We start from the raw sequence: 45591 nt of genomic DNA, 5'->3' as shown, positions 1-45591 counted from the left end.
GGCGCGGCGCACGCTGCTCTGCTGGCTCTCCCTGTGCGCCGCGTTCGCGATGTCCGCCTGCGCGCTCGTGCCCGCGACGCCCGACCCCGCTGTCGCGACGCAGCAGATGAAGGCGCGCCCCGAACGGATGATCGTGCTGGCCGTCGCCAATCCGCCCGAAACGCTGATGCTGCGCGCCGGCTCGACCGCGGCCGGATACGGCGCGGCCGGCGGCTATTCGCCGGGCGGCAGCGCGCGGGCGCAGGTCGCGGCGCTCGCGCGGCAATACGGCTTGCGTGAGGTGTCGGCCTGGCCGATCCCGTCGCTGAAGGTGCATTGCGCGATGCTGGAGATCATCGGCGATACGCCGCGCGAGGAAGTCGTCGCGCGGCTCGCCACCGATTCCCGCGTCAGCCTCGCGCAGCCGTTGCAGACCTTCGACTTGCTCGCCGACGCGCCAGCCGGCAATAACGACTACACCGACTTGCAGCAGGGCTTCCGCGAGATCGGCGCGGGCGCGGCGCAAAAGGTCACACGCGGCGATTCGGTGCGGGTCGCGGTGATCGACACCGGCGTCGACACCACCCATCCCGATCTGCACGACCGCATTGTCTCGACGCGCAATTTCGTCGACGAGGACTGGACGCAATTCAATCGCGACCTGCATGGCACCGCGGTCGCGGGCGTCATCGCGGCGGATCGCGCGGGCGGCGCGGACGGCAAGGCCGGCATCGAAGGCGTCGCGCCGCACGCGAAACTGATCGCGGTCAAGGCCTGCTGGCAAGCGGACAATCGCAGCGGACCTTCGCGCTGCAATTCGTTCACGCTCGCGGAGGCGATCCAGTCGGCGCTCGAAGCGCATGCACAGATCATCAATCTGAGCCTGGGCGGGCCGAAGGATCCGCTGCTCACTCAACTGATCGAACTGTCGGTGAGAAAAGGCGTGATCGTGGTGGGCGCGGTGCTGCCGGACGGCAACCTCAAGGCGTTTCCGGTCGGCGTGCCGGGCGTGATCGCGGTCGACTCGGCACGCGCGTCGGCACGCGCGACGAATGGCCCCGGCTCCGATTCCACCGCGCGCGTGCTCTACGCGCCCGGCCACGACATCCTGACGCTCACGCCCGGCGGACATTACGACTTTGTCTCGGGCTCGTCGTTCGCGACAGCGAACGTGACGGGCACCATCGCGTTGCTGCTCGGCTTGCAGCCCAACCTCGACGCGCGCTCGATCGAAACGTTGCTCGACCAGACGAGCGGTCCGAGCCGGCAGCATGTCCGGGTCATCAATGCCTGCCGGGCGGTCGAGGCGCTTCATCACACGTGCGTCGAGGCGGCTCGTTGAACGGAGATGCGGCAATACTGCGTCGGTTAACTCTCACGAAGGTGTTCTTCCGGCAGGCGTTCTGCATGCCCAGTTCGTGCGCATCAAAGCACGACGCGGCCTAAAGAAAACCATCCTCGCCGTTGCCGCTTCCATGCTCACCGCCGTGTGGCACATGCTCTCCGACGGGGCGGCGCTCATCGGCGTGCAAATGGCGACGCGCATCGACGAAGCGGCCACGGCGGCCACGGATGCCGCGCGTGCGAGCCCGACTTATGCCGGGCTCGCCATCGTCCGCGAATTCCTGCAAATGCCGGACGACAAGCGCACCTCGTGCGCCACCCTCGCCCAGATACGCGACGAGCTTGTGTCCGCATCGACGCGAGCAGGACGCGAAACGCACGACGGCATGCGCGGGGCCGCAGCGCAAGTACGACGGCGAAACCAGCGACGGCATCTTTCCGGCCGGCCCGCCCTCGACACCTGAGCAGCGGTGAAGCGACCCCACCTTGCCGGCAGGGGCAGGTCAGTCAACTCTCGTTGTGACGGGAGCGGGCCAGGGCGAAAGCGACCGCCGACCCTCGCGTCGTTTACGGCATCCTCAATGATGCTACTCGGGACTCCGTGGGCTCGGCGCTCGGATATGCCACCGGATCCCACTGATGTGCCGCCAGCGCGACAGCAGGATTACTGAGGTCGGGCTCGTAGGGAGACTCTCGTCGAGGGGTGGTCGGGATCTTGCTGGGATCGCCGGTGACCGTAAATGCCGGCCTGTGACCAAGGGCTGTGCTCAATCTGCTGCTCGCTGTGTCCAGCACCCGGGAAGCCAAGGATCCAGGCTTGAATCGCCGGCCGGACGACGAGCTACTCTGCAGGGACGGCGATGGCGACTCCGATCCAGACGTCTCTGTCCGCCGCCGATTCTCTTGCATCGCTTTCCATTCGGCATACGTGCCACCGCTCGCCTGCGATGAACCCCGGCCGGTACGACCCAATTCGTCGCGATGAGAGCCCAGCCCAAGGCTCGCCGCCGGCGCATGCAGCGCGGTGCTGCTCCGAGTCGAATGGTTCGACGCATTCGAGCGGCCGGTCGCCGCGCTCGCGTCGCTTAACACCGACACGGTGTCCGCTGCTCCTCGGCTGATCGCGGTCCGGCCCGACGGGGCCTGTGAGCGGGCTTGGCTGCTCTGGCTGGCGCCGCCCAGCACCGACGCATTCGAGCGGCCCGTCGCCACGCTCCTGTCGCTCAGCACCGACGCGGTGTCCATCGGCTCGCGGCTGATTACAGTCCGCTCCGACGGAGCATTCGAGCGGGGTTGTTGGCTCTGGCGTGAGCCCGGCTTCCGCGACCGCAATGACAGTTGTGCAAGAGCGCTCGACATTGCGCTACGGGTACTCTGCCTGGATTCCTGTACGCTCTGCGCGACTGATGGCGTGACAGATGGACCGCTCAACGACATGTCGCTACGTTCACTACTGCTGCGATTAATCCTGCTCACTGCATTCACTCCTATTAGCTGGCTTCTACTAGGGAAACACTGTTCCAGACGCTTGCCGCCGGCATTGCCGCCGAGTCAGCTGCATTTTTAGAACATGAAGGAATTCGACCGTAATCGAGCGGACTTCCACTCGCATGCGGATCGCGCTCCTCGCGCTTTTCATCTCTCGACCCGGCTACGGTGACGCGTTTTCATTGCGCCGGATCGCCGTTCACCATCCTCATGAAACGTTCGAGCGTGGTGAGGATATCCGGCTGCTCGGGCTCCGTTTGCAACACCAGTTGCGCGGTAATCGTCGCTTTCGGGGGACTCGTCCATGCGTAGCCGTCAAACTCATGTGTCCAACTACTGTATGCGCCGTTCATTTCCGGCTCGTCGGCTTCTTGCTGCGCGGCCGGCGCGGCCCATCGCGGCCGAGCCCACCGATCGGCATCATTTTGCGGCACGCCCGATCGGTTCGTGCGAGCGCTTGCCCATGGTGGCGCGGCATCATCCGACCAAGGCTGTTTCAAGCTGCCCCACGCATCGGATGTACCGCCGGGCGGCGGTCGAACGCCGGACGACTCGGACTGTGCGGCGACCGGTGGCGCGAATTGCTGAGCGGGCCACGTGCCGAGCGGCGGCACAAAATGCTGACCGGGCTGCGCGCCAAACGGTGGAACCGTCTGCGTCGGGAACCGCGGTGCCGCAGGCAAGGGCCACGGCATGGCCGCGCCGCCTTGCCATCCGGTTTGCATACGCGCAAGTTCAGCCTCGAGGACTGCCGGCGGTACGGCTGCCAGCTGGGTCAGCACTGCGGCCCGCTGGGATTCCGGCAGGCTCCGCAGTTCCGCAGCCAACATGTTCATGAAACCCGCGCCGGCCTTCCCCGCCCGAGGCGCTCCAAGGGCCGCAAACAGGTCCGCGACTTCGCCCGGTCCACACATGCCCCCCGGCTTCGTCCATTCCGGCTGTTCGCCGAGTTCGCCGCGTTCCGGTTCCGCCGCCGCTTCAGGCGACCTCTCGAAGGGGGCAGCCTGCCCCGGTTCGCCATGCCGCCGGACGTAGTCGCCGAACGAACCGAGCGACGCGTCGTCTTCCGCGATCGGTGCCTTCCCCCTTGCCGACATGCGGCTTTGGCGCGCGAACATCTGCGCTTCGTGAGCGGACACGCCGCGCCCTGAAGCAAGACGCCCCGCCGCCACGAGGCCCTCGCGGATACGCGTATTCGCCGTGCGCACGACGATCGTGCGCGCGACATTGACTAGCGTGTGATTATCGAATTGAGCGTGATAACGGAACGAGCCGTAGCCTATCGGCAGCGTCGCGATCCCGTTGTTCGATAGATCCACATCCAGCGTCTTGCCCCGAACGTCGTCCCGCGCGCCGGCAGCGTCGTTGCCGGGCAGTTCCGGCAGCTGCTTCAACTGGTTGTCGGAAAGGTCGAGCCTGCGCAGCCGGGTGAGGAGCTCGGCCCATCCGGGCGGTAGCGTCCATATCTGATTCGACTTCAGATCGACGGAACTCAGGCGCTCCAGCTTGTGCATCGACTCCGGCAACTGCGACAAGCGGTTTCCCGCCGCCGAGAAGCGCTTGAGCTGACTGAGGTTCTGTATTTCGTCCGGAAGGCTTTCCAGCTCGTTGGAATCCACGAACAGACGGGTCAGCTTCTCCAGCTCTCCTATCGACGCAGGAAGCCTGGTCAGTTTGTTGTTGCTCAAGTCGAGCAACTGCAGCTTCTTCAGCGCGCCGATCTGCGAAGGTAGCCGCGTCAATCCAAGCTGCGAGAGAGCCAACACTTCTTTCCCGTCTGCGTGCGCGTTCTCCATGAGTTCGGTCGCTTTCGCACGCTGTTGCTCGGGCCCCGTGGCGCGCCCCTTCCAATCGTCGAGCCCTTCCTTGAAGCCGGGCGGGCGGCGCGGACCCAATGCACTGAGCGGACCGCCCTCGCGCAGTTGCGACAGGGATGGGCGGCGCCCACCAGGCACGCCCGGCCGAGGCGCACGGGCGTCGCGCGCCTGCGGCGCGTGCGGCATGCAATCGATCATGTTTGCGCCGCACAGCAGACCTGACAGCTTCGCGTTTTTCATATGGCGTTTCCTTTAGCGTGCGCAGATCAGAAGTGGTTCTCTGACATCCACGCCATTTCCGCTTCGAGCTGTTGCTCGCGCAGAAACGTCTGCCAGAATTCCTGCTTTCCCGCGAACGCGGCCAGATCGCGGCCGCCCTCGCGCTGTTCCGCCTCTTTCACTTCCTTCATGATGTGGTGCCGGAAAAAGTCGTGTTGCTCAGGGGCTGCCATGTGCCCGAACATCGTTTGTAAAGCCGGGGTTCCGTCCAGCCTCCTGCGCAGATCGTCGAAGCCGAGAATCTCAAGTTCGTTGGGGCGACTGACGAGCACCTGGTACATCAGTGCGATCGGCAACGGCTCTATCTGGAGGTGGGTCTTGCTGGGATCCTCGGCCAGCTTTTTCGCGTTCTCTTTCGCAACCTTTTCGGCCAGATCGCAGATGACGTGCTGACGGAACATCATGACGACGAGATTCCACAGATCGCGCGGCGCACTATGGCCCGCCTTCGCTTGCATCACGCAGTGTTCGAGCCATCGGCCCTGAGGATAGATCCGTTCGGTATACCGGGTGGCGAGGCCCGCGAGCTTCGCGTGTTGCATCTGCCGGACGCCCACCATGTCGGTTGCGAATCGATCGGTTCGGGCGGGCGCCGCGGTCGAATAGTCGAACAACGACTTACGAAGCTGCGGCGTGTGCAACGGTGCCGCCAGCGGCTGCGGCGGCTGCGGCCCGCTCGACGAAACCGCCAAAGCACGGAACAGCTCGGCGAGCGCCGGGTTCTGAGCGGCCTGGACGGGCGCCGGCTGTGCGTACATTGACGGTGCGTACGGCGGCTGCATATATGCGGCCTGGGCGTAGGGCGGCTGCAACGGGTACGGTTGCGAGAGGTACGGCTGCCCCAGATGGTGCGCCATGTAGGCTTCGGCGTACGGCATTTGCGTCTGAGCCTGCTGCGCCGGCGGGTTTGTGGCCGCATGCCCTGCGTCGTTGCGCGGCGCCCTCGTCGGATGGCCGCCCGGCGCGCGAGACGATCCGCGGGACGATGCACGTGACGAGGTGCTCGACGAGGTCCGGGACAACGGCCGCGTATTGTCCGGCCCCGAAGATGGGCCTGCGGCAGCACCGCTCGACGGGCGGTCGATCCCCCGCGCGGCGAACGTCACGTTCTGCCCGCCTTGCCCAACGCGTTGCAGGGGCTCGCCCGCATATCCGCCCCTGTCCGTTTGCGGGCGAACAGGCGGCATTCCCGCATGACCGCTGGCCGCCGCCTGGCCGCTCGCGGCGAGCGAACGCAGCAATTCGTTGAGTACCGATTGGCCGCCACCGGCCAGTGCCGTTTGCGCGGCGAGGACTTCGGGCATCGCTCGAGCCGTTCTGGAGATCGGATGTTCCTCGAATGCGTCAAGCGGCGGTTCGAGGTCGTCCTCGTCCACTACGCTTCGCTCACGCACATGGGGCGGTTGATAGAGCTCCTTATATTGGACAGGGGGAACCGTGGCGAGGCGCGGCAGGCGGCCATCCTTTGAAAGTTCGACGGGTAACGGCGTATTCCTGATGTGGATTTCCAGGTCCGAAAAAACCGACGGCCGGTCGGTGAATTTCCTGACCGTCATCCTGCCTGTCGATGCGTATGCCAACGGTCCAAAGTCGCTCGGCAGGAACGTCAGCGGGTTACCCGATACGTCGAGTTCCCTGAGGTTCTTCAGACGGCCGACAGACTCCGGGATCGCCCTGTCTATCGCCAGGCCCGGCTCCGTTTCCCCCTCCGCTTCCACGTCGTCAACCTCAAAGACCTTGTCGGTCAGATCGTTGTCGCCAATGCGGAGCTTGCGCAGTTGCATGAGCGAGCCGACCGCTTCCGGCAGCTTCTCGAAGTGGTTTCGCGAAATATCGAGCTCCTCGAGACTGGAGCACCGGTTGATTTGCAACGGCAGATTCGTCAGCAGGTTTTCGCCGAGCGACAGTTTCCGGAGATTGGTAAGGTTGCCGATCGATGCCGGCAGGTATTCGAGCGCATTGTTCCCCGCCCGAAGGGACTTGAGCTTCGTGAGCTGGCCGACGGCTGCCGGAAGCTCGGCAAGCCGGTTATGCGACACGTCCAGCTTGCGCACGCTCGTCAGCTGTCCAATTTCTGAAGGCAGCGCATCGAGCTTGTTGCGCGAGAGATCCAGGCTCTGGAGCTTCGCGAACGTCAACATCCTGCGCGGCACTTCGTTCAGACTGTTGCCCTTCAGCCTGATCTTGCGCGAGTCGGCAACGCGAGCCAGCAGATGATCCGGCAGATCCGTCAGCCCCATCTGCTCGAGGTCGACTTCGCCGCCCGGCCCGGCTGCAGTGAGCCTATCCGCCGCATTGCTGCGAAGCTCGTTGCTCTCCCGATACTTGTCGTTGATCCACTTCAGTGTTTCGAAGTCGTGCTCGCTTCGGCGACCAGATTTCGACCTGGCCGGCGCATTGTTCGACGAGGAGCCGGGCAGGCTAACCGATGTCGAGATACTTGACGCGATTTTCTTCAGCATGTTTCTTCCCGAGTGCGTTTGTTTGTCGCAGCCTTCAGCGTGTATAGCGCGTGAGGTCGTCCAGCGTTGCGGAGCTTCTGTCGATGGCGCGGCCGTCCGACGGCGTGACGGCATTCCACGTTTCCCCTCGCAGGCGTGCAACGACCTGCGAATCGCTTTCACGAGACGAGCCCGACGACACGGACGCCATGGAGTTCTCGCGCTCGTCGCGGGCCGATCGGATTTCCGTCCGTCGCTGCTGGTACGACGCTTCCTGACGCAGACGTGACGTCGCCTCGCTCGCGCCCGAAAGGACTCGCTGTCGGAGGTCACGGCTGAGGCGGCTCAGTCCACTCTGCAGGTGTGACCACTCATCGCCTTCTATATCATCCTGGATGGTGGTCAGGTTCGGCGCCTGTGAACGGGGCGGAATCCAGCGCACATGCCGCTGTGCTCTCGCCAGGATGCTTGCGGTATTCGCGGTACTGCGCTGCGTGCGGTCAGAATGGCCGGACGCAGCCGAGGGGACCCTGGTCGAGTTCGCCGTCCGAGCCGTCGTCTGCGATTGCCGCGAGTTACGCGATCGCGCCTGTTCGGTCGAGTTGGACGGGGTACTGATCAACGACGCGACGTCGGCGGAAAGCTGTGATCGGGCAAACCGTCGCAATCGCCGATTGGAGGTCGCATCCGATTCGTCGCTGCCGGTGGATCTCCGCTCCGATCCGGCGGCAAGAGCGCGAGCCGTCTCCATCAGGCTCGGCGTCGCCCGCTGCCTGTCCGAATGCACGGGTCTCGACGACCCACCGCTCGCATCGGACAGGTGTGTCCGCGCAGTATGGTAGGTCCGCTGGGACGCATCCGACAGGACCGAAGCCGTGTCGCTTCTCGTCGACTCGTCTTCCATCGACGGCATGCCCTCCTCGCGTTGAACGGCCTCGTACTCGGCCCTGTCCATCCCCCAGATGGCGTCTGCATCGCCTGTGCGGTAACTCGGGGAAGCGGCCGCGTATGTCGGGCCGTGATTCGAGTACAAAGAGGCATGGGACTGATGGTCGTCGTCATCCGCGAAGAGGTAGGACACGAAACTTTTGAGTGAAGCGTTTTCCTCGTTCGCCTTTCCGGAAGACTCGCGGTCGGGGCGAGCGTCGGCAGCCACGGAATGATCCGAAAACGCATTCGACACGTAGCTCTGGAGGGAAGCGAGATCGTAGTCCTGGCCCGTGTCTCGTTCGGCGCGCGCCTGTTGCGCCGAACGAAACGAGGCGAGCGAATCGGTGTGCCCGCCTAAGGACCGGGACCGCCGGCTGCTTCCGCCAGGCTCTCCCGAGCCCGAGTTCCGGCTTGCCCGATCCGACATGTCATCTTCGAGTCCTGCATACTTGCCGCTGCCACTGATTCTGCTTTTCATTGCATTTCATCCAGTCGATTAATTAGTGAGACTACCGATACGGCGGCGAACATCAGACGATGCCGCCACCCCTTTTCGAATCAAACCGGTCCGAAAGGCTGCTGCACTTCAAACCACGGTGCCGCCGCGTCATTCAAGCGCGCCGTTGCTGCCGCCGCACCGGGCATCGGCATTGTTCCTGCCATGTCACCCTGCATGCGCCCCCCCGGACCGTTGCGCAGTTGCGCAAGCGCGAAGGCCAGCCTGTGTTGCGGGACACTGCTGAGGTAGGCGGCGACGGCACTCGCCTGGGGCTGCGGCAATCGCTCCAGTTCGGCATGGAGTGCCGCGAGGAGGTCGGACCGCCGTTGCGGCGCGGGCGGCGGCGAAGGCAATACGGATGGACCGCCGCCGGCCCCCTCGATATCAAACATATCAACGCGTGCCGCTGTCCACAGGTCCGGTTCCGGTTCCTGCTGTGGCGCAAGCGCCGGGGTGCTCGTCTGCGCCGGGAAATGACGGGAGGCATACTGCTCGGCCAGCCCCTCCGCCCACGCCTGAAGGCGGCGCTCGCCCCAGGTCTCGTCCGCCTCCGCCCCCTGCCCCACGTGCTGCAGGCCTTCGATTTCCCCGGATTCCTCGTGGTCCCGCATGAAGCTCAGCTCCGAACTCGTCGAGTTCCAGTCGCTGCCTTCCAGCGGAACGAGGCGCGGCCGGTGCCGCCCCGGGACGGCACGACCTTTCTCGATGCCCCGCCCCGCGGCGAGGCGAGCTTCGTTCACTAGACCCTGCCGAATGTTCGTCCCTCTGGTATTCACCTTCACCCTGCCGCCGGCGTTCTTCAACTGGTGGTCGTCCGCGGCGGTCAGCCTCAGCTTCGCTGCATAGCCGAACCCGCCAAAGACGGTCGGCAAGCTCGCCATCGAAGCGTTCTCCGAGACATTCAGGTTCAGCTTCCGCACAGGTATCTCGCACGTCGACGGAAGCTGCTGAAGCTGGTTGTGCGACAGATCGAGGCGCCCCAGCAATCCGAACAACGGGCCCCAGGTGCCCGGAATGTCACCAAGCTGGTTTTGTGCGAGATCGAGCTCTCTCAGATTCTTCAGCGCACCCATTCGTGGCGGAACGAGTCTCAACCGATTGGAACGGGCGGAAAGCGCTTCGAGTTGTGCGAGATCCGCGAGCTCGTGCGGAAGCGATTCGAGTCGGTTCGAATCGACATTGAGATGCTTCAACGATAGCAGCCGGCCGATGTTGGACGGCAGTTCGGTCATTCGATTGTCTCGCGCGTCGAGCGTTTGCAGCTGCTTCAGGCGGGTCACCGCGGAGGGCAGATGGTCCAGCTGATTTCCGCCGATCCGGAGCGCCCGGAGTTGCGCGAACTGCCCGACCTTCGCCGGAATCCGCCCCAGCGAGAGGCCGTCGAGCGTCAGGGTGTGCTCCTGCTCAAGCTCGGCATACTCGATGCGCGCCGCGGCATCTGACCGTTGAGCAGTGGGGGCACCGCCCGTCAGCCAGCGCTCGAAATCCTGTTGGACCCGCTCCTCAAAAGGGGCCTCCGGCTGCTTCGTCTTCGCGCCTGGCCGGGAAGTCCCCCCTTCTGCGGGGTTCTTTTGAGCGGGGCGTGGCGGCCGGGGCTTTGCCGCGTCGCCGAGGCGCAGATTCTGTAGGGCCTGGAGTTCGCCGGCCACCGCCCGCCGGCGCGGCTGCGCCGTCTGATCGCCGGCCTGCGGTGACATGCCGTTCGCCTGCTCACCCGCGTTTGCCGGATGAGAGAGGCTGTTGTAGGCCTCAACGAACTGTGCGTGATTGAATACGTCGCCGTATTTGAAGTAGTCCATGCGATAGCCCTGCGTTGCCAGATTTCGCCCACTTACATTGCCCAAGTTCGTCGCAGCATGCGTGATGCATGCCATGGACGTCAGGCTGCGGCGAAAAGCGCAGGACATCGGTCATGACCGTCCGTTGTCGCCGGCCGCGTGAGCGGATAGCGAACGGAGTTTCGGTTGCGGCGAAAATGAGAAATAGCGCTTCGGTTTCGGGGCGCGAGGCGCTATCTTCCACCGCACCGGCGCCGACCCATGTGGCGCAAGAGAAAAAACGGCGAACCAAACGAAACTCAGGAAACGTTTGCATCGGGCGAATGTGACGCAATGCCGTCGAGGCCGGCATGCATCTCTCACGCCATCGAAGTGTGCGGCGCCGGGCCTGCCTTAGGCCGTTTTGCGGCTGAGTTTCGAGTTTGGAAGCGGTATTTCGCCTCCCCTGCACACACCGACAATGGCCGGCCGCGTAGATTTCGACGTACCGTGCCGGAAGCCTGCTCGGGCAATCAGTTCGCGACAAGTCAGAACCCACAGGTCTGCGCTATGATCCAAGGGCCTTCAGCAAGACTCCCTCTCATTTCCGTCCATGAATCAATGAAAACGACAAGGGTCGCCCCCACTCCTGCAGGCGATGCGCTCGTAACGGGACCGGCGCAGACTCCGATGCGAGATCAGGAACCTCTGTCGGGCAGCCGCCGCAGACAGCCTGGCGGCGAACTCGACGGCCTAGCGGGCGTGCGAGCCATCAAGCCGCGCCCCACGGGGAATCTGGGAAACGCACCGCGGCGTCTCATCACACTGGCTGGCCATTTTCCCGCTGGCGACACCGCTGCAGGGCACCGCTCTCCGGACGCTGACCATGCCGGACACACGCGGGGTAACGGCCTGGACGCGCGGCGAACGGCAAACGTGGAGCAAGACTCGGCACAGCGGCCGCGACTCGGCCTCAGGCCGCTTGCCGACGTAAGCAGCCATTCGGGGGAAACGCGCGCGGCCATTCAGGTCGCTCCTCAAGCCGTTCCCGGAGCAGACGGCACCGGCACCGTACCTGGGTTACCGCGGCGCAGGACATCCAACATCCGGCCGGCTGGGCCCAACGAGGCCGACAATCGCTCGAATGATTCGATAATCGCGCAGTACAAGGCCGGCAGGCGCGCGCCGGACGAAGTGCTGAAGGTGACAGCCTCGCTTTTGAAAATGAGCGGCAACTTCTCGACGACGATGAAGCTGTTCCGCGCCGTGCAGCAAGCGGGCATTCAGCCGAGCGTCATCACCTACAACGCGGCGATTTCCGCGTGCGACAAAGCCGGGCGATCCGACGAAGCACTCGGGCTGTTCACCGAACTGAGCGATCTCGCCAGACGCGATCCGTCGATAAAGCCGGACGTCGTCACCTACAACGCCACGATTTCAATGCTCGGAAAAGCCGGTCGCCCCGACGACGCGCTGCGACTGCTCAACGAACTGAAGCATCTCGCCGTCGACGACCCGTCCATGCGCCCAACTCTCATCAGCTATACCGCGGCAATCTCGGCGTGCGGGAGGAGCGGCCGTGCCACCGAAGCGCTGTCGCTCCTGGCGGAGCTCAAGCAGCAGGCCACGGGAGATCGGTCGATGCGCCCGAACAACATTACCTATAACGCGGCGATTGCGGCATGCGCGAAAGCCGGCCGGGCGGATTCAGCCTTGGACCTGCTGGAGGAAATGAAAGCGCTCGCTTTCCGCGACCGCTCGATGCGTCCGAACGCGATCAGCTACAACTCGACGATCTCCGCTTGCGGAAACGCGGGCCGGCCGCGCGAAGCCCTGAGGCTGCTAGGCGAACTGAAGCGGCTGTCGGCCACGGATGCCTCGATGCGCCCGGATACGATCACTTACAACGCGACATTGACCGCGTGCGGCAAAGGGGGGCTCCCGCGCGAAGCCTTGGCTTTGCTTGATGAGCTCAAGCATCTTGGCGGCCAGGACGCGTCGATGCGTCCGAACGTGGTCACTTACAATGCGGCCATCTCGACCTGTGAAAGCGCCGGCTGGATCGACCGCGCTCTCGAGTTGCTGCAGGAAATCAAACGGTTGCCGATGGGACCGGACGTCGTCACATATACCGCGGCGATCTCCGCGTGTGGCAAAGGCGGTCGACCGGATGAGGCGATCCGGCTCTTCGCCGAGCTGAAGGATCTGGCTCGGCACGACTCGTCGATGCGTCCCACTGTCATCGCCTACGGCGCGGCCATTTCCGCCCATGGCGAGGCGGGCCGCGCACGCGAAAGCCTCGCGCTGTTAGACGAAATCGAAACGTTGGCGCGTCACGATCCGGCGATGCGCCCTACCGTCGCAACCTATGGCGCTGTGATCTCCGCACTGGAGACGAATGCCTGCGCTGACGAAGCGCTCGATGTTTTCAACAGGCTCAAAGGAGTGGGCCGGAAAGACCCCGCGATGCGTCCAACCGTGGCGATTTACAGCGCGACGATCTCGGCGTGCGGTAGGGCTGGCCGCGTAGACGATGCACTGCGCTTGCTGAATGAAATGAAAGATGCGGCGAGGCAGGATGCTTCGGTAGCGCCGGACCTCGGCGCCTATAACGCGGCCATCATCGCATGCAGCAGGGCAGGCCACCTCGACGACGCCCAGGCACTCTTCGAAGAGGTGGGACATCTCGGGCGTAGCGACGCCTCGCGGCGAGCCGATCTCGTCACGTACAGCGCGGTGATCTCAGCGTACGGCGACGCGAATCGTGCGGCGCCGGCCCGAGCCTTGATCGAACAAGCCATCGAGGAACGGATCTTTCAACCCTATGCTGGGTACAACCCGTCGACCAACACGATGGACTTCCACGCGAACCGCATCTGCGTCAACCCGCCCTCGTCAGACCGACCCAAAGGCGTCGCGGCCGGGCTGGCCGTGTCCTTGCTCAGATATCACCGCGATGCCGGCAATCTGAACAACCGCACGAAATACGTCGTGGGCCATCAAGGAAACAACGCGGTGAAGATCGCGGTGCTGGAGGAACTCAATCGCGCGCAGCCGGGGGCCTATTGCATCGCGCCGAATAACCCCGGCCTCGTGGTGGCGGCATAGCCCGCTTCATACGCCGCTACCAGATCTGTTCACGGCAAGCCACGCTTCTTTGCCTATCGCGTTCACCATTTCAGGATCGAGTCCGGCCCAGACATCATGTATGGACGTGCCGCGGTTCTGTCGCGATAAGGCCATACTGACAATCATGAACTAGATTAGAAGGACCCTGCTTACATCATCAAGGAGTAAAACTGCTCGGCGGTAGATTGATGAGTTCCATGCTCCTTTTCAACTGTCCTTTCCGGATCATATGCATCGTTTCGATGCCCAGACAGGATGAGGCGGGCACAACGAAAATCCTTGAAGCCCTTCATCGGTTTGACCGTCTCCGGCGCGCCATTCTGGTCAATGGCTTTCTCGAAGTAGCGACGCGCCGCAGCCTTGTCTCGATGCGCTCGCAACAGAAAATCAACCGTCCGGCCGGCCTTGTCCACTGCACGATAGAGGTATTTCCAGTCGCCACTGATCTTCATATACGTCTCGGCCATCCGCCAGCGCTTACCGACCGGACGCTTGTGCTTGCGGAATGCTTTCTCGAACAGCGGCACAAGCTTGATCACCCAGCGATGCACGGTTGAATGATCAACCTCGAAGCCGCGCTTAGCCATCATCTCTTCGAGATTGCGCAGGCTCAGCGAGTACGCCACATACCAGCGCACGCACAATAGAATCACCTCCGGCGGATAGTGCAGTCGTATCAGAACCTTCATCAATTCCGCCGGCATGGACTTTCGCAGCATCTTCTTCATCCCAGGCTTCAGAAATTTTGTCCATCGAACTTTATCGCAACGCCTTAGCGCGACAGAACCGTTCTGTATCACGACCAGAAAAGGTTCGTTTATGTCCAAAGCAATTCGCGTACTGACCGATTCCGTGCCGGCTCTCAGATAGAGTTGCGTACAGCAACAATTTTATTGGCACTGGGCCTGTTGATCAGCGATGGAGCGACTAAATATTCAGTTGGCAACGAGCGGAGCACGCTGTCCGTCCGATCTGCAACTGATCGAGTCGATGCTGACGGCTCATCACGAAGGGAGAGGAGACGACGTCGAACGAGCGAACAAGCGACGGCGGCAAAAAACTCGCCGACCTGCTCGGCAACACTACCTCCGAGTGAGGATGACCAAAACGTACGAAGCGTGACCAACAAACTGAGCGACGTGCCTGCCGATGTGCCGCAAGCCGTGGCGCAGCCTCCCCAGTCCGGGCGGCATTCGCGAACTGGCGGACGCACTTGATACGGCGGCCAACGCCGCGGCGTCGCGCTCGACCGTTACCGGCAGCACTGAAGCTCCGGGCCGGCGTGGAGGGACTTCGCGCCGTGGCGCAATTACGCGGCACCTTGATGTAGCAGTGCGCATGTAGCGCGGCGCGCCCTTTTACGAGTGGTGCGCTGCACGCGAGCAGTCGTGTTCAACCCGACGGGCACGCACTTTTTCCCCGACGTTCCGCATGGGGCGGAACGTTTAAATGTTGTACCAATTGTCTTTTTCAAGGATATTAACCATGAGTGCACCTGTTTCCAGCGCAGCAGCCACTAACAGTTCAACCGCCGAAATCTACCAGGCGATGGCTGAAGAGAACGAAATCAATAAGGCCAACACGCTCGCGAAGATTGCGACGATGGGCCTGAAGGCCGCGAAGGACATCGTCGGCTAAGTGCATCGGCGCGCCATCCGGCCGCGCATGGTGCGCCGGTCGGGAATCGTCCGCGATTCCTGACCGAATCCTTAACATGGCTTGATCTCGGACACCTCTCGATCCGGCTCATCGTTGCGAGAAGTTCGCGTTGAAAAAGGACCGGGAGAGCCTGCTGGCCTTCTACGACTTCCGGCCGAGCACTGGCAGCATTTGCGGACGACGAATGCGATTGAGTCGACGTTCGCGACCGTGCGCCACCGCACTACGCGCACGCACAACTGCGTGTCGCGACCAACCTTCCTGGGTCTGGCATTCAAACTGATCGAGGAAACCGAGAAAACCTGGGCCTGCATCAACGGCCCCCGAACAGATCAAGGTGTTACTGGAGGGCATTGCCTTCAGGGGACGGCGAACCGCTGCAAGGCGATCAACCGGTTCAGCAGAAACTCGCCGCCTGATGTCACCGGCCATCAACCGCCCTACACCGGCCTTGACGTTATCTCTCGTCGGACGCGGCCACGCCGGCAACGTGATAACCGGTGAGCGCCGCTATATGGGCGACAACGCGGGCACTCGGCTCGACTTCCTCTGCACGTTGCGCGGCCACCATGAGACGCAGCCCGCGTCGCCGGCACGCACGGCCGAGTTGGCAAAGATCGACGCCGAGATCACCCAGACGTTCGGCGACGACAGCATTTGGCGGCGATCGACGCTGTATGTACTGGAGGCGCTCGCCGCCCAGCGCACGGCCGCCCTGTCGTTCATGCTCAACGCACAGAATACGCAGTCGGTGTCGGGAGTGCGAGAGCTGTCAGTACTAGTTCCGACGTCATCCTGATCGTCGCGATCAGTGCGGCGATATCCACGGGTGCCGGTGCGTGATACGAGCGCGGTGCCCCGGCACTCAGCCGCTCGCGTGCTGGCCCTTCAACGAGGCGACGATTCAACGCTGCCATACTCACGACCCCGACCCCGGTCGTTGCAGGTGCCTTCCGGCCATGCTCTTCAATCGGGCCCACAACGACTCGTTAAGCTTTCCACGATGGACACTGGCGTCCAGATTGCCGAGTTTCCGCTGAATTTCCTCCCAGCGCGGGCCCATCGTCCTTTGCCGGTCGGTCTTCACGTGGATCGCGCCATATGCTTCAAAGGGCAGCGACAGGCTCGCTCTCTCGCTCACGGGCTGCCTGGTATGAACATGGACAAACAAGGGTTCGGCCATGCTACCGTCCGAGAGCGGTCGCGGCTCGACACGCAACTCGAACAGCCTGCCCTGCGTGCCGTCATCGCCTTCGGACGGCAGCATGACCGGCGCCCTCACGGCAGCGATCTCGTGCATGTCGATCAGACGATCGATGTGCTTCGCTTTCGGATAGGCGTTGCGCTTGAGCGAATCCGATTCGTCCGCGTTCATGCGGGCCTCTATCGGTTGGAGCACGACTATCCGTTCGTTCAGGCGAGCGAGGCGCTCGCCCGTTTCTCCATCCTGCGGCAAGGATTCGATTTTGCGGCACATACTATGCAATGCATCGACGCTGCCGAACCACGACTGCGCCGAATTGCGAATGATGTGCGCGATGCTTCCCGGATCCTCACCGTTCCCGGTCATCGCATCAATGACGCTCGTGTCTTTTCCAAATTTGCGCGCGAGCGCGAGCGGGTCGGCATGCACCTCGTCCACCGCATCCAGAGTCAACCGTTTTTCCTTGTTGAATTGCGCATCCGCGAGCTTGAGCACCTCGGCCCGCACCGCAGCCTCGAAAGAGGTGGTGACGTCAGGCGTCGCTGAGAGGCCTTTCGCGCGCGCACGGCGCTGCGATCGCTTCGAGCTTTTTTCCATGCCTGACGATGCCGCTTTGGCGCGCGTCGGCTCAGACTTGTCCGGAACCGCGGGCTCGGCGGAGGACGACGATGCCACCGTGCCAGCCTCGTCGCGTATCGCCGCAAGGAACGGCGACGCGAAAGCGGCGAGCGCGTCCATGTAGTTGAGTGCGCCCTGCCATCGCTGTGGCCCTTCGCCGTCCGGCGACCAATGCTCGGCGGCCTGCTGCGCGAATTGATCCGCGGCGCGCTCGAGTCTGCCGAGCCCAAACCGCATATCCTGTAACAGCTTCGTTCTGGCCTCGGCTGTGCTGGGATCCTTGCTCATGCTCGTTACCGCAGCCGACAGCAAATGGATGTTGCTGAAGATCGGATCCATTGCATCAAGCGATTGCACGACTTCATCCGGCCACTCGTAGGTTCGCAGCCGCGCGCCGTGGGCCGCGGCGGCAAACGCGGCAAAGGCGCCGCGCATGTACCGCAAGGCGATCTCGATGCGCCCACAATTGTCTCGCGTCACCTCGTCGTGTTCCGGGTTGTGGGCGAGCCCGCAGTCAAGGTCATGCAGCGTGGCTTTGGCAAACTGCTCGTGATCGGCGAACTCCGCGATCGAGTCGGCATACTGCTTGAGTTGCAAGTCCATGCGATGCCGAAGGGCTAGCCGTGCCGCCTGGTCGCCGGCGGTGCCGCCGGTTCGGGGCAAGATCGGTCCCCCTTCGAACGATGTCCCCTGCATAAGCCTGGCCACCACCGCGTGAAGCCCTGAAGCGGCGCGTACGCCGATTCCTTCCAGCGTCGTTCTTTGGCTGCCCAGCATGGGGTCGGTGCAAAGCGCCTGCGCTTTTTTGGCATCGTTGAATGCGACCCTGTAGAGGCGGCATTTCTGTTCATCGTCCACGCTTGCTTCGGCGAGATCAAAGGAAATTGCGAGCCGCTTCGATAGTGCCTGCAGTTGCTCGAGCTGTTGCCGGGTCATGGAGGGTGAAGCCGTGGCACCGATTTGCGATGCGCGGGGCAGCACGCCTGCGCGGGGCTGCGGACGGGCGGCGGCACTCGCCGGTCCGACTGACTGCGCGCTGCGGCATGCCGGAAATTCCCGGCGATCTGCGTGTGCCGCTACGTGCGGCGCCGGCGGACGGCTCCCGCGAGTCGCTCGATGAGGGGGTTGCGGGTGTGGGCGGAACATTTCCGCCGGACGAGATTCTTCCGACTCCCTTGTTCGACATCTACTTTCTCCAAAACGCCGGACGGTGGATTTCCGGCGAGTATTGCGTTGCCGATCAGCTTAGGGGCCAACGCACCGGCCGCGCTGCGCAGGAAAGCGAATCGACGGCGATTGCGACGAAACTTCGACGGGCAGGCGAGGACGGCGATGCCACACGTTAAAAATCTCCAGCACTGTCGCGAGCTTCCGCGACAAAAAACCTGGTCAATGCAGCGTCCTGATCCGGATTTCTTCCAACGTTTCATCTAGAAGCTGTCGTGCCTCCTCGGCTGACTCTATGCCAAGCATCACGGCTCCAAACGTGCCGTCGTTGTGCATCATCAGCACGTGCGCCTTGGCGGTCTCGCCCTCCTTGAATCGGTGCACCAGTTTCCGATAACCTTTCAATGCCGCACTGGAGGAAAACAGCGCTTCGTCCGGCTTCCAGTTGTCGACATGCCCGCCCCACCAGCGGGTATCTGCCCGGTCGATTAGCGCGACCAGTGCGCGCCGATTCAGTTTTGTTTGTTGTGCACTGGAAAGTGCGTCTTCAAAGGAAAATGTCATGGGCGTTTCTTTGGTCTTTGATCGGACGATGTCGATGGACTCGGGCACGTTAGCATGCCAATGACAGACGGTTCGGGGCCGGAAACGAATTTTCGTATCGCAAACGCGAACGATTGCGTGGGTCGCAGCGTAAGATCGCGTACTCGATGTATACGGCGCGCCGCTTGTACAGTATGTCGGTGAACTGCGCACCCAGCCAAGGCGAGCGAATGCGAATGTGGTGCGCCTCGACTCAGGCGGTTTCCTGTCGAATGCAACGCTGCAGCAGCGGCTCGCTGCCGTGGATTCCAATGGAGGCGCGATCAAGGGGTTACAACGTGGCAGTTACTCCGCCATCTACGTAAAGAATGTGGCCGTTCACAAAGTTCGAAGCGTCGCTCGCCAGAAACACAGCAGCGCCGACGAGATCTTCCACATCGCCCCAGCGTCGCGATGGCGTGCGTCCAATCAGCCAGTTGCTGAACGTTTCATCCTTGACGAGCGCTTCCGTTAGCTCCGTCTTGAAGTAGCCTGGCCCAAGGCCATTGACCTGGATGCCATGTTGCCCCCAGTCGATGGCCATGCCTTTCGTCAGCATCTTCACCGCGCCTTTACTCGCGGTGTAGGCCGCGATGTTGGGACGGCCCAGTTCGCTTTGTACCGAACAGATGTTGACGATCTTCCCGCGCTTGCGAGCAATCATGTGCCGCGCGACCGCCTGGCCAACCAGGAACACGCTGTCGACATTGGTCTTCATCAGCTCTTCCCATTGGGCATGGGAAAACTGTTCGAGCGGCGCACGGCGTTGCATGCCGGCGTTGTTGAAGAGAATGTCGATCGCACCGATTTCGCGCTCGATATCGGCGATCGCCGCGTCGACGTCAGTGGCCGACGTCACATCGAAACTCGCGGCGTGAACGGTCGCCCCCTCATCGCGCAACCGGCTGACAGCCTCAGCCAGCCTGGCCGCATTGCGACCATTCAGAATCACTTCGGCGCCGGCACCTGCCAATCCTTTGGCCAGCGCATAACCGATACCCGTACTCGACCCGGTAACCAGAGCACGACGCCCCGACAGATCGAACATCTTCAGATTGTTGTTCAACTCGACTCCTCTTCGACTCTATGATTCGTCCGACTTCCATCCAGTACCGTTTGGCGCGTCCAGCCATTGCATGACCTCTGCCCGACTGCGCGCGCTGTGCAGCGAAGCGGAAAGGTGGAGCACACCATCTTCACCAACCGGTGACTCCAGCGTTGCGAATTGATCCGCCGCATGCGCTCCCGATAGCAACGTCTCAACGCGGAACAGGACAGCGCGGCCGTCCCATGCATATCATCCACCCGATCGGCGAGGCGGTTCAGCCACGGCTCGCGGTCACTATCGCACAACGCGACCCCGCGACACATCTTGTCGCGGCTTTGCGCACCGCTGCATCACACACTTTCTGCCTCAGGATACCGGCGTGAACTTGAGCTGATCGATCGGCGTGACCTTGTCGGTCCGGGTCAGGCCATAAGGCGTCTTCGGTCCTAGCCACTTGTCGAAAATACCGCTCATCTCGCCGCTCTGCTCCATCAAAGCCAGGGCCTTGTTGACCGCGCTCAGCATGGCCGGCTCGTTCTGGCGCAAGCCCACCGCGATCGGCTCGATCAGCATCGGCTCCGACGCAATCGCCACCGCGCCGTCCGTGCCGTCCACCTGCTTCGCGATCTTCGTGGCCGTCATCTGATTGGTCACGAAGCCTTTGACCTTGTTCTGCTCGAGTGCGAGAAACGCCGAGCTAGTATCGTGAAACGTCACCGCCTGGCCATCCTTGATCGAAATTGGAATCGACTGAGCGGATGTCGAGCCGTCGGCAGCGCTGATTTTCTGGCCCGCGAAATCGATCAGTTTCTTGGCGGCATCGGCCTTCTTCACAACAAGGACTTCCTTGGTGGAGTAGTACGAGTCGCTAAAGGCGATCTGCGTAGCGCGGGTTTTGGTGTAGGCCAGGTTGGCGACTACAATGTCGACACGCCCCAGCTTCAGTTGCGGAATCCGCGCCTCGACAGCCAACGGTTCGAGCTTCGCCTTCACGCCCAACTGTTTCGCCACCGCGTTGCACAGGTCCACGTCCATGCCTTCGAGCTGACGCGTCTGCGCGTTCGGATACGAGAACGGCTCAACGTTCGAATACACACCGCAGCGCAACTCGCCGCGGCCCTTGATATCGGCCAATTGATCAGCATGTGCCGGGGCAATCGACGCAACCGCACCGCCAACGACCAGCATCCCCGCGAAAATCTTCTTTACCTGCATCGTGACGCTCCTGAAGTTTATGTGTAAAGCAATCGACTGCTGATCAACGGTGGTCAAACCGAATCTGAATCTGTATCTGCGCCGAGAAAGCCATACCGCCCTGCTTGCCTCAATGTGAGCGAAGATCGGACAGGAATCGCTGTGCCCGCTCGTGTTTCGGGCGCAAGAAGAATTCTGCCGGCTCCGCCGTTTCGAGAATCTTCCCTGCATCCATAAACCAGACGCGATCGGCAACCTCGCGTGCAAACCCCATCTCATGCGTGACGCACATCATCGTCATGCCTTCCTGCGCGAGGCGCTTCATCACGTTCAACACTTCGCCGACCATCTCCGGGTCGAGCGCACTGGTGGGCTCGTCGAACAACATTGCCGGCGGATCCATCGCCAGTGCTCTCGCAATAGCGACGCGCTGCTGCTGACCACCGGACAATTGCGGCGGAAACGCACTGGCCTTGTTCGACAGACCGACGCGCGCGAGTAAATCCGCCGCTTTACGTTCCGCATCCGCGCGCTTGAGGCCGTGCACTCGCATTGGCGAAAGCGTGATGTTGTCCAGCACCGACAAGTGCGGAAACAGGTTGAATTGCTGAAACACGAAGCCGACACGGCTGCGGTAAGCATTCAGACCCAGCTTCTTGTCGTAAATATTTTGACTGTCGAAGAAGATCTGCCCACGGTTGATCTCCTCGAGCCGGTTGACGGTGCGAATCAGTGTCGACTTACCCGATCCGGACGGTCCGCAGACCACCACGACTTCGCCTTTGCGAACTTCGGCGTTCACGTCCACGAGAGCGTGATATTCGCCGTACCATTTGTTGACGCCGGAAAACTTGATCATGCGAAATACCTCGAAGTGATTGAGCGCCTAGTTCTCGGTGGGTAGCGGATCGGTCAGCGCAACGTTGGCCGCCTTCCGGGTCCTCGATGCGACACCGGCCCGCTTGCGCGTTACGCGCCGCTCCAGATACTGCGCAAGCTGTGTGAGCGCATAGCACAGCGCGAAGTAACTCAAGGCGAGAATCAGGTACACGGAAAAGGGCTTCGTCAGCAGCCGGTTGTTGATCTGGTCCGCTGCGAAGGAGATTTCCTGGACGTTGATGATGTAGCCCAGCGAGGTTTCCTTGATCGTCGATACGAACTGCGTGACCATGCTCGGCACGACGTTGTAAAGCGCCTGCGGCAGGATGACTGCGCGCATGGTCTTCATGTAACTCATGCCGAGCGCTCTCGAAGCTTCCGTCTGTCCTTTCGGCAGCCCCTCGATGCCCGCACGGATGATTTCCCCGAGATAGGCCGAGTCATAGATGACGAGTGCGCACAGCATCGTGACAAACCCTGTAACCGGATAGCCGGTCAGCACAGGCACGAGAAAGTACACCCAGAAAATCACCATCAGGAGTGGGATGCCCCGCACCATGTAGACGAGACCTGTGGCCGGCGCCCGCAGAACCCGGAAAGGACTGATGCGTGCCAAGGCGACCAGGATACCCAGGGGAAATGCGATGACGAGTGCTGAAAGCGACAGCAGGATCGTCAGTACGATGCCGCCGAGCGGGCCATGCGGATACTGCCCGATGAGCAGCAGTGTCCAGTTGTCGCGCAGGATATCGAGCATGTCACTTCACTCCCGGAATGCGGTAGTGCATCGCGATCCTGGCGCCGCACAGCATGATGACGAGCGAGAGCCCGAGATACACCGCCGTGGCGATGAAATACGACTCGAACGAGAGGAAGGTTTCGTTCTCGATCTGCCGGGTGACATAGGTCAGCTCCGCCGCACCGACCGCCATCGCGAGACTGGTGTTCTTGAACAGCAGGACTGCGTGATTGACCATCGGCGGAATTGCATTGCGCAGCGCTTGCGGAAGCACGACGAAACGCATGCCGTTCAGGAAGTTCAGACCCAGTGCACGCGAGGCTTCGTACTGACCATAAGGAATTGCGCGCAATCCGCTGCGGATATCTTCGGAGAGATAGGCCGCGCTGCACAAGCCAATCGCCACGACCGCAAAAATGAACTGGCCGTTGTAGTGGTTCAGCACAGTCTGCAACGATTCCGGCAGAATGTTCGAAATGCCGAAGTACCAGAACAGGATCTGGACCAGCATCGGCACATTGCGATGGTAGGCCACGAATGACGCGACAAACGCCTTCGCGAGGCGATTGTTGGTCAGGCGGATCAGCGTGAGAAGAATGCCCACCACCAGCGAGAGTAGCCACGCCAGCGCGGCCATCGCGAGGGTGAGCTCGATCCCATGGAGAAACAGCGCCCCATAGTCGCCTCGCAGCACCGTCGCCAGGTCAAAGTGAAGTTTCATGTTGCACACGTCCCATGATTCGGATCGAAGCGACGATGCCGGTCTGACTCGACCCACGGCACCATCGTCATCCCCCCGGAAGCCGTCATTGACTCCCGTGTTGAATTGATACTAGCCCGCGAAAAAAGACCGTTTCAGAGGCCTTTCTTCTGGTGCAATAAGTTTCGGGAATGATGAATCGGAACGGCGTCCGGCAGTGCGACAGGCGTGGTTCTGCATGGTGTTTGTCTCCAGCATGTGGCGCCTCTGCGGGTGCCTCATCGGTCGGCGCGCTCCTTTATCGGAGCGCTCGCGCTTGAGAAACGACGGCGGCGGAATTACGCCGGCGCAGCATGCTGCGCTGGTCATCGTTCAGACTGCGGCTGTCGGGCGTGTCAGTACCTGTGGGTTCACCGGTGTCGGCGGCTTGCCGGCCGCTGCGCCGTGCCCTAGAGCGGCAATCAAATTGTCTGCGCAAAGCGCGGCCATCGCGCGCCGCGTGCTGACAGACGCGCTGCCGATATGCGGGGTGAGCACCACATTCTTTTGCGCAAGAAGCGCCGGGCAGATAACCGGTTCGCCTTCGAACACATCCAGACCGGCCGCCGCGATGCTGCCTTCGTTCAGCGCTACCGCCAAAGCGGTATCGTCCACCACGCCGCCGCGTGCGATGTTGGTCAGCGTGGCCGACGATTTCATCTGCTTGAACTCCGCCGCACCGATCGCGTGGTGCGAGCTAGCCGAGTAAGGCACCACGACGATCAGGTGATCCGACTCGCGCAACAGCGTTTCCTTGTCGACATAGCGCGCCCGGCAGTTCTCCTCGACATCCGGCGCCAGTTGCGAGCGATTGTGATAGATCACGCGCATGCCGAAACCGAATGCACCACGTCGCGCAATGGCCTGCCCGATACGTCCCATACCGAGAATGCCGAGCGTCGCCCCATGCACATCGTTGCCGACGAACATGTCGTAGCGTCCGGTTTTGGTCCATTCGCCGGCGCGCAGGAAGTGTTCCGACTCGGTGATGCGCCGCGCCGTTGCCATCATCAGCGCGAAGCCGAAGTCGGCGGTGGTATCCGTCAGGACGTCCGGCGTATTCGTCACCAGCACGCCACGCGCGGTACAGGCTTCCACGTCGACGTTGTTGTAGCCCACGCCGATGTTGCATATCGCCTTCAACTGCGGGCAAGCGTCGAGCAAGGTTGCGTCGATCCGGTCGCTGCCGGCCGTCATGGCCCCCACCTTGCCCTGCAGCCTGGCAATCAGCTCTGGTTGCGTCCAGATCGTGTCGTCCGGGTTGTCGGTCACGTCGAAGTTCGCGCGCAGGCGGTCGACGATATCCGGAAATGACGCACGGGTAACCAGTACCGATGCACGCATGGAAAACCTCCTTGTTGAACTCTGAATTGCACTTACTCGTTCTGGTCGGCGGAATCGCGTTTGATCGTCGTCAACCCGCCCGGCACCTGCAGCGTAGGCAGAATTTCCATGCTGCTGATGTTGACCGCGAGCGGCGCGGCGATCGCAAAGGCGATGGCGTCGGCAATATCGGACGGCAACGGCAGCTCGAAACCGTCGATGAACTGCTTGCGCGCCGCCTCGATGTCGCCATGCACGTGGCCAAAAATATCGGTGGCGACGCGGCCCGGACAGATCTCCGTCACACGTACGCGCCTGCCGGTCGCATCCACTCGCAACTGACGCGACAACGCATGGATGCCGGCCTTCGTCGCGGAGTATATGGAGTTGCCGTTGAAGTTGTAGATCCCCGCGATCGAGCTGATGTTGACGATGTGACCGCGATCGCGGGCAACCATACCCGGCATGGTGAGCCGCACGATATGCAGAACGGCCTGCAGGTTGACTTCCACCTGAAGGTCGATGTCCGCGGCAGCGGCGTCCAGAATCGAGCCTTTGGTCGATACGCCGGCGTTGTTCACGACGATATCGAACTGCACGTCCTGCGTCAGCTTCGTGACGGCCGGCAAATCGCACACGTCGATCGCGTGCGGGATGCAACCAGTTCGCTCCGCCAGCTCGTTCAGACGTTCCGCGTTGCGAGCTAGCGCATGCACTTCGAGTCCTTCACGGCAGAAGCGCTCGACAATCGCAGCGCCCATTCCGGTCGAAGCGCCCGTCACCAGCGCGATCTTGTAGTCTGAAAACGGCATGAATGACCTCCATTTGTAGTTCTGGACTGTCGCTCTTTGAGGCGTGCGATAAGCCTGTTTAGCAATGTATACGTCGTGAAAACGTGGGGCAAAGACGGATTGGCTTTGTGGCTATAAGGCCGGCTTATGGTTGGCCGATGCAGCTTGGTCGATGCAGGTTGACCGACGCGCGCCTAGCGTACGAGCTTCGACACCGGCACGACGCGCCCGCCCGCGGATTCGATCACGCCGCGCACCGTGCGCGCGAGTTCGACGGCGCCAGGCGTATCGCCGTGCAGCAGAATCGATTGGACCGCGACTTTGAGCTTGTTGCCCGTGATCGTCGTGATCGTGCCGTCTTCGAGCAACTCCTTGACGCGTGCCAGGACGGCCGCGCGATCCTTGATGACCGCATCTTCCAGCTTGCGCGACACGAGCGCGCCCTGATCGTCGTAGGCACGATCGGCGAGAAACGTGTTGGCCGTGCGCATCCCGATGTGATCCGCAGCGCGCTCGATTTCCGTGTTCGTCGAAACGCTGATGATCAGGTCGCGATCGAATTCGGCGAGCGCCCGCACCAGCGGCTCGGCCAGCTCATACGATGCCGCGGCCATGTTGCCCAACGCGCCGTGAAAGCTCATGTGCGTGACGCGATGTCCGGCCCGCTTCGCGATGCCCGCAAGCGCGCCCATCTGATACACCACGTAATTCGCCAGTTCAAGCGGGTCCGCCTGAATCTGCCGCCGGCCGAAGCCCATCAGGTCGGGAAAGCCCACATGCGCGCCAACGTCGATCTGGCGCGCCAGCGCCATCCGCACCGTCTTGTCCATGATGACGGGGTCGCCCGCGTGATAGCCGCATGCGACGTTGGCGGACGAGACAATATCGAGCATCGCTTCGTCTTCGCCCATTTGATAGGGTCCAAAGCCTTCGCCCAGGTCAGCGTTCAGGTCGATTTCCACTCTCCACTCTCCATTCTTTAAGCGGTCTGTGCCGGGCTATCCGCAGCGGACCACACCGGCTCAGTGTCTATCTATCGATATGCGTCTACGCCGACGGCGAGAGTTCGAGCAAGGGCGTTCCGTAACCGACCGTTGTGCCATGCGTGACGCACAACCGCATGACCACGCCATCCGCCGACGCGACCACGGGCACGCACAATTGCGCGATCTGCAGCAAGCCGACGATGTCGCCCGGTTTGACGTGATCGCCCGCGCTGACCAATGGCGTGGAACGCGCCGGATGCGTCGACAGAAAGATGCCGGCCGACTTCGCGGTGATGCTGGCGGCGTGCGTCTGCGTAGTTTCCGCTGCGCGCGCGAGTCCGCCGGGAACCACAGCCGAAACCGCCTGCGCCGGCGCATCCGCACCGGCAGAGCCAGGCGCCTGCTCCATCGTCAACCGAACCGTCGCCCCGGGCTTGCTGATTTCGATGAACTCGATATCGACTTCTGCAAGCCACGACGTGATCTGCCGAAGCTCGCCGATATCCACTTCGATTTTTTGTGTCATGTGTCAGTGTCGGGAAGGGCAAAACAGTGCAACGAGATTGCGCACCCTGACGAGATAACTGTCCAGTTCTTCCAGCGCCGTAACGGCTTCCGCGTACGTCGTCTGAACAAAGCGAATCTTCGTACCAATGCGCGCCTGCGCGAGCCGCCATAAATCGGCTTCGATCACGGTGCCGATCTTCGGATAGCCACCCGACGGCTGCGCATCCCGAAGCTGAATGATCGGCTGTCCGCTATGCGGCACCTGGATCACGCCCGGCACGATGCCATGCGAGCGCTTTTCAATCGAATGCGTCGCGACCAGGATCGGACCGGCGAGACGATATCCGTAGCGATCGCTCTGCGGCGTCACTTTCCACCCGTCGCGCCAGAACGCTTCGAGCGACTCCGGCTTATAGCAATCGTATTCCGCGGCGGGCAGCACGCGCACCACGGTTTCGCCCGCGTCGGCTGCGGGCAGGGATAACGGTGCCGGCAACGAATACTCAGGCGGCACCGTGCCGAAACCCGCGGCGAGCACCGCATCTTGCTGCACGATGCGCCCGGCGAGACCCACTGCCTTTACCACATCCCCCTTCTGCAACTGACGACCGTTGTAGCCGCCGAACTGGCCGCGCAATTGCGTACTGCGCGAACCGAGCACTACCGGTACGTCCACGCCGCCCGCGAGCGACAGGTAGCAGCGCGTGCCGCGGGTCGGCACGCCGATCGTCAGCACGTCGCCCTGTTTCGCCTGCACGGTCCACCACGGCAGCACCGGCCGGTCGCCTAAGCGCGCCGAACAATCGGCACCGGTGATGGCGAACGAAAGATCTTCAAGGAAGCGGATGCGGAACGGAAACATCGGAATTTCGATGCCGGCCGCGTCGTCCGGATTGCCGAGCAACAGATTGCCGACCGCAAGCGCCAAGCGGTCCATCGCGCCGGCCGTTCCGACGCCGTAACGCAGATAGCCTTCACGCCCCTGGTCCTGCACCGTCGCGAGCGCGGACGACGACAAGATCTCGATCATGGAACAATCCTCTCGACCCGAAAACGGATCATGTCGCCAGGTGCGAGCGTGGCCGGGTTATCGCGCGTGGGGTCGAAGAACGACATCGATGTATGACCGATCGTGTTCCAGCCGCTCGGTCCCGTCGATGCCGACACGCCGGTCTGCACCCCGCCGATCGACACCGCGCCGCCAGGCAAGCCCAGAACCGGCACCTTGCGCCGCGGCGTGGCGATACGCGGGTCCATACCGCCCAGATAGCAGTACCCTGGATGGCTGCCGAGCGCATAGACCGTGTAGAGCGGCGCGCAGTGCAATTGAACGACTTCGTCGATGGACAAGCCAGTGTGATTCACCACGTCCTGCAGATGTGGCCCGAACTCGCCGCCATATTCCACCGGCAAGTCCACCACCCTCCCCTCGATCTGCAACTCGCCCGCCGCCGCCCAAGCGTCGCGCAACGCGGCGCCGAGCGAGTCCGGATCCGCGGGCGGCGTAGAAAATGTCACCATCAGATTGGTCACGCCCGGCACCGCCTCACGCACGCCCGGCCATGATTCGACCTCGCGGGCGAGCGTCCAGATGCGGCGCTGGGCATGCAGATCGAGCGCGCCCGGCGCTTCGAACAGCATGGCCGTGGTACCCAGCATGCTGATGCAAAGCGCCTGCTCCGATTCATCCTGTTTCATTGCAAGGACAGTCCTCTGTGAATCCGGACGCAGCCGTTCGACTACATCCCCGTGCGCAATCGACGCATGCTCAACAGTCGGCGTCATGTCTGTTTCCTCTTTGCGAGCCAACGCTCCAGATGATGAATATCGACGCCGCCCTCACCGAACCCTTCGTCCTCGAGCATGGCCTGATGCAATGGCACGTTGGTGCGAATGCCTTCGATGCGCATCTCCGAGAGCGCGATGCGCATACGCACCAGCGCCTCTTGACGGGTTGCACCATGGGTGATCACCTTGGCGATCAGCGAGTCGTAATACGGCGGCACGACCGCACCGCTGCTCATATGCGAGTCCACCCGCACGCCGTTGCCGCCCGGCAGTTCCCAAACGGAAATCTTCCCCGGACACGGAGCGAAGGTGAACGGGTCCTCGGCGTTGATCCGGCATTCCAGCGAATGACCAAGCGTGCAAATGTCCGACTGACGGATCGTCAACGCGTGTCCTTGGGCGATCCGGATCTGTTCCCGCACGATGTCGATGCCCGAGGTCATTTCCGTCACCGGATGCTCGACCTGCAGCCGCGTATTCATTTCGATGAAGTAGAACTGGCCGTTCTCGAACAGAAATTCGAAGGTACCCGCGCCACGGTAATTCGTCTGCCGGCAGGCTTCGGCGCAGCGCTCGCCAACTTGCCGGATCAGTTCCGGGTCGATGCCGGGTGCGGGCGCCTCTTCCAGGACCTTCTGATGACGCCGTTGCAGCGAACAGTCGCGCGAACCGAGCCACACGGCATTGCCGTACGTATCGCACAAGACCTGAATTTCGACGTGACGCGGATGCTCGAGAAACTTCTCGACATAGAGCTCGGGCTTGCCGAAGGCGCGGCGTGCTTCCTCACGCGTCACCGACACGGCTTCGAGCAACTGCTCCGGGCCCGGCGCGACGCGCATGCCTCGTCCGCCACCACCACCCGCCGCCTTGACGATCACCGGATAGCCGATCTCCTGCGCGACTCGCAGAATTTCCGTGGGGTCGTCCGGCAGACCGCCGTCCGGGCCCGGCACGCAGGGCACGCCGGCCGCACGCATGGCCCGTTTGGCAGCGACCTTGTCGCCCATCGTGCGGATGGAGTCGGGCTCGGGGCCGATGAAGGCCATGCCGGCGGCTTCGACCTGCGCCGCAAAATCCGCGTTTTCCGACAGGAAGCCATAACCGGGATGAATCGCCTGCGCGCCGCTCACATGCGCCGCGAACAGGATCGCGGCCCGGTTCAGATAACTCTGCCCCGGCGCGGCAGGACCGATGCACAGCGCCTCGTCGGCGAGCCTCACATACCGTGCATCGGCGTCGGCCTCGGAATGGACGGCGACGGTTTTCAGACCGAGTTCACGGCAGGCGCGCTGGACTCGAAGCGCGATCTCGCCGCGGTTGGCAATCAGTACTTTGTTGAACATGGTCGATCAACCGATTCGGAACAGCGGCTGCCCGGACTCCACTTCGCTGCCGGGAGCCACAAGAATCTCCAGAACGGCGCCGCTGAGTTCGGACTCGATCGCGTTGAACATCTTCATTGCCTCGATCGTGCAGAGCACCTGCCCTTCCTTGATCTTGTCGCCGGGATTCACGAAGGGCGCCTCGCCCGGCGCCGGCGTCAGATGAACGACGCCGAACATGGGCGCACGAACGAGTTGCGCCACACTGGCGGTTGTGGGGGCTGCCTTGGGAGTGTCGATGGATTGCGAAGGCCCGGCGTGCGGTGATTGAGCCCCTTGGCTTCCCTGGGTGCCCGGGGGGGATCTCACGGGTACACGTTCATCGCCCGAAGGCGCGTCAGCCCGCTTGCCGCGCCGTTTCGCCTTCACAAGTTTGACCCGTTCCTCGCCCTCTATGACTTCGAGCTTGGCCAGCGGAGAATCCGCCAACAGGTCGATAAGCGCCTTAATCTTCTGGAGATCCATCTTTGAGTCCGTAGCCGGTTGGACGCGCGCCGGTCGATTGGCGTGCGCGAAGCACCGCTGGGGCTGTACGGCAACCAGATTCAATCTCCCGTTGCCTCGCCCGCGTGACGGCTAGCCTCGTCGCGCCGGCTCACTGCGAACCGGGGCGATCGACGATGGACTCAATGTATCCGGCGCATAAAAAATGCGCCAAGACGGTTTGGCTTTGTAGCGATAAGGCGCGCTTATGTATCGGCGCTATCGGCACCGGACTCGAAGCGCACGTCGAGCGCAAGGTCGCCGGCCAGTTCCAACAGGATGTCCTTGACGGCCGCGGCGGGCTCGGAAAGCGGCAAGTGGTCGGACAGACACACCGAAAGCGGGATCTTGATGACGGGTGAAACGATCCGGCATTGCACGACGTCGCCCGCCGCGGCCACGACCCGTGCGGTGGAATCTGGCAGGATGGTCGCACCGATCCCCGCGCTCACCGCGGCTGACAAGGTCGACGCGGATTCGATTTCGGCCACGACCTTGGGGATCATCTGCACGCGCGCGAAACCTTCGTCGACGTACTTGCGCAGATAGTTGTACGGACGCGGCAGGAGCAAAGGCACGTCGCGCAACTCCGTCACGGCGATCTGTTCCTGCGTGATCCCCATGCTGCGCGGCGCCACGAGAAACAGTTCCTCGTTCATCAGAAGCTGGAACGACAGGCCGTGGACGGGCTTGTCGCCATACAGCACGGCCATGTCCATACGCCCGTTCATGATCAGCTCGCTCAACGTCGTGCCGAAGTTCTCGTTGATGTAGAGAAGAATGTCCGGATGCCTGGCGCGCACGGTCCGCAACAGCGGCAGCGAGAGCGCCGACGCGCCCGTGCCGGGCGCGAGCCCCACAGAAACCTGGCCTGACAGCGTCTGGCCGGCGCTCTTCACGTCGGCCTGAGCCTGTTCGTACTGGCGCAGGATCAACTGGGCGTGGCGATACAGCGTGGCGCCCGCCTCAGTGGCCGTGACGCCCCGCTTGGTGCGCACGAGCAGCTGTTGCTGGAACTCGTCTTCGAGCGTGATCAACTGCTGGCTCAGCGCCGGCTGGGCGATATGAAGCACTTCGGCGGCCTGCGTCAGGCTGCCGATATCGACGATCTTCACGAAATACTTCAAACGCCGCAGGTTCACGGTAGTCGCGTCTCAACGTTCAGTGATGGCGACAATGATAGGGCAAGCGCCACGCCGCGCACAGTGCCTAAAAAAAACTTCGCTCCCGCTCCTGCAACGCTAAAAGCGTGGCCTGTCAGCGTATTCCCGCATGGCCCCCGATCGGTAAATGCCGGACGCGCACGCGTATCGCCCTGTCATAAGTGGATGTTATTGCGCCAGCGGAAAGACGTCTTGGCTTGAAGTTTTTCGCGCGCTTAAGGTGAGGCGTCATCAAATGCCGTTGAGGAGTCAAGTGTGAGTGCATCGCGAATTGCCGCCCGCGTCCAGCGAATCAAGCCTTCGCCGAGCAGTGCCGCCGTGGACCGGGCCGCGGAACTGCGGCGGCAGGGGAAAACCATCGTCAACCTCGTGGTCGGCGAACCTGATTTCGACACACCCGCGCATATTCGCCAGGCCGCTTTCGACGCGATGGAGCGCGGCGAAACACGCTATACGCAAACCGCGGGCACGCCGGCGCTGCGCGCCGCCATCGCGGCAAAACTGCAACGCGAGAACGGTCTTTCGTACGATCCCAAACACATCATCGTGACGTGCGGCGCCAAACACGCGATTTTCAACGCGCTCGCCATCACCGTTGAAGCACGCGATGAAGTCCTGATTCCCGCGCCCTACTGGGTGTCCTACCCGGACATGGTGCTCGCCTGTGACGGCGTGCCGGTCGTCGTGCCCTGCACCGAGGAAGACAGTTTCAAGCTCACGCCCGCCACCCTCGAAGCGGCGATCACGCCCCGCACGCGCTGGCTGATCATCAATTCGCCGACCAATCCCACCGGCGCAACCTATAGCGCCGCCGAACTGCGCGCATTGGCGGATGTGCTGTTGCGTCACCCGCAGATGCTGGTGATGATGGACGACATCTACGAACACATCCGGTTCGACGGCGAGGCATCACAGCACCTCTTGTCGATTGAACCCGAACTCAGCTCACGTACCCTGGTCGTCAACGGCGTGTCCAAGACCTACGCGATGACCGGCTGGCGCATCGGCTACGCCGCCGGCCCCGCCGACCTGATCGCGGCCATGGACACGCTCCAGTCCCAATCCACCAGCAACGCCAGTTCGATCAGCCAGGCCGCAGCGCTCGCAGCGCTGAACGGCGACCAGACATTCGTGCAGCAATCGGTGCGGACCTATAAGGAACGCCGCGACCACGCACTCGAAGCGCTTAACGCGATTCCCGGCATCAGTTGCAAAACACCGGGCGGCGCGTTCTATCTGTACGTCAATTGCGGCGGCATGATCGGCCGCACCACGCCGCAAGGCAAGCGCATCGAGGGCGACGTAGATGTCGTTCTGTACCTGCTCGAACACGCCGGCGTCGCACTGGTTGCCGGATCGGCCTATGGCGTTTCACCTTTCTTCCGGATGTCGATCGCGACAAGCATCGACAATATCGATGAGGGCTGCAGGAAGATTGCCGCCGCGGTCGCCGCACTGAACTGAGAGTACGGCGATGAAGCGAATATGTCGCGTCGTCGCTTTATAAAAAAGACATGCCGCGCTGAGAGGACGTGGCAGTCGGTTTGGAGTTTTCCATTTTTCGTCAATCTGCAAGGGGATCTACTCGTGAAAAAGCATGCATTAGGCACACTAACTGGACTTGGACTGGCAATTTCTGGGATCGCACACGCGCAGTCGAGCGTCACCCTGTACGGCATCATCGACGAAGCGGTGCGCTACGACACCCATCAGAACAAATCCGGCGGGAAGCTTTTCACGATGGGTAGCGGCGGCGAGATTCAGGGTAGCCGCTGGGGTCTGCAGGGAACCGAGGATCTCGGTGGCGGGTTGGCCGCCATCTTCCAGCTCGAAGGCGGCTTTACACCGAATACCGGCGTGACACAGCAATCTACGCCGTCCGGCACCGCCCGCCTGTTCGGCCGCACCGCGATGGTGGGGCTACGCAGTACCGACTACGGCACGTTGACGATGGGCCGGCAATACACGCTGGTGCATGAAATGGGCTGGACGCACGATATCTATGCGTTCGCCAATTACACCGGCACGGTCGGCTTTCAGGGCGCCGGTCTGACTGGCGGCGGCCGTCTGGACAATTCCGTGCGATATACCTCGCCGGCGCTTGCCGGTTTCACCCTCAAGGGCTCGTATACCTTTGGCGGGGCAGCGGGGAATACTCACCAGAACTCGTCGCCGGCCGTCAGCCTTTCTTACGACCACGGCCCCTTGAGCGTTGGCGCGGCCTATCAGATCGTCAACGACATCGGCGGCCTGACGCCTGCGACCAGCACCTATGGCAGCACGTACTTCGGCGTGACGATCCCGGACAGCTCGCAAAAGATCTTCACCGCGGGCGCAACGTATAAGTTCGGCGCGGCGAAGGTGTTCGGCTCGTATATCTACAGCCACGTCTACCCGGCCGACTATCGCAACGACTCCTTCTCCACGGCGGTCCAGTACTTCATCACGCCGTCACTCGTGCTCGACCTGCCGTTCTACATCGACTTCGTCCATCACGCCGGCCGGAGCGGCACGCGTATCACGACCGGTCCGACGTTCGACTATTTCCTCAGCAAGCGCACCGACGTCTATGTCGGCGTGGACTACAACCACCTCACCGGCGCATGGACGACCCTCGCCGCCGCCTCCGGCTCGAACCAGCCGTTCTATGGCTTCAACTCGCTGTTCGAAGCCACGATCGGTCTGCGTCACAAGTTCTAATTTGCGGTATTGACGGTCTGTTGGGCGTCGCCCGACGCCCAACAGAACGCGCCGAAAGCCAAACAGCATCGAAACGCCCAATCCTGTCCCGATCGTCCATGCACGGTCCCGGCATCAAAAGGCGGGCCTCGATCCGCCAATTCCGTCTATCGATTCCTGGAGGAACACTCATGAGAATCGGCATCCCTGCCGAAAGCCGCGCCGGCGAGACGCGTGTCGCCGGCACACCGGAAAACAGTCAAAAAACTCACCGCGCAGGAGCATACCGTTCAGGTGCAAAGCACTGCAGGCGAGCGTGCCCATTTCCCCGATAGCGGCTACGCACAGGCCGGCGGGACATTGGTCGAATTAGCCGAAGTCCGCGTCGAGATGACCAAGATGCCCGACCTCATTGCAGCCATGCACTCGTTGACCGGTCTTGCCGCCAGTTGTATTGCCTATGCGGTAGTCTCCGAGCCGTCCGCTTTCGGACTGGCGACAACCGGCAGCGAACTGCCTTATGGCAATCGCGTCGAGTTGTTCATCGGCACCTTCATCGGCGCGATTACGTTCTCTGGATCCGTGATCGCGTTCGGCAAGCTGTCCGGCAAGTATAAGTTCCACCTGTTTCAGGGCGCACCCGTCGTCTATCCCGCGCGTGGTGATCGTTCCTGGCTACGGCCTCGCGGTCGCGCGCACAGCATGCGCCGAAGGAATTGACCGATAAGCTTACAAACAAGGGCATCGAGGTGCGTTATGCGATTCATCCAGTGGCCGGCCGGATGCCGGGACATATGAACGTGCTGCTCGCCGAAGCGGAAGTGCCGTACGACCAGGTTTACGAAATGGACGACATCAACGCGGAATTCGGCCAGATGGCCGGCATGCCGATTCTGGAAGCCTATAAGGCGCGCACCGTGATCGTCAACGAACGGTCGATGGCGTCCGGTTACGCCGGTCTCGACAATGATCTGTTCTATATTGACAAAACGATGATGGTGTTCTCGGATGCCAAGAAGGTCATCGAGAATATGACCAAGGCGCTCGAATGAGCATCCATAAGCGTCGACTATCGGCCCAGACAACTTTGATCTTTGTCGGCTAGGCCCTGAGACGCTACCGTATAGCGTGCTGATCCCGCATTCACCGTTATAGGCCCTCACCATGCATGCACTTGTCATTCACGCCCCACTCGATCTGCGCATCGAGGACGTTCCCACGCCTGAACCGAAAGCCAACCAGTTGCTCGTACGGGTTCGGGCCGGCGGTATCTGCGGTTCGGATCTTCACTACTTCAACCATGGCGGTTTCGGCACGATTCGCATCAAGGAGCCCATGGTGCTGGGCCATGAAGTCTCGGGCGCCGTTGCGCGCGTTGGATCCGACGTGACGGATATGCCGGTCGGCACACGGATTTCCATCAGCCCGAGCCGGCCGTGTGGCCTGTGTCAATACTGTCAGCAAGGGCTGCAGAACCACTGCCTGGATATGCGCTACTACGGCAGCGCAATGCGTACGCCGCACGTGCAGGGCGCATTCCGGCAGGAGATCGTAATCGACCGTTCACAGGCGCATGTCGTGGCGGACTCGTTGAGCGATGCCGAAGCTGCAATGGCCGAGCCGCTCTCGGTCGCGCTTCACGCCGTTCGGCGCGCGGGTCCGCTGCTCGGCAAGCGGGTGCTCGTCACAGGATGTGGGCCGATCGGCGCGTTGATCGTGGCGGCCGCGCGCAGAGCCGGTGCGGCGATGATCGTGGCAACTGATGTGAATGCGCTGCCGCTCGACAGCGCGAAAAAGGTGGGCGCCGACCTCGCGTTTAACATCGCGGAGACGCCGGACGCGCTTCAGCAATTCGCCATCGACAAGGGCAGCTTCGACGTTCTGTGCGAAGCGAGCGGCAACGCAGCAGCATTGCGCGGTGCGTTCGACGTGCTCAAACCGCGCGGCGTGATCGTCCAGGTCGGCCTGGGTGGCGACATCTCGTTGCCGATCAACGTGATTGTTGCCAAGGAATTCGATCTGCGCGGCGCATTCCGCTTCCACGAAGAATTCGCCATTGCCGTCGAACTGCTGAACAAGGGATTGATCGACGTGAAGCCCTTGATCTCGGGCATTTTCCCGTATCAGGATTCGGTCAAGGCGTTCCAGACAGCGGCCGATCGCTCAAAATCGATGAAGGTGCTGGTGAGCTTCGATTGATCGCACACGTGTAGCGACGATGGCGCGGCAAGCCGCGTTCGTCGCCATACATAAAAGAAAGCGCCCATAAAAAAGCCGACGTTGCGATGCAGACGTCGGCTCTTTCCTTTTCCCCACGCGGGGCTCAGTTATTACATCGCGCTTCAAGCGCATCGATAAACGCGCGGTTCCAGCGGCCTTCCTTCATCGCCCGCATCGTCTCAGCCTCGGCTTCCAGAACGGCCAGCGCTTTTTCGATGACAAGCTCGGCGGCGTCCTGTGGAATGGCCAGCAAGCCATCCTGATCGCCGACGACGATATCGCCCGGATTGACCACCATTCCGCCGACCGATACCGGCACATTGATTTCACCCGGACCGTCTTTATACGGCCCCCGGTGTGTGACCGCACGGGCGTAAACCGGGAAATCCCGGTCGCGGATTTCCGCGACATCACGGATCGCGCCATCGATGACCAAACCGACAACGCCGATGTTTGCTGCGTAGAACGACAGGATGCCGCCAACCACGGCGTTGTTGAGATCGCCGCCCGCGTCCACGACCAGGACATCACCTGCACGGCAAAACTCCAGCGCGCGCAGGTAAGTGAGGTTATCCCCGCCACGCGAGCGCACCGTGACCGCGGTGCCGGCCATCGTCTTCTTGCCAGGCCGTTGGTACGGGTGCAGGCCCACGCTGCCGACGTTGCGATGCATGTTGTCGCTGAGCGCAGACACGGGGATGTCTCGCAATGCGCTAAGGATCGCTTCGGCAGCCTGAGCCGCCGACGGGTTCTTCCTGATGGCTTTGTACATGGTCGATCTTCGCTTCCGGATGTAAGGGGAGCGGCTCATGCAGATCAGGAACGAGTAGGCACGACACCGCTGCAACACGGCTATAACGGTATATCGTTCCTGCAAATCGCGCCAAGACGGGTTCGTTCTTGCGCAATAGGAAACGCTTATGAAACGCTATTGTCGGAGGAGGTGGCGCCGAGATATGTCTCTGACGGAAGAACAGCCGCGGGGCTTCGGTCCGAAAAGGCGTTTCCAGCGAACGGGCCATGCTCTTCGATAAGGAATTGCAATCGCAGGAGAATATAGGCTCCGTCGGCGACATCATGTATGCATCGATCATGATCTGGACGCGGCGCGACAATGTGTTCCAGCTGGCAAGCGAGTCGGCGTGGTGAGCGCAAGCGCATCGGCGTTCGACAATGCCGCGACCGCGCTCGAAGCCGGCGCGGCGCAAGTCGATCTGTTCGTGCGCCGCGATGCTTTGCCTCGCGTCAACAAGCTGACAGGTATAGCCGGTTCGTCCTTTCTGCCCATCTCGCCCGGCGCCATGCCGGGCAGACCTCACCGGTGACGACGTGACAGCGTCCGGACTGTTGTCGCCCGTCAACTGGCATCCGAGGAAGCCGAAGGGCGTCAGCGGCATCGGACCAGGTTTTGGCGAAGGAATCAAGCTGCCGGTGCTGGCGAAGTTGATGTTCGCTGAGCGGTTTCTATCTAGTCTGTTCGATCAGATTGCTACTGTTGCGGTGACAGATTCGAAGGAGCACTGCGCGGATCTGGCGATGTTGGAAAAGGTCGACACGCCCGAGAGCTCCAAATCACCCGCAAAGACCAAATAGGCGGATGCGACTGAGGCCAATAGTGGCGTGGTGCAGGCCAAATCAGAAAGCGCGTTACTCGCGGAATGGAAGTCGTCAGACGCCATCCTTGCTTGGGCTCGGGTGCTGCCTCCCGTGGCGGACATCGATCTACGGCCGTAGGCATAAGACTGTGTACATGACTAACAACAAGCAAGAAGTGATGGAAGTATTGAGGGGGCCGCAGCGTCAGCGGCGCTGGTCGATGGACGAGAAACTGGCATGGTGCGGGAGAGCTTCGAGGCAGGAAAAGCCGCGTATCACACGCTATCTGTCGCCCGAGCGGTGGCTTGAGGTCAAAACCTGGATTCAGGCGGTGCCGAAAGAAACGGACCGCGAGCGCGAGCATTACTCGCGCACGTGTTGGCTATTCGCCCTGCTCTATCTGGGTGGCTTACGGATCACTGAAGTGGGTGAAAACACGATGGGCCGATTCTTCCGCCGCCGAGTCGTAAACCGCGAAGATCTCTGGTTGGCTGGAGGTGCTGGGCAAAGGCGGCAAGGGAGCCGCTGGTGCCAGCCACCTTGGAGATGATGGCGGACCTCTCGACATACCGTCGCGAACGGAGACTACCGGCACTTCCATCTCAGGACGAAGACACGCCCCTGTTACTGCCGATCGGGCAGTCGCTCAAACCGTTGACGCGCGCCGCACTGCACCGCATCGTCAAGCAGGTTTTCGGCGGCACAGCCGACGCACTGCGTGCCCGTGGCGAAACGCATGCGCCACGAGCCGATCAACTGGAGCAGGCGTCAGCGCATTAGCTGAGGCCAGCGTAGGGTCGCATATCGCGGGCCAACAGATCGACTTGCGGCTCGTGCGTGACAATCTCGGCCATGCGTCGCTCACGACCACCGGTCAGTATCTTCACGTGGACGGCGATTGTCGTCATCGTGAAACCGATGAAAAGCACCGCATTAACTAGTAGGCCAGACGGCTGAAGTTCGGCATTTGCCGACGTTCGTTGTTACCTGGATTGCGGATGAATGTCCGCTTGCGGCCTGTTCCGCGTCAGGCAACAACCGGCCAATTCCGGACGGTCGACGTTCGTGCTGAATCGGCGACAATCCGCTGTCCCGGTGCGGGCAGCGACATAGAGCATGAAACTGTTGCGTGTCGACAATAACATCGTCAACTAGCAGTCCCGCCGGGATCCAACGTCACCGCTGCTTGTGAGGCAAGGGTTATAAGGACGTGAACAATTGTGTCAGTTCGGGGGACGTTGCGCGCCACCCGCCCGAGCGTCAGCGTCGGACGAGTGAACGGTGCCGCCCGTCGAGCACAGGTCGGCCATGACGCGTCCCGCCCCTCAACCAGCGCTTCGCAAAGTTTTACCCGCGCTCGTTGGTCGAATTACCGAATGCCAATGGTTCGTGTTCCCTTTTCAGGGGAAAGGTCGCCCTGAGGCCAGCGACCTGGTCTGCTACCCACCTCGACAATCAGAGCCCGCTACTTTTTCCTGATCGTGCGGCTGGCCCAATCCAATCTTGAGTGCCGGTCACCGCCTACTTAACCATCCCTTCCTAACGCTCCAACTCCGACGGCATCCCGTCGACCCATCTTCCTCAATCGACGGAGTTAACCCTGAGTTAGTCAATAGCGAACTCATTTGCTATTGACAATTTCTCGCAGCGCAGCGACCATGGACTTCCCAACGCGAATTGCGTGGAGGCTCGCCGGTCCAGCACCGTCGTCTGGCCGCCTTTCTCGAAAGGTCGCACCACCCCCTTCTATTGTTCATCGGTGTTGGCGTGAGTCGTCGAACTGCGGATCTGAATAATGTTCACCTAAAGAAGGAATAAACAGCTGGTTTATAGATAGGACGCCTAACTAGGTGGCTATGGTAATAGCGAACGACAGCGCAGCCATGCTTCGAATCACAACTAGACGGAGACAGATATGCGACCGCAAACGATAGGTAACCAGCTGAAGGGCATTGCCCTTGCGATCGGAACCACCATCGTTCTATTTCACTTGAGCGGCTGCGGCGGTAGCGGCAGCTCCATACAAGCGACAACGCCGCCACCTGCTGGATCGGGCGGAGCCACCGTTGCCGAATTGACCACTAAGTGCGAGTCTCTGAGAGGACAAATGATTGCCGGCGTAACGGTGACTGCAACCAGTCGGGTGGGGCCGATCTCAGGCGTTAGCACTGCAGGGATTTGCAAGGTTTCTGGTACGAGAGCGCCATTCCTCGACATTGAGGTTGACGTGCCCGACAACTGGTCGGGGAGGTATTTTCAGAATGGCGGTGGCGGTTTCGACGGAACGATCTACACCGCGTACACGTTTGACACGTCCAATACCATTACCGCGATTAATCCAACCATCACAAAGTACGGTGCCGTCTACGCTGCTTCGAATGGTGGAAATCGGGCTGCAGTGGCGGCCGAGGCCGCACCGGCCGTTTGGCTGACTGGAACAACACAGGCTCAGGCCTCGATCACCGACTACGCATATCTGTCGATCGGGACAACAACATCGTTCGCGAAAGCCGTGATTAACGCGTTCTACGGAAAAGCGCCAACGAAGTCGTACTTTAACGGGTGCTCAAACGGTGGCCGCGAAGGCTATATTGCGGCGCAACGGTGGCCGGATCAATTTGACGGTATCGTGGCGGGATGCGAAACCGAAGACATGGCCGGACAAACAGCGAAATGGCTTCAGATCGGTGGGACGGCTGGTACCGCTGCGGCGCTGACAAACGCCCAATACACAGCTTCCTATCAGGCTGCGGTAGCAGCATGCGACTCTTCAGACGGGCTTGCCGACGGCTATCTGACGAATGCAGCAGCTTGCCACTTCAGTCCGGCGCTACTGCAATGTGGGTTGTCTACTGCCAACCCGAATCCCGCCCTCTGCCTGTCTTCGACACAGGTGACCACGTTGCAGAAGTATTCGTCGCCAATGGCGCTCTCCGACGGTACCGTCATCTATAGCGGATTCAACTGGTCAGACTACTCAGCGTTTGGAGGGGCCTTCGGGTCGCTTGGTGGTGTCTATGCGTTCCTGGCGACAGGCGATCAGTCGTGGCTCACACCCGCGAGGCAGGCAACCTTTAACCCCGACACCGATTACGGCATTATCGGCCTGGGCCTGAAGCAAATCGGCATCGACAACGACGTGCAATCGATCGCACAGTTCGTTGCTTCCGGGAAGAAGCTGATCTCATGGCACGACATTGGCGATAACCTGCTGTCGCCAAACGAGCACGCGAGAAATGACGCGAGGACGACTGCAATCGCTCGAACGATGGGATTGTCCGATCCGACGACTAATACCAGGCTTTTCCTGGTACCTTCGAACACGCATGGCGCAGGGCAAGACGTCACGCAGATCGATTGGCCGGGTGCAATTATCAAGTGGGTAGAACAGGGCGAGGCGCCCACGCAACTGACTTACACTTTCCGAACGAGCGCAACTGCTTCACGCAGTCTGCCTGTCTGCCTTTATCCCAAGGCACCGCATTACAATGGCAGCGGCGATATAACTTCCACGACTAACTACACTTGCACATGACTTAACGCTTCAATAAGGATAACTAGCAAGAACAGTTGCGCAAACATGGAAGGCCCGCGATCAGGGGCCTTCTTCTCGTCTTTGTCGGCGCATTGGGTAGTCGACGCGAAGAGCATCATGTGAGAGAAACGCCGACAATGCATTCGATCGACATTGACGACGCTCTCAATCCGAGGCCTTCCATGCGGAAAGCATCTCAAGGGAGTTGTCGTAGTTGCCGGTAGCCTGGGCAGTGCGGAAAAATTTGGCGCGTTCTACGATGATTTCCTTCGGCGTGGGCTCTGCATGCAAAAGGGCGAGCGTCTCGTCAAGGAAGTCTTCCAGGGGCATGGCCTGTTCGTCACTTTCCTGACCGAACAACGTGGTGCGCACGCCAGGAGGCGCCAACTCGATCACGCGCACGGGAGTGCTGGCGAGTTGGACGCGCAAGCCTTCGGTAAACGCATGAACGGCCGCCTTGGTGGCGCTGTAGGTCATGGCGATAGGGAACGGAACAAACGCCAATGACGAACTGACATTAATGATGACGCCATCGTTTTTCCGGACAAGTTGCGGCAAGAACGCATAGGTCATGCGAATGGTGCCCAGAAGATTGATCGCGATCGACTCTTCCGCACGCCTCAGCGAGTCCGGCTCCAGAACATTTTCGCTCAACATGATGCCGGCATTGTTGATGACGACATTCAAGTCGGGGTAACGCGCGGCTGCCAGTTCGCTCGCCTGGACGATGGACTTGGCGTCGGCCACGTCGAGTTCGATGGCCTCGATACCCGGGTGATCGGTGGTGATCTGCTCAAGCAGCGCCTTGCGTCGGCCTGCGACGATAACCTTGTTGCCCGCCTCATGAAAACGCACCGCCAGACCGAGCCCTATGCCCGAAGTCGATCCTGTGATGAGGATTGTATTGCCCGAAGCCTTCATGTGTTTCTCCAGAGTGATAAATCGATACAATGTCAAACGGACAGGTGTCCGCTAAGGCGTAGGGTACCGGACAATTGTCCGTTTGGCAAAATACTTCGGGGGGACAAATGGCACAGCCACAAAAGACGGATCGCCCTGCACGCGCTGACGCGCTACAAAATCGCGAGCGCATCCTGGCGGTTGCACTGGCGGAATTGACCGTTTCCGCACATGTGCCACTGAGCACGATCGCCAGGAAGGCGGGCGTCGGGCAAGGGACTTTTTATCGTCATTTCCCGACGCGGGAGACATTGGTGATGGAGGTTTATCGCTACGAGATGTGGCAGGTCGCAAACTTCGCAGAGCACCTGCTCCAGACGCGCCCGCCTGACCAGGCATTGCGGGAGTGGATGAAGCGCCTTGCCGAATATGCGATGACCAAGGCTGGCCTGGCCAACGCAATGCGAGAGGTGTCGTTCATGCGGGACTGTTCGGGAAAGGCGGGCTATGCCCCTGTAGTCGCTGCCGCCCAATTGCTGCTAGATGCAAATGAGAAAGCTGGAACCATCCGGGCTGGCGTCACCACTGACGACTTCTTCCTGGCAAGTGCTGGCATCTGGCAGATCGATTTCAATGACGAGTGGCAGCCGCGACTTGCCTGGCTCATAGACTTCGTGATGGCGGGACTACGCGCGGGCGCGCCGACACGGCCTGTTTCTCAGTAGCCGTTACCTGCGGAACGTTTGCGCCTCATCTCGGCCCACTCGATTAACGCTTGCATCGACGGCCCGAGCGCATATCCCATATCGCAAAGTTCATACTCTACCTTCGGCGGCACTTGTGGATACACCGTTCGCCGCAGGATGCCGTCTTTCTCCAGCTGCTTGAGCTGCTGAATCAGCATTTTCTGGTTGATGCCGTCAATCAGCTTCTCCAGATCGGAGAATCGCAGCGGGCCTTTTGCGGCAAACAGCTGGCAAATGATGACGATCTTCCACTTGCCCTCCAGAACCCGGAGGGCCTCTGTCGTCGCCTCGGCCCATTCAAGCCGCTTTTTGGGATCTTCGCAGTTCCATTCACGCTCTTGAGACACAAACACCTCGGTATGCTACTTACTTTTTAGTCGGTACTTACCATTACCACATAAGCCAGCTAAAGTGGGTGCTGGATGCGACATTGAGGATACAGCTATGAAAATCGGGATCGTCGGAACAGGAAACATTGGCGCTTCCCTGGCCCGGAAGTTAAGCGCGGCAGGCCATGAAGTCCGCGTCGCGAACTCTCGTGGCGTGGATGGTGTTCGAGAGTTCGCCGACGAGATCGGCGCGCAAGCCGTGGATGTTCGCGGCGCGGTCGATGGCGCGGAAGTCATCATCGTTTCGATTCCGCTGCCCGCCATACAGGCGCTTCCTGCAGATTTGTTTGGTTCTGTAGCGGCTGACGCGATCGTCGTCGACACTGGCAACTACTATCCGGACATGCGCGACCCGCACATTCCAGAAATCGACGAAGGAATGCCCGAAAGCGTCTGGGTATCCAGACAGATCGGGCGCCCTGTCATCAAGGCATTCAACAACGTGCTGGCCTACACGCTCGCAGAGTTGGGCCAGCCGGAGGAGACGCCTGGCCGCCTCGCCGTCGCTGTGGCGGGGGATGACCTGCGCTCCAAGGTAATCGTGATGGAGCTTGTGAATCAGATGGGCTTCGATCCGGTCGATGCCGGCTTGCTCGCGGAATCCTGGCGCCAGCAGCCATCAACCCCCACGTATTGCTGCGACTACGATGCGGATGCCACGCGCAAGGCGCTGGCTGCGGCGGCTCCTGGGATTGCGCCCAGGATACGCGACCGGTTGCCGGAGGTTTTCGCCAGCCTCGGCCCCAGTCCCACCCACGCCGATATTGTCGCTGCAAACCGTGCAACCAACATCGTTGTAGGCAAACAGGCGTCCTGAGCGGGCTAGTTGTCATAGAGCACAATATTGGCGAAGGGCCGCGGAAACACGGCGAGCAAAAAGATCGCCGGCGTGCATGTCGCGAATGGCCACGTTTGCAGCCCGTAGACGGCTTATGTGTTCGCTGCTGAACGCCCACGCATCCCTGAAATCGAGCATGGCGCGATCAAGACGATCGATAGGTGCAGCATTGTAGCCAGATGGATAAGTGCTTTGGTTTGCATGAATCGGCGTCACGCGACGAACGACGGGATCTCATCGTAACGATAACGCAAGGTACTTGGGCGCCCGAGCGGAATGGCCGCTTTCGGGAATATCGAGGGACCGTTACGGGTCGTTCACGGTCGGCCCGGAAACCGGTGACCGTCATGGAGCGCAGGGGAATGGTCATCAAAACGCAGATGCACTATGCCATTGGCGGAACCGCCCTCGCGCAGCACACGCATTGCTGTCTCGCGCCAGGATCCTGTCGCTTGTGAGACAGCCCTCGTTTTGGCGCCCTCTCCTGCGTTACTTGGTTCGTCATCTGTTTTCGGCGAAGGCGCGTCATTGCGGCCTGAGGTGCAGATCGTTGCTCACGGATCGCACCCCCGGCACGCCGCGCGTCACGGCAAGCGCTTTCTGGATCTGTACCTCCGAATCCACGTATCCCGACAACTGCACAACGCCCCGATACGTCGCGACGCTCATCGGCAACGCTCTCAACCCCGGTTCCGCGACGAGCGCCCGGTGCACCCTGATGGCAAGCGCAGCGTCGTCAGTGGCGATCTCCCGCGGCGCGGTCGCGGACG

38 protein-coding genes and 6 pseudogenes (1 of these 44 cut by a window edge) are annotated in these 45591 nt (G+C 61.5%); 19 read left to right on the top strand and 25 right to left on the bottom strand.

What is annotated here, in order from left to right; genetic code table 11:
• The 3 genes and pseudogenes from BUE39_RS19175 to BUE39_RS19165 form a co-directional block, all read left to right on the top strand.
• Positions 1 to 1321 (top strand): S8 family peptidase (locus BUE39_RS19175; protein ID WP_200799513.1); only part of this gene is annotated, 1321 nt, incomplete at its 5' end.
• Positions 1322 to 1382: 61 nt separating this feature from the next.
• Positions 1383 to 1491 (top strand): annotated as a pseudogene (locus BUE39_RS36145) (IS110 family transposase); the annotation flags it as partial.
• An 856-nt stretch (positions 1492 to 2347) separates the two neighbouring features.
• Entirely contained in the window at positions 2348 to 2890 is a 543-nt protein-coding gene (locus tag BUE39_RS19165; protein ID WP_073430300.1) for a hypothetical protein, read from the top strand.
• A gap of 100 nt (positions 2891 to 2990) precedes the next feature.
• On the opposite strand, the gene BUE39_RS19160 is transcribed toward BUE39_RS19165, so the two are convergent.
• From BUE39_RS19160 to BUE39_RS19145, 4 genes are all read right to left on the bottom strand, one after another.
• On the bottom strand, positions 2991 to 4607 hold the full coding sequence (locus tag BUE39_RS19160; protein WP_159442579.1) for a leucine-rich repeat domain-containing protein: 1617 nt from the start codon (positions 4605 to 4607) through the stop codon (positions 2991 to 2993).
• A 287-nt stretch (positions 4608 to 4894) separates the two neighbouring features.
• Entirely contained in the window at positions 4895 to 7369 is a 2475-nt protein-coding gene (locus BUE39_RS19155) for a leucine-rich repeat domain-containing protein (RefSeq protein WP_073430298.1), read from the bottom strand.
• A gap of 34 nt (positions 7370 to 7403) precedes the next feature.
• The gene (locus BUE39_RS19150) at positions 7404 to 8756 is read right to left on the bottom strand and encodes a hypothetical protein (RefSeq protein WP_073430297.1); all 1353 of its coding nucleotides are present in this window, start codon (positions 8754 to 8756) and stop codon (positions 7404 to 7406) included.
• Positions 8757 to 8836: 80 nt separating this feature from the next.
• The gene (locus BUE39_RS19145; protein WP_073430296.1) at positions 8837 to 10576 is read right to left on the bottom strand and encodes a leucine-rich repeat domain-containing protein; all 1740 of its coding nucleotides are present in this window, start codon (positions 10574 to 10576) and stop codon (positions 8837 to 8839) included.
• Positions 10577 to 11224: 648 nt separating this feature from the next.
• On the opposite strand from BUE39_RS19145, the gene BUE39_RS19140 reads away from it, so the two are divergent.
• On the top strand, positions 11225 to 13642 hold the full coding sequence (locus BUE39_RS19140) for a pentatricopeptide repeat-containing protein (RefSeq protein WP_159442578.1): 2418 nt from the start codon (positions 11225 to 11227) through the stop codon (positions 13640 to 13642).
• A 170-nt stretch (positions 13643 to 13812) separates the two neighbouring features.
• Here BUE39_RS19140 and BUE39_RS19135 read toward each other — a convergent pair.
• Positions 13813 to 14391, bottom strand: a pseudogene (locus BUE39_RS19135) (IS6 family transposase).
• A 757-nt stretch (positions 14392 to 15148) separates the two neighbouring features.
• On the opposite strand from BUE39_RS19135, the gene BUE39_RS35180 reads away from it, so the two are divergent.
• The 3 genes and pseudogenes from BUE39_RS35180 to BUE39_RS19125 all read left to right on the top strand — a co-directional run bounded on the left by BUE39_RS35180 (position 15149) and on the right by BUE39_RS19125 (position 16121).
• Complete coding sequence (locus BUE39_RS35180; protein WP_167363291.1) at positions 15149 to 15301, top strand: hypothetical protein; 153 nt, start codon at positions 15149 to 15151, stop codon at positions 15299 to 15301.
• 130 nt (positions 15302 to 15431) lie between these two features.
• A pseudogene (locus tag BUE39_RS19130) lies at positions 15432 to 15741 on the top strand (transposase); the annotation flags it as partial.
• Positions 15741 to 16121, top strand: coding sequence for a hypothetical protein (locus BUE39_RS19125; protein ID WP_073430294.1), 381 nt, complete (start codon positions 15741 to 15743; stop codon positions 16119 to 16121). The pseudogene BUE39_RS19130 and the gene BUE39_RS19125, both read left to right, overlap by 1 nt.
• Before the next feature lie 120 nt (positions 16122 to 16241).
• On the opposite strand, the gene BUE39_RS19120 is transcribed toward BUE39_RS19125, so the two are convergent.
• Positions 16242 to 18080, bottom strand: a complete 1839-nt coding sequence (locus tag BUE39_RS19120) for a hypothetical protein (RefSeq protein ID WP_073430293.1) — start codon at positions 18078 to 18080, stop codon at positions 16242 to 16244.
• 107 nt (positions 18081 to 18187) lie between these two features.
• On the opposite strand from BUE39_RS19120, the gene BUE39_RS19115 reads away from it, so the two are divergent.
• The gene (locus BUE39_RS19115; protein ID WP_073430292.1) at positions 18188 to 18490 is read left to right on the top strand and encodes a hypothetical protein; all 303 of its coding nucleotides are present in this window, start codon (positions 18188 to 18190) and stop codon (positions 18488 to 18490) included.
• A 43-nt stretch (positions 18491 to 18533) separates the two neighbouring features.
• Here the strand turns inward: BUE39_RS19115 and BUE39_RS19110 are convergent, their stop codons facing one another.
• The 15 genes from BUE39_RS19110 to nac all read right to left on the bottom strand — a co-directional run bounded on the left by BUE39_RS19110 (position 18534) and on the right by nac (position 31897).
• A complete protein-coding gene (locus BUE39_RS19110; RefSeq protein ID WP_090518799.1) occupies positions 18534 to 18875 on the bottom strand; it encodes a hypothetical protein in 342 nt (113 codons plus the stop codon).
• Between the two features lie 310 nt (positions 18876 to 19185).
• Entirely contained in the window at positions 19186 to 19941 is a 756-nt protein-coding gene (locus BUE39_RS19105; protein ID WP_073430310.1) for a glucose 1-dehydrogenase, read from the bottom strand.
• Positions 19942 to 20307: 366 nt separating this feature from the next.
• The gene (locus BUE39_RS19100) at positions 20308 to 21156 is read right to left on the bottom strand and encodes a transporter substrate-binding domain-containing protein (RefSeq protein ID WP_073430290.1); all 849 of its coding nucleotides are present in this window, start codon (positions 21154 to 21156) and stop codon (positions 20308 to 20310) included.
• Positions 21157 to 21265: 109 nt separating this feature from the next.
• Positions 21266 to 21994, bottom strand: coding sequence for an amino acid ABC transporter ATP-binding protein (locus tag BUE39_RS19095; protein ID WP_073430289.1), 729 nt, complete (start codon positions 21992 to 21994; stop codon positions 21266 to 21268).
• Between the two features lie 27 nt (positions 21995 to 22021).
• On the bottom strand, positions 22022 to 22771 hold the full coding sequence (locus BUE39_RS19090; protein WP_073430288.1) for an amino acid ABC transporter permease: 750 nt from the start codon (positions 22769 to 22771) through the stop codon (positions 22022 to 22024).
• A gap of 1 nt (position 22772) precedes the next feature.
• Entirely contained in the window at positions 22773 to 23474 is a 702-nt protein-coding gene (locus BUE39_RS19085; RefSeq protein ID WP_073430287.1) for an amino acid ABC transporter permease, read from the bottom strand.
• A 351-nt stretch (positions 23475 to 23825) separates the two neighbouring features.
• Positions 23826 to 24836, bottom strand: a complete 1011-nt coding sequence (locus BUE39_RS19080) for a 2-hydroxyacid dehydrogenase (protein ID WP_073430286.1) — start codon at positions 24834 to 24836, stop codon at positions 23826 to 23828.
• Positions 24837 to 24868: 32 nt separating this feature from the next.
• Complete coding sequence (locus BUE39_RS19075; RefSeq protein WP_073430285.1) at positions 24869 to 25627, bottom strand: SDR family oxidoreductase; 759 nt, start codon at positions 25625 to 25627, stop codon at positions 24869 to 24871.
• A 173-nt stretch (positions 25628 to 25800) separates the two neighbouring features.
• Positions 25801 to 26568 (bottom strand): LamB/YcsF family protein, encoded by a 768-nt coding sequence (locus tag BUE39_RS19070; protein ID WP_073430284.1) that lies wholly within the window; start codon positions 26566 to 26568, stop codon positions 25801 to 25803.
• A gap of 85 nt (positions 26569 to 26653) precedes the next feature.
• Positions 26654 to 27118 (bottom strand): acetyl-CoA carboxylase biotin carboxyl carrier protein, encoded by a 465-nt coding sequence (locus BUE39_RS19065; protein ID WP_083085669.1) that lies wholly within the window; start codon positions 27116 to 27118, stop codon positions 26654 to 26656.
• Positions 27119 to 27121: 3 nt separating this feature from the next.
• The gene (locus BUE39_RS19060; protein WP_073430283.1) at positions 27122 to 28129 is read right to left on the bottom strand and encodes a 5-oxoprolinase subunit C family protein; all 1008 of its coding nucleotides are present in this window, start codon (positions 28127 to 28129) and stop codon (positions 27122 to 27124) included.
• Positions 28126 to 28797: a 5-oxoprolinase subunit PxpB gene (gene pxpB, locus BUE39_RS19055; RefSeq protein WP_073430282.1), complete on the bottom strand. Its 672-nt coding sequence runs from the start codon at positions 28795 to 28797 to the stop codon at positions 28126 to 28128. Before pxpB ends, BUE39_RS19060 begins: the two co-directional genes overlap by 4 nt.
• Positions 28798 to 28880: 83 nt before the next feature.
• Positions 28881 to 30233: an acetyl-CoA carboxylase biotin carboxylase subunit gene (accC, locus tag BUE39_RS19050; protein WP_073430281.1), complete on the bottom strand. Its 1353-nt coding sequence runs from the start codon at positions 30231 to 30233 to the stop codon at positions 28881 to 28883.
• A 6-nt stretch (positions 30234 to 30239) separates the two neighbouring features.
• Positions 30240 to 30737: an acetyl-CoA carboxylase biotin carboxyl carrier protein gene (locus BUE39_RS19045; RefSeq protein WP_073430280.1), complete on the bottom strand. Its 498-nt coding sequence runs from the start codon at positions 30735 to 30737 to the stop codon at positions 30240 to 30242.
• A gap of 224 nt (positions 30738 to 30961) precedes the next feature.
• Entirely contained in the window at positions 30962 to 31897 is a 936-nt protein-coding gene (gene nac, locus BUE39_RS19040) for a nitrogen assimilation transcriptional regulator NAC (protein WP_073430279.1), read from the bottom strand.
• A 276-nt stretch (positions 31898 to 32173) separates the two neighbouring features.
• Here nac and BUE39_RS19035 point away from each other — a divergent pair, with 276 nt between their 5' ends.
• The 4 genes and pseudogenes from BUE39_RS19035 to BUE39_RS19015 all read left to right on the top strand — a co-directional run bounded on the left by BUE39_RS19035 (position 32174) and on the right by BUE39_RS19015 (position 36796).
• Positions 32174 to 33382, top strand: coding sequence for an aspartate transaminase (locus tag BUE39_RS19035; RefSeq protein WP_073430278.1), 1209 nt, complete (start codon positions 32174 to 32176; stop codon positions 33380 to 33382).
• Between the two features lie 123 nt (positions 33383 to 33505).
• Positions 33506 to 34618 (top strand): porin, encoded by a 1113-nt coding sequence (locus BUE39_RS19030; protein ID WP_073430277.1) that lies wholly within the window; start codon positions 33506 to 33508, stop codon positions 34616 to 34618.
• Positions 34619 to 34897: 279 nt separating this feature from the next.
• A pseudogene (locus tag BUE39_RS33790) lies at positions 34898 to 35649 on the top strand (NAD(P)(+) transhydrogenase (Re/Si-specific) subunit beta); the annotation flags it as partial.
• A gap of 112 nt (positions 35650 to 35761) precedes the next feature.
• Complete coding sequence (locus BUE39_RS19015) at positions 35762 to 36796, top strand: L-idonate 5-dehydrogenase (protein WP_073430274.1); 1035 nt, start codon at positions 35762 to 35764, stop codon at positions 36794 to 36796.
• Between the two features lie 124 nt (positions 36797 to 36920).
• Here BUE39_RS19015 and BUE39_RS19010 read toward each other — a convergent pair whose 3' ends face one another.
• Entirely contained in the window at positions 36921 to 37589 is a 669-nt protein-coding gene (locus BUE39_RS19010) for an RraA family protein (protein ID WP_073430273.1), read from the bottom strand.
• Between the two features lie 248 nt (positions 37590 to 37837).
• On the opposite strand from BUE39_RS19010, the gene BUE39_RS35915 reads away from it, so the two are divergent.
• The 5 genes and pseudogenes from BUE39_RS35915 (at position 37838) to BUE39_RS19000 (ending at position 41948) form a co-directional block, all read left to right on the top strand.
• The gene (locus tag BUE39_RS35915) at positions 37838 to 37966 is read left to right on the top strand and encodes a hypothetical protein (RefSeq protein WP_268802000.1); all 129 of its coding nucleotides are present in this window, start codon (positions 37838 to 37840) and stop codon (positions 37964 to 37966) included.
• Positions 37942 to 38127, top strand: a pseudogene (locus BUE39_RS19005) (hypothetical protein); the annotation flags it as partial. The gene BUE39_RS35915 and the pseudogene BUE39_RS19005, both read left to right, overlap by 25 nt.
• 19 nt (positions 38128 to 38146) lie before the next feature.
• Positions 38147 to 38410, top strand: coding sequence for a hypothetical protein (locus tag BUE39_RS34305; RefSeq protein WP_083085665.1), 264 nt, complete (start codon positions 38147 to 38149; stop codon positions 38408 to 38410).
• 235 nt (positions 38411 to 38645) lie between these two features.
• Positions 38646 to 39354: pseudogene (locus tag BUE39_RS35540) on the top strand (tyrosine-type recombinase/integrase); the annotation flags it as partial.
• A gap of 974 nt (positions 39355 to 40328) precedes the next feature.
• A complete protein-coding gene (locus BUE39_RS19000; RefSeq protein ID WP_083085662.1) occupies positions 40329 to 41948 on the top strand; it encodes a tannase/feruloyl esterase family alpha/beta hydrolase in 1620 nt (539 codons plus the stop codon).
• Positions 41949 to 42113: 165 nt separating this feature from the next.
• Here BUE39_RS19000 and BUE39_RS18995 read toward each other — a convergent pair whose 3' ends face one another.
• A complete protein-coding gene (locus BUE39_RS18995) occupies positions 42114 to 42869 on the bottom strand; it encodes an SDR family oxidoreductase (RefSeq protein WP_073430270.1) in 756 nt (251 codons plus the stop codon).
• Between the two features lie 107 nt (positions 42870 to 42976).
• On the opposite strand from BUE39_RS18995, the gene BUE39_RS18990 reads away from it, so the two are divergent.
• A complete protein-coding gene (locus tag BUE39_RS18990; RefSeq protein WP_073430269.1) occupies positions 42977 to 43573 on the top strand; it encodes a TetR/AcrR family transcriptional regulator in 597 nt (198 codons plus the stop codon).
• Here BUE39_RS18990 and BUE39_RS18985 read toward each other — a convergent pair.
• Entirely contained in the window at positions 43567 to 43941 is a 375-nt protein-coding gene (locus tag BUE39_RS18985) for a winged helix-turn-helix transcriptional regulator (RefSeq protein WP_073430268.1), read from the bottom strand. The genes BUE39_RS18990 and BUE39_RS18985 overlap by 7 nt on opposite strands.
• Before the next feature lie 97 nt (positions 43942 to 44038).
• Between BUE39_RS18985 and BUE39_RS18980 the strand changes: the two genes are divergently transcribed.
• Positions 44039 to 44800 (top strand): NADPH-dependent F420 reductase, encoded by a 762-nt coding sequence (locus BUE39_RS18980; RefSeq protein WP_073430267.1) that lies wholly within the window; start codon positions 44039 to 44041, stop codon positions 44798 to 44800.
• A gap of 546 nt (positions 44801 to 45346) precedes the next feature.
• On the opposite strand, the gene BUE39_RS18975 is transcribed toward BUE39_RS18980, so the two are convergent.
• Positions 45347 to 45591 carry the 3' portion of a BON domain-containing protein gene (locus BUE39_RS18975; protein WP_073430308.1) on the bottom strand. 100 nt of this gene lie beyond the right edge of the window, so 245 of the gene's 345 nt are visible here — the last part of the coding sequence; the start codon falls outside the window, past its right edge; its stop codon occupies positions 45347 to 45349.

Origin of the sequence: Paraburkholderia terricola (assembly GCF_900142195.1) — a bacterium.
In the GTDB taxonomy this organism is placed as follows: domain Bacteria; phylum Pseudomonadota; class Gammaproteobacteria; order Burkholderiales; family Burkholderiaceae; genus Paraburkholderia; species Paraburkholderia terricola.
Note: the sequence above shows the minus strand (reverse complement) of the source record. Positions and strands in the feature narration are given on the sequence as shown.

What these genes read in the sequence shown, in the direction of transcription:
- BUE39_RS19080 (WP_073430286.1), bottom strand. Translation starts at nt 24,836, where the DNA reads ATGCGTGCATCGGTACTGGTTACCCGTGCGTCATTTCCGGATATCGTC.
- BUE39_RS19075 (WP_073430285.1), bottom strand. Translation starts at nt 25,627, where the DNA reads ATGCCGTTTTCAGACTACAAGATCGCGCTGGTGACGGGCGCTTCGACC.
- BUE39_RS19060 (WP_073430283.1), bottom strand. Translation starts at nt 28,129, where the DNA reads ATGATCGAGATCTTGTCGTCGTCCGCGCTCGCGACGGTGCAGGACCAG.
- BUE39_RS18990 (WP_073430269.1), top strand. Translation starts at nt 42,977, where the DNA reads ATGGCACAGCCACAAAAGACGGATCGCCCTGCACGCGCTGACGCGCTA.
- BUE39_RS19065 (WP_083085669.1), bottom strand. Translation starts at nt 27,118, where the DNA reads ATGACACAAAAAATCGAAGTGGATATCGGCGAGCTTCGGCAGATCACG.
- BUE39_RS19120 (WP_073430293.1), bottom strand. Translation starts at nt 18,080, where the DNA reads ATGACCCGGCAACAGCTCGAGCAACTGCAGGCACTATCGAAGCGGCTC.
- BUE39_RS19110 (WP_090518799.1), bottom strand. Translation starts at nt 18,875, where the DNA reads ATGACATTTTCCTTTGAAGACGCACTTTCCAGTGCACAACAAACAAAA.
- BUE39_RS19150 (WP_073430297.1), bottom strand. Translation starts at nt 8,756, where the DNA reads ATGAAAAGCAGAATCAGTGGCAGCGGCAAGTATGCAGGACTCGAAGAT.
- BUE39_RS19045 (WP_073430280.1), bottom strand. Translation starts at nt 30,737, where the DNA reads ATGGATCTCCAGAAGATTAAGGCGCTTATCGACCTGTTGGCGGATTCT.
- BUE39_RS19085 (WP_073430287.1), bottom strand. Translation starts at nt 23,474, where the DNA reads ATGAAACTTCACTTTGACCTGGCGACGGTGCTGCGAGGCGACTATGGG.
- BUE39_RS19100 (WP_073430290.1), bottom strand. Translation starts at nt 21,156, where the DNA reads ATGCAGGTAAAGAAGATTTTCGCGGGGATGCTGGTCGTTGGCGGTGCG.
- BUE39_RS18980 (WP_073430267.1), top strand. Translation starts at nt 44,039, where the DNA reads ATGAAAATCGGGATCGTCGGAACAGGAAACATTGGCGCTTCCCTGGCC.
- BUE39_RS19160 (WP_159442579.1), bottom strand. Translation starts at nt 4,607, where the DNA reads ATGGAGAACGCGCACGCAGACGGGAAAGAAGTGTTGGCTCTCTCGCAG.
- BUE39_RS35180 (WP_167363291.1), top strand. Translation starts at nt 15,149, where the DNA reads ATGAGTGCACCTGTTTCCAGCGCAGCAGCCACTAACAGTTCAACCGCC.
- BUE39_RS19140 (WP_159442578.1), top strand. Translation starts at nt 11,225, where the DNA reads ATGCGAGATCAGGAACCTCTGTCGGGCAGCCGCCGCAGACAGCCTGGC.
- BUE39_RS19115 (WP_073430292.1), top strand. Translation starts at nt 18,188, where the DNA reads ATGCCGGAAATTCCCGGCGATCTGCGTGTGCCGCTACGTGCGGCGCCG.
- BUE39_RS19125 (WP_073430294.1), top strand. Translation starts at nt 15,741, where the DNA reads ATGTCACCGGCCATCAACCGCCCTACACCGGCCTTGACGTTATCTCTC.
- BUE39_RS19015 (WP_073430274.1), top strand. Translation starts at nt 35,762, where the DNA reads ATGCATGCACTTGTCATTCACGCCCCACTCGATCTGCGCATCGAGGAC.
- accC (WP_073430281.1), bottom strand. Translation starts at nt 30,233, where the DNA reads ATGTTCAACAAAGTACTGATTGCCAACCGCGGCGAGATCGCGCTTCGA.
- BUE39_RS35915 (WP_268802000.1), top strand. Translation starts at nt 37,838, where the DNA reads ATGCTCTTCGATAAGGAATTGCAATCGCAGGAGAATATAGGCTCCGTC.
- BUE39_RS19090 (WP_073430288.1), bottom strand. Translation starts at nt 22,771, where the DNA reads ATGCTCGATATCCTGCGCGACAACTGGACACTGCTGCTCATCGGGCAG.
- BUE39_RS19000 (WP_083085662.1), top strand. Translation starts at nt 40,329, where the DNA reads ATGCGACCGCAAACGATAGGTAACCAGCTGAAGGGCATTGCCCTTGCG.
- BUE39_RS19145 (WP_073430296.1), bottom strand. Translation starts at nt 10,576, where the DNA reads ATGGACTACTTCAAATACGGCGACGTATTCAATCACGCACAGTTCGTT.
- pxpB (WP_073430282.1), bottom strand. Translation starts at nt 28,797, where the DNA reads ATGAAACAGGATGAATCGGAGCAGGCGCTTTGCATCAGCATGCTGGGT.
- BUE39_RS18995 (WP_073430270.1), bottom strand. Translation starts at nt 42,869, where the DNA reads ATGAAGGCTTCGGGCAATACAATCCTCATCACAGGATCGACTTCGGGC.
- BUE39_RS19155 (WP_073430298.1), bottom strand. Translation starts at nt 7,369, where the DNA reads ATGCTGAAGAAAATCGCGTCAAGTATCTCGACATCGGTTAGCCTGCCC.
- BUE39_RS19095 (WP_073430289.1), bottom strand. Translation starts at nt 21,994, where the DNA reads ATGATCAAGTTTTCCGGCGTCAACAAATGGTACGGCGAATATCACGCT.
- BUE39_RS19010 (WP_073430273.1), bottom strand. Translation starts at nt 37,589, where the DNA reads ATGTACAAAGCCATCAGGAAGAACCCGTCGGCGGCTCAGGCTGCCGAA.
- BUE39_RS19105 (WP_073430310.1), bottom strand. Translation starts at nt 19,941, where the DNA reads ATGTTCGATCTGTCGGGGCGTCGTGCTCTGGTTACCGGGTCGAGTACG.